Source organism: Pseudoalteromonas sp. T1lg22 (genome assembly GCF_002964645.1).
In the GTDB taxonomy this organism is placed as follows: Bacteria; Pseudomonadota; Gammaproteobacteria; order Enterobacterales; family Alteromonadaceae; genus Pseudoalteromonas.
The window spans coordinates 1-57,671 of sequence record NZ_PQBY01000008.1 but is presented as its reverse complement, the minus strand read 5'-3'; the positions used below and the strand labels follow the sequence as shown (position 1 = coordinate 57,671).

53 protein-coding genes and 2 rRNA genes (1 of these 55 running past the window's edge) are annotated in these 57,671 nt (G+C 49.6%); 24 read left to right on the top strand and 31 right to left on the bottom strand.

Annotation, left to right across the window (positions count from 1 at the left end):
- A protein-coding gene (gene ttcA / locus C2M24_RS05240) for a tRNA 2-thiocytidine(32) synthetase TtcA (protein WP_105213551.1) crosses the window boundary here: on the top strand, positions 1–508 show its 3' portion. Its footprint begins 410 nt before the window's first position; the window shows 508 of its 918 coding nt (coding positions 411–918); its start codon lies off the left edge, out of view; its stop codon occupies positions 506–508.
- A gap of 57 nt (positions 509–565) precedes the next feature.
- Here the strand turns inward: ttcA and C2M24_RS05235 are convergent, their stop codons facing one another.
- The 3 genes from C2M24_RS05235 to C2M24_RS05225 all read right to left on the bottom strand — a co-directional run bounded on the left by C2M24_RS05235 (position 566) and on the right by C2M24_RS05225 (position 3,085).
- The gene (locus C2M24_RS05235; RefSeq protein ID WP_105213550.1) at positions 566–1,393 is read right to left on the bottom strand and encodes a hypothetical protein; all 828 of its coding nucleotides are present in this window, start codon (positions 1,391–1,393) and stop codon (positions 566–568) included.
- Between the two features lie 230 nt (positions 1,394–1,623).
- Entirely contained in the window at positions 1,624–2,274 is a 651-nt protein-coding gene (locus tag C2M24_RS05230; RefSeq protein WP_158677928.1) for a DUF2987 domain-containing protein, read from the bottom strand.
- Entirely contained in the window at positions 2,267–3,085 is an 819-nt protein-coding gene (locus C2M24_RS05225; protein ID WP_105213549.1) for a glucosaminidase domain-containing protein, read from the bottom strand. The genes C2M24_RS05230 and C2M24_RS05225 overlap by 8 nt, the downstream gene beginning before the upstream one ends.
- A gap of 160 nt (positions 3,086–3,245) precedes the next feature.
- On the opposite strand from C2M24_RS05225, the gene C2M24_RS05220 reads away from it, so the two are divergent.
- The 7 genes from C2M24_RS05220 (at position 3,246) to rlmA (ending at position 10,841) form a co-directional block, all read left to right on the top strand.
- Entirely contained in the window at positions 3,246–4,538 is a 1,293-nt protein-coding gene (locus C2M24_RS05220) for an anti-phage deoxyguanosine triphosphatase (protein ID WP_105199818.1), read from the top strand.
- A gap of 286 nt (positions 4,539–4,824) precedes the next feature.
- A complete protein-coding gene (locus C2M24_RS05215) occupies positions 4,825–5,916 on the top strand; it encodes a DUF481 domain-containing protein (RefSeq protein ID WP_158683694.1) in 1,092 nt (363 codons plus the stop codon).
- A gap of 8 nt (positions 5,917–5,924) precedes the next feature.
- The gene (locus tag C2M24_RS05210; protein WP_105213547.1) at positions 5,925–7,397 is read left to right on the top strand and encodes a DcaP family trimeric outer membrane transporter; all 1,473 of its coding nucleotides are present in this window, start codon (positions 5,925–5,927) and stop codon (positions 7,395–7,397) included.
- A 58-nt stretch (positions 7,398–7,455) separates the two neighbouring features.
- Positions 7,456–8,463, top strand: a complete 1,008-nt coding sequence (gene glsA, locus C2M24_RS05205) for a glutaminase A (RefSeq protein ID WP_105213546.1) — start codon at positions 7,456–7,458, stop codon at positions 8,461–8,463.
- 127 nt (positions 8,464–8,590) lie between these two features.
- Complete coding sequence (xthA, locus tag C2M24_RS05200; protein ID WP_105213545.1) at positions 8,591–9,400, top strand: exodeoxyribonuclease III; 810 nt, start codon at positions 8,591–8,593, stop codon at positions 9,398–9,400.
- Between the two features lie 5 nt (positions 9,401–9,405).
- Entirely contained in the window at positions 9,406–10,035 is a 630-nt protein-coding gene (locus C2M24_RS05195; RefSeq protein ID WP_105199813.1) for an energy-coupling factor ABC transporter permease, read from the top strand.
- Positions 10,032–10,841, top strand: a complete 810-nt coding sequence (gene rlmA / locus C2M24_RS05190) for a 23S rRNA (guanine(745)-N(1))-methyltransferase (protein ID WP_105213544.1) — start codon at positions 10,032–10,034, stop codon at positions 10,839–10,841. Before C2M24_RS05195 ends, rlmA begins: the two co-directional genes overlap by 4 nt.
- Here the strand turns inward: rlmA and yfbV are convergent.
- A complete protein-coding gene (gene yfbV / locus C2M24_RS05185) occupies positions 10,826–11,272 on the bottom strand; it encodes a terminus macrodomain insulation protein YfbV (RefSeq protein ID WP_105199811.1) in 447 nt (148 codons plus the stop codon). The genes rlmA and yfbV overlap by 16 nt on opposite strands.
- A gap of 177 nt (positions 11,273–11,449) precedes the next feature.
- On the opposite strand from yfbV, the gene C2M24_RS05180 reads away from it, so the two are divergent.
- From C2M24_RS05180 to C2M24_RS05155, 6 genes are all read left to right on the top strand, one after another.
- On the top strand, positions 11,450–12,649 hold the full coding sequence (locus C2M24_RS05180) for an acetate kinase (protein ID WP_105213543.1): 1,200 nt from the start codon (positions 11,450–11,452) through the stop codon (positions 12,647–12,649).
- Between the two features lie 3 nt (positions 12,650–12,652).
- A complete protein-coding gene (gene pta / locus C2M24_RS05175) occupies positions 12,653–14,803 on the top strand; it encodes a phosphate acetyltransferase (RefSeq protein ID WP_105199809.1) in 2,151 nt (716 codons plus the stop codon).
- 250 nt (positions 14,804–15,053) lie between these two features.
- Positions 15,054–15,437, top strand: coding sequence for an ACT domain-containing protein (locus C2M24_RS05170; protein WP_105199808.1), 384 nt, complete (start codon positions 15,054–15,056; stop codon positions 15,435–15,437).
- A gap of 176 nt (positions 15,438–15,613) precedes the next feature.
- Complete coding sequence (locus C2M24_RS05165) at positions 15,614–15,961, top strand: ArsC family reductase (RefSeq protein ID WP_105213542.1); 348 nt, start codon at positions 15,614–15,616, stop codon at positions 15,959–15,961.
- Positions 15,962–15,969: 8 nt separating this feature from the next.
- Positions 15,970–17,097: a succinyl-diaminopimelate desuccinylase gene (gene dapE, locus C2M24_RS05160; protein WP_105213541.1), complete on the top strand. Its 1,128-nt coding sequence runs from the start codon at positions 15,970–15,972 to the stop codon at positions 17,095–17,097.
- Positions 17,094–17,768 (top strand): M15 family metallopeptidase, encoded by a 675-nt coding sequence (locus C2M24_RS05155; protein ID WP_105213540.1) that lies wholly within the window; start codon positions 17,094–17,096, stop codon positions 17,766–17,768. Before dapE ends, C2M24_RS05155 begins: the two co-directional genes overlap by 4 nt.
- A 59-nt stretch (positions 17,769–17,827) precedes the next feature.
- On the opposite strand, the gene C2M24_RS05150 is transcribed toward C2M24_RS05155, so the two are convergent.
- On the bottom strand, positions 17,828–19,045 hold the full coding sequence (locus C2M24_RS05150) for a pyridoxal phosphate-dependent aminotransferase (RefSeq protein WP_105213539.1): 1,218 nt from the start codon (positions 19,043–19,045) through the stop codon (positions 17,828–17,830).
- 74 nt (positions 19,046–19,119) lie between these two features.
- On the bottom strand, positions 19,120–19,473 hold the full coding sequence (locus C2M24_RS05145) for an Hpt domain-containing protein (protein WP_105213538.1): 354 nt from the start codon (positions 19,471–19,473) through the stop codon (positions 19,120–19,122).
- Between the two features lie 115 nt (positions 19,474–19,588).
- On the opposite strand from C2M24_RS05145, the gene C2M24_RS05140 reads away from it, so the two are divergent.
- Positions 19,589–20,170 carry a tRNA-uridine aminocarboxypropyltransferase gene (locus C2M24_RS05140; protein WP_105213537.1) on the top strand — a complete coding sequence of 194 codons (582 nt, stop codon included), beginning with the start codon at positions 19,589–19,591 and terminating at the stop codon, positions 20,168–20,170.
- Positions 20,167–20,943 carry a CLCA_X family protein gene (locus C2M24_RS05135; RefSeq protein ID WP_105213536.1) on the top strand — a complete coding sequence of 259 codons (777 nt, stop codon included), beginning with the start codon at positions 20,167–20,169 and terminating at the stop codon, positions 20,941–20,943. Before C2M24_RS05140 ends, C2M24_RS05135 begins: the two co-directional genes overlap by 4 nt.
- A 67-nt stretch (positions 20,944–21,010) precedes the next feature.
- Here the strand turns inward: C2M24_RS05135 and dcd are convergent, their stop codons facing one another.
- Together dcd and apbC are read right to left on the bottom strand one after the other, a co-directional pair.
- Positions 21,011–21,601 (bottom strand): dCTP deaminase, encoded by a 591-nt coding sequence (gene dcd / locus C2M24_RS05130; protein ID WP_105213535.1) that lies wholly within the window; start codon positions 21,599–21,601, stop codon positions 21,011–21,013.
- 2 nt (positions 21,602–21,603) lie between these two features.
- Positions 21,604–22,689: an iron-sulfur cluster carrier protein ApbC gene (gene apbC, locus C2M24_RS05125; protein ID WP_105213534.1), complete on the bottom strand. Its 1,086-nt coding sequence runs from the start codon at positions 22,687–22,689 to the stop codon at positions 21,604–21,606.
- Positions 22,690–22,857: 168 nt separating this feature from the next.
- Here apbC and metG point away from each other — a divergent pair, with 168 nt between their 5' ends.
- Positions 22,858–24,891, top strand: a complete 2,034-nt coding sequence (metG, locus tag C2M24_RS05120) for a methionine--tRNA ligase (protein WP_105213533.1) — start codon at positions 22,858–22,860, stop codon at positions 24,889–24,891.
- Between the two features lie 51 nt (positions 24,892–24,942).
- Here metG and C2M24_RS05115 read toward each other — a convergent pair whose 3' ends face one another.
- The gene (locus C2M24_RS05115; RefSeq protein ID WP_105213532.1) at positions 24,943–25,911 is read right to left on the bottom strand and encodes an NAD(P)H-quinone oxidoreductase; all 969 of its coding nucleotides are present in this window, start codon (positions 25,909–25,911) and stop codon (positions 24,943–24,945) included.
- A 175-nt stretch (positions 25,912–26,086) separates the two neighbouring features.
- On the opposite strand from C2M24_RS05115, the gene C2M24_RS05110 reads away from it, so the two are divergent.
- The 3 genes from C2M24_RS05110 (at position 26,087) to C2M24_RS05100 (ending at position 28,976) form a co-directional block, all read left to right on the top strand.
- Positions 26,087–27,328, top strand: a complete 1,242-nt coding sequence (locus C2M24_RS05110) for a DNA-binding protein (protein ID WP_105213531.1) — start codon at positions 26,087–26,089, stop codon at positions 27,326–27,328.
- A gap of 210 nt (positions 27,329–27,538) precedes the next feature.
- Positions 27,539–28,471 carry a LysR family transcriptional regulator gene (locus C2M24_RS05105; protein WP_105213530.1) on the top strand — a complete coding sequence of 311 codons (933 nt, stop codon included), beginning with the start codon at positions 27,539–27,541 and terminating at the stop codon, positions 28,469–28,471.
- 115 nt (positions 28,472–28,586) lie between these two features.
- Complete coding sequence (locus C2M24_RS05100; protein WP_105213529.1) at positions 28,587–28,976, top strand: hypothetical protein; 390 nt, start codon at positions 28,587–28,589, stop codon at positions 28,974–28,976.
- A 21-nt stretch (positions 28,977–28,997) separates the two neighbouring features.
- On the opposite strand, the gene C2M24_RS05095 is transcribed toward C2M24_RS05100, so the two are convergent.
- A complete protein-coding gene (locus tag C2M24_RS05095) occupies positions 28,998–30,188 on the bottom strand; it encodes an isocitrate/isopropylmalate family dehydrogenase (protein WP_105213528.1) in 1,191 nt (396 codons plus the stop codon).
- A gap of 210 nt (positions 30,189–30,398) precedes the next feature.
- Between C2M24_RS05095 and C2M24_RS05090 the strand changes: the two genes are divergently transcribed.
- Entirely contained in the window at positions 30,399–31,280 is an 882-nt protein-coding gene (locus C2M24_RS05090) for a TIGR02285 family protein (RefSeq protein WP_105213527.1), read from the top strand.
- Between the two features lie 17 nt (positions 31,281–31,297).
- Here C2M24_RS05090 and C2M24_RS05085 read toward each other — a convergent pair whose 3' ends face one another.
- The 5 genes from C2M24_RS05085 to C2M24_RS05065 all read right to left on the bottom strand — a co-directional run bounded on the left by C2M24_RS05085 (position 31,298) and on the right by C2M24_RS05065 (position 36,366).
- Positions 31,298–31,876, bottom strand: coding sequence for a YceI family protein (locus C2M24_RS05085; RefSeq protein ID WP_267894362.1), 579 nt, complete (start codon positions 31,874–31,876; stop codon positions 31,298–31,300).
- 1 nt (position 31,877) lies between these two features.
- Positions 31,878–32,432 (bottom strand): cytochrome b, encoded by a 555-nt coding sequence (locus tag C2M24_RS05080; RefSeq protein ID WP_105199792.1) that lies wholly within the window; start codon positions 32,430–32,432, stop codon positions 31,878–31,880.
- Positions 32,433–32,786: 354 nt separating this feature from the next.
- Complete coding sequence (locus C2M24_RS05075) at positions 32,787–33,302, bottom strand: GNAT family N-acetyltransferase (protein WP_158683693.1); 516 nt, start codon at positions 33,300–33,302, stop codon at positions 32,787–32,789.
- Between the two features lie 69 nt (positions 33,303–33,371).
- Positions 33,372–35,540: a prolyl oligopeptidase family serine peptidase gene (locus tag C2M24_RS05070; RefSeq protein WP_105213525.1), complete on the bottom strand. Its 2,169-nt coding sequence runs from the start codon at positions 35,538–35,540 to the stop codon at positions 33,372–33,374.
- A 268-nt stretch (positions 35,541–35,808) separates the two neighbouring features.
- A complete protein-coding gene (locus C2M24_RS05065; RefSeq protein ID WP_105199789.1) occupies positions 35,809–36,366 on the bottom strand; it encodes a GbsR/MarR family transcriptional regulator in 558 nt (185 codons plus the stop codon).
- Between the two features lie 185 nt (positions 36,367–36,551).
- On the opposite strand from C2M24_RS05065, the gene C2M24_RS05060 reads away from it, so the two are divergent.
- Positions 36,552–36,959 carry a hypothetical protein gene (locus C2M24_RS05060; RefSeq protein WP_105213524.1) on the top strand — a complete coding sequence of 136 codons (408 nt, stop codon included), beginning with the start codon at positions 36,552–36,554 and terminating at the stop codon, positions 36,957–36,959.
- Between the two features lie 147 nt (positions 36,960–37,106).
- On the top strand, positions 37,107–38,018 hold the full coding sequence (locus tag C2M24_RS05055; protein ID WP_105213523.1) for a M14 family metallopeptidase: 912 nt from the start codon (positions 37,107–37,109) through the stop codon (positions 38,016–38,018).
- A gap of 95 nt (positions 38,019–38,113) precedes the next feature.
- On the opposite strand, the gene ccoG is transcribed toward C2M24_RS05055, so the two are convergent.
- On the bottom strand, positions 38,114–39,493 hold the full coding sequence (gene ccoG / locus C2M24_RS05050; RefSeq protein ID WP_105213522.1) for a cytochrome c oxidase accessory protein CcoG: 1,380 nt from the start codon (positions 39,491–39,493) through the stop codon (positions 38,114–38,116).
- A gap of 587 nt (positions 39,494–40,080) precedes the next feature.
- Here ccoG and C2M24_RS15960 point away from each other — a divergent pair.
- Positions 40,081–40,461 carry a hypothetical protein gene (locus C2M24_RS15960; protein ID WP_158683692.1) on the top strand — a complete coding sequence of 127 codons (381 nt, stop codon included), beginning with the start codon at positions 40,081–40,083 and terminating at the stop codon, positions 40,459–40,461.
- Between the two features lie 530 nt (positions 40,462–40,991).
- On the opposite strand, the gene C2M24_RS05045 is transcribed toward C2M24_RS15960, so the two are convergent.
- From C2M24_RS05045 to C2M24_RS04975, 15 genes are all read right to left on the bottom strand, one after another.
- Positions 40,992–42,422 carry a sigma-54 interaction domain-containing protein gene (locus tag C2M24_RS05045; RefSeq protein WP_105213521.1) on the bottom strand — a complete coding sequence of 477 codons (1,431 nt, stop codon included), beginning with the start codon at positions 42,420–42,422 and terminating at the stop codon, positions 40,992–40,994.
- Positions 42,423–42,502: 80 nt separating this feature from the next.
- Positions 42,503–43,072 (bottom strand): DUF1439 domain-containing protein, encoded by a 570-nt coding sequence (locus C2M24_RS05040; RefSeq protein WP_105213520.1) that lies wholly within the window; start codon positions 43,070–43,072, stop codon positions 42,503–42,505.
- Positions 43,069–45,771 carry a DUF349 domain-containing protein gene (locus C2M24_RS05035; protein ID WP_105213519.1) on the bottom strand — a complete coding sequence of 901 codons (2,703 nt, stop codon included), beginning with the start codon at positions 45,769–45,771 and terminating at the stop codon, positions 43,069–43,071. The genes C2M24_RS05040 and C2M24_RS05035 overlap by 4 nt, the downstream gene beginning before the upstream one ends.
- The gene (locus tag C2M24_RS05030) at positions 45,761–46,042 is read right to left on the bottom strand and encodes a YeaC family protein (RefSeq protein WP_105199782.1); all 282 of its coding nucleotides are present in this window, start codon (positions 46,040–46,042) and stop codon (positions 45,761–45,763) included. Before C2M24_RS05030 ends, C2M24_RS05035 begins: the two co-directional genes overlap by 11 nt.
- Positions 46,039–46,368: a hypothetical protein gene (locus C2M24_RS05025; RefSeq protein ID WP_105199781.1), complete on the bottom strand. Its 330-nt coding sequence runs from the start codon at positions 46,366–46,368 to the stop codon at positions 46,039–46,041. Before C2M24_RS05025 ends, C2M24_RS05030 begins: the two co-directional genes overlap by 4 nt.
- A 170-nt stretch (positions 46,369–46,538) precedes the next feature.
- A complete protein-coding gene (locus C2M24_RS05020; RefSeq protein WP_105213518.1) occupies positions 46,539–48,065 on the bottom strand; it encodes an alanine/glycine:cation symporter family protein in 1,527 nt (508 codons plus the stop codon).
- Positions 48,066–48,432: 367 nt separating this feature from the next.
- Positions 48,433–49,560: a M14 family metallopeptidase gene (locus C2M24_RS05015; RefSeq protein ID WP_105213517.1), complete on the bottom strand. Its 1,128-nt coding sequence runs from the start codon at positions 49,558–49,560 to the stop codon at positions 48,433–48,435.
- A 119-nt stretch (positions 49,561–49,679) separates the two neighbouring features.
- Positions 49,680–51,125 carry a glyceraldehyde-3-phosphate dehydrogenase gene (locus C2M24_RS05010; RefSeq protein ID WP_105199778.1) on the bottom strand — a complete coding sequence of 482 codons (1,446 nt, stop codon included), beginning with the start codon at positions 51,123–51,125 and terminating at the stop codon, positions 49,680–49,682.
- A 322-nt stretch (positions 51,126–51,447) separates the two neighbouring features.
- Entirely contained in the window at positions 51,448–51,750 is a 303-nt protein-coding gene (gene ihfA / locus C2M24_RS05005) for an integration host factor subunit alpha (protein ID WP_105189518.1), read from the bottom strand.
- Positions 51,751–51,752: 2 nt separating this feature from the next.
- Positions 51,753–54,140, bottom strand: coding sequence for a phenylalanine--tRNA ligase subunit beta (gene pheT / locus C2M24_RS05000; protein ID WP_105213516.1), 2,388 nt, complete (start codon positions 54,138–54,140; stop codon positions 51,753–51,755).
- 13 nt (positions 54,141–54,153) lie between these two features.
- A complete protein-coding gene (pheS, locus tag C2M24_RS04995; RefSeq protein WP_105199776.1) occupies positions 54,154–55,134 on the bottom strand; it encodes a phenylalanine--tRNA ligase subunit alpha in 981 nt (326 codons plus the stop codon).
- Positions 55,135–55,227: 93 nt separating this feature from the next.
- Positions 55,228–55,929 (bottom strand): DnaA regulatory inactivator Hda, encoded by a 702-nt coding sequence (gene hda / locus C2M24_RS04990; RefSeq protein WP_105199918.1) that lies wholly within the window; start codon positions 55,927–55,929, stop codon positions 55,228–55,230.
- A 6-nt stretch (positions 55,930–55,935) separates the two neighbouring features.
- Positions 55,936–56,982: a DUF2066 domain-containing protein gene (locus tag C2M24_RS04985; RefSeq protein ID WP_105199775.1), complete on the bottom strand. Its 1,047-nt coding sequence runs from the start codon at positions 56,980–56,982 to the stop codon at positions 55,936–55,938.
- Positions 56,983–57,332: 350 nt separating this feature from the next.
- A 5S ribosomal RNA gene (gene rrf, locus C2M24_RS04980) occupies positions 57,333–57,447 on the bottom strand.
- A 139-nt stretch (positions 57,448–57,586) separates the two neighbouring features.
- Positions 57,587–57,671, bottom strand: a 23S ribosomal RNA gene (locus tag C2M24_RS04975); the annotation flags it as partial.

The window sequence follows — 57,671 nt, the reverse complement described above, 5'->3', positions numbered from 1 at the left end:
AATGGGTGCCACCAAGATAGCCTTGGGCCATCACCGTGACGATATGATAGAAACCATGTTTTTGAACATGTTCTATGGTGGCAAGTTAAAGGGTATGCCGGCTAAACTCATGAGCGATGACGGCCAGCACATGGTTATTCGCCCACTGGCTTACTGCAAAGAAGTGGATATTGCCGAGTATGCAGAGCATAAGCAGTTCCCCATTATCCCTTGTAACCTGTGCGGCTCACAGGAAAATCTGCAACGACAAAACATCAAAGCCATGTTGCAGCAATGGCATAAACAACACCCGGGACGCATCGAAAGCATCTTTACTGCGATGCAAAACGTCGTACCTTCGCACCTGGCCGATACAAATTTATTTGCCTTTAGCGACTTACAAACCGGTGAGGTGATCGACGGCGGTGACACGGCGATGGATAAACCTGAGGTACCCGTCATCCCCGTAGGCTATGACCAGGAAGATGAGGTCGCCGATACAACCCCTACAATTATTGAACTGACTTAATGTCACCATGAAAAAAGCGCTAATCAGCGCTTTTTTCATATGTATAAGGCGGCTAGCCTATTCGCAGCCCTCCTCAATTTCATTGACACAAATATCACCGGTTTCAGTAAAGGTGGCATTGCCGTCGACTCCTATGGCACCCACTTCAATTTTCATTTCCGTATTTGCCGGCAAGGCATCCAAAAACTCTTGTGAGACCGCAACCTGAAACGCCGATGCGGGCACCCGAACACTGAATTTCATCTTCGCCAAGGGATCTCCATCCTCGACAACGGTATCCATAACGACTTCCCACGCACCGACGGCTACAAATTCGGGGTGCATAGGCAAGCTACCATCATTGACTAAGTCATCAAGTTCGCCACTGGTCGCACATTTACCAAGATCGTTACCCGGCTCCCAGGTGATCACTCCACCATTATATGAAACATTGGCAGGCGCGGCCGGTAGGTGATAGGTAAGCATGGTCTCGCCTTCGGCTTTTTCTCCTTCTTCTCCTTTGCCCGTGACCATATAAATGCCCGGTTGCCAGCGCTCTAGAAACTCACTTAGTGTGACTATTTCTTCATCCTCTTCGGCTTTTGGATCATTCCAACACAAGGGTTCGGCGCTTTCGGCAAAGGTTTCGGTCAAGGTTTGTTCCTTCAATGACCCTCCTACCTTGTACTCGAACAATTTGGCGCCATCTGGGTCCGTCAGCCGCGCCGACTCAAGGTCGTCACCGTCAAATAAAAAGTGGAAACCTATGTCTCCGTCGCTGGCATTAATTTCAATCAGAGCTAGGCATTCTCCGAAATCACCGCAGGGTTCGGTTGCCAAGCCCTGCATACTTGCGCCTGAGGTGACCACAAACAGCATGGCTCCAATTTTGGATATGTATTTCATTTTCTATTCCTCGTTGCTTGCTTTTAATGGCGATCGAGGCATTCGCATAATACAAAAATGAACGGGTCACCGCCGTTACACTCGTAGAAAGTATAGAAGCGAGGCAGGACTTTGCAGCGAGCAATAGGAAGAATTTTCGGTGGTCTGCCGTAGCACAGACAATCAAGGTTGTTTCTGGTTGAAACGGGGTGGGTCAGTAGCCCGGCGGCACCGGGCACTATGGTCAATGATTAACCTTTATCAATCCAAGGGGTGATACGAGCCAGCTTGGCACCGTCCACCAGCACGGTTTCGCTATCTTCCCACTTGTTTTTAATTTTGACCTTACAGCGAGTGTCGACGCACTGCCAGTCGGAAGGGACATCGGTGGGCACAGAGCCAGTAAAGTGCAGTTGAATACCTTGCTGATCCGGTAGCAAGAAAGACATCAGGGTGCCGACGAAGAAGCCGGAAAGATCCGCCAACAGCTCCTCAAGCTCATTATTCACCTGATATAACTGCCCTGCAGTGATCCCCTGTTGCGGCATTTTTGCTTCAATCTGTATGCTTAACTGACAGCCGCCGGCATTGGCTGGGGTCACCACCACCATGGCTTTGTGGGTATCTAGCTCTTTGTCAAAGGGCAGGAACAGCTGACCTTGGTCGTCGTAAGTTAAAGGGTAACTTTGCTTTTCCGTTAAGATTTCCCCAGCTGCGATCTCACAGGGCTTGGCATCGGCATAGGTTTTTAAATAAAAACCAACCTGTGCATATTGGTACTCGCCCTCGTTCACGACTTCCATGCGGTCATAAAAGCCGTCATACGACATGACCACAGGCTCAGCAGCCGCGCTAAACGACAAGATTAATAACGGAGATACCCAGGAAGTCAGTTTATTCATCAAAATACGCCTCATTATGGTCTATCATTGCGTGCAGCTCTTCAATATAGGCTTCACCGCGCTCGGAGTAAGACATTAATCCATAGGCCAGATCTTTGGCAGTCAGTGGCTGTTGTGCCTGGCGCAACTCGGCGCGAATATCGCGCAGCTCACGATAGGCATTATGGGTGTTAATGTTATAGAAATAGGCATCCACCGCTTCTTGTACCGACTGATACACGGCCACCTCATGTTTGGCCCCCTGATTGCGGCGTTTAGGCACCAGGCCACAACCCTCGCTAAAGCACCATTGGCCAAAAAAGTTCAAACCGATACGAGCAAAGCGCGAGGTACCCCAGGCCGACTCATTGGCCGCCTGCATCATCACCAGCTCTTTGGGGATAACATCAACGCGACGCAGCGCCTGTTGCAATGACAGCTCGCTTATCTCTTCATCCACAAGACCATATTCGGCAAAAATATCCTCTACCTTTTGCTCTTGAGTGGCGGATAAGGCCTGCTGATACTGAATCATCATCAGGGCGATTTCTAAAGTCGCTCGCTGATCCCGTACTCGGCTGTTGGCTTTTTCCACCGGGCCACGAATAAAGTCAAAAAACAGGGATTTTTTTTCTTTAATATCGTTAACTTGTGCAAAGTCAGGCAGTTTAACATTGTGCCTTGGCTTTTCCACCACTGGCTTTTTAACAGCTTGCTCTGGCGTTGACTCTGTAACTTGCGCACTCTGCTCCTGCGGCCCCCAGATAAAGGGGTACACCAGGGCGGTAATGGAGATGATAGTAAATAGAATGAGTCCCAGTTTTTTGATCATGACACCTCTAGTATTCATATGTCTGGATAAACAAACGGCGCATTATATCCTAACAGAAGCAAATACGAAATAATCACTACTTTGCCACTAACATCATACAAGACAAGGAGTTATTTATTGTTTACACTCAGTACATAATACTCAGGGTTACGAGCACTGCATGGCCGATATTTGGCAACAAAGACGCACAGGTGAAGATAAGCATCGCCCCAACGATAACCGCTCTTCGTGGCAGGTCGACCGCTCGCGTATTATTCATGCCGCCGCGTTTCGTCGCCTGCAGGCAAAAACGCAAATCATGGGCATTGGCCTGAACGACTTTCACCGCACTCGCCTCACCCACTCTTTAGAGGTAGCGCAAATAGGCAGTGGCTTGCTGCGCCATCTGAGTCGACAACATCCCGATATCACCTGTCTGCCCGATGATTCCTTGCTGGAAACCTTGTGTTTAGCCCATGATATAGGCCATCCACCCTTCGGCCACGGCGGTGAAATTGCTCTAAATTACATGATGCGTGAACACGGTGGCTTTGAGGGCAATGCTCAGACTTTACGCATTGTCGCCAAGCTTGAACCCTACACCCAGGGCTTTGGTATGAACCTGACCCGCCGCACCCTGTTGGGTTTTATAAAATACCCGGCACTGCTCGATACCCTGTGGCATAGCAAGCCATCCGAGCCGGCGCAGCAGCGTTATATTAAGGCCAATGAATGGCGCCCGGCCAAGGGCCTGTATAGTGATGACAGTGACTTGGTAGACTGGATCTTCGCTCCCTTGAGCGCCGCGGACAGGGCCTTATTTCAAAGTCACCAGCCCCAGGATAGCTTTCGCGCCAAAACCCTGTATAAGTCGGTGGATGCATCTCTGATGGAGCTGGCCGATGATATCGCCTACGCGGTACATGACCTCGAAGATGCCATTGCCACCGAGCAGATCACCATTCACGACTGGCAGTCCCACGCCGAGCCTATGTTGGCTGAGCTCGACTGTCCCTGGCTCGAAGGTGCCAATATGGCGCAGCGATTATTCTTCCAGTGTGAGGCGCAGCGCAAGGACCTTATAGGCGAGCTGGTGAACCTCTTTATCACACAAGCTAAATTGGTACCCACCGACGGCGACTTTAGCTGTGCTATGCTTGGCTACCAGGTGGTCTTGCCGCCAAGTTATCAGGCGCTACTGGATTGCTTAAAAACATTTATTTATAAGCGCCTTATTCGTGCCCCACACATGCAGCAGATAGAATTTAATGGCCAGAAACTGATCATCGAATTATTCGAAGCCTTTGCCAGCGATCCGCTGCGTTTATTGCCGGAAACCACAGCCGTCGCCTATCGTCAGGCGGAAAAAACCGGCACCAGCACCTACAGAGTCTTGTGTGACTACCTCAGTGGCATGACCGACGAATATGCCTATAAAACCCACCAACGTTTATTTAGCAGCAGTTCGTATTAACCCTCCCTTTTCTGACGGTTTTGCCACTGCGGTCAGTTGTACCCTCGCCATATTGGCCTATTATTATTGATGTAATTGCTTGCATTTATTCGCCTTATACCAATTCTGTTGAGTATGTGATCAGAGATAGCGTTGGCTAAATGATGTGATAACAAGACGGAATTTTTCTTATGTAGTTTTGCTACAAAGATAAATTCCAACGCCGTTAGATGATATTGAGCCCGCTAGAATGATTAGCTATTTAAGTGAATTGGTATTAATCGGATACCCCTATAAAGGAAATCGGATGCCATTTATAGCCCTGGTTATTGTCATTTTCGCCTTGGTGCTTACACCTAGCGTCGAGGCCGAGCAGCAAGCACCTTTATATCTGGAAGAACGCCAAGCCATTGTTAAAGATATAGATAAATACGACTGGATCCGCCTGAGCTCAGGCGAATGGCTAAAAGGTGAATTTAAAGCCATGTACGACAAACAAATTGAGTTTGACAGCGACATACTCGACACCCTGTTTATCGACCGTGAAGACGTCGACATGGTGATTTCCGGGCGAGCCCATAGCGTGCGCTTTAACGACGGCCATGTCAGCGAAGGCGCCTTGTTGATCGGCCCAAGTTATGTACAGGTAGGCGCAGCTAAGCTGGCCTATTTACCCAAAGATTTGGTGTCTATCGCCGCCAGCGCCAAGGACGCCGGTGGCGCCTGGTATGCCAAGGTGGGTGTCGGCGCTAATTTAAGTCGGGGCAACACAGAGCAAAGTGAGCTCTCCGCCACCGTTGATATCAAACGGCGCACCGCCACCAATCGGTTGCTGATCAACGCCCTGGCGGCACGCACCAGCAACGATGAAGAGGTCACTGAAAACAATGTCCGTGCTAGCGGCACCTTTGACTGGTTTTATACCAAGTCCCTGTATTTTCGCCCGGTGTTTTTCGAATACTATCGCGACCCATTTCAGAATATCGACCATAAATACACGCTCGGCGCCGGTATAGGTTATTACGTCATTGATAATCAGCGCTGGGAATGGGATATAGGCATGGGTCCTGCCTATCAAAGAACGCAATTTGCCAATGTCGGTATTGACGCTCCCAGCAGCAACTCAACGACCTCAGTTTATTTTTCGTCAAATATGGATTACGAGCTGACCTCAGACATAGATTTAACCTTTGACTATCGTTTTACCCTTGCCGAGCAAGCGGCCGGTGGCAATGCTCAGCATGCCCTGATGGGTGCCTCAATAGATATCACCAGTGATATTGATTTCGACATATCACTGCTTTGGGATCATCTGCAATCTCCTATCGCCAATGCCGATGGCACAGTGCCGAAAAAGGATGACTATAAGATGATCGTAACTTTTGCCGTCGAGTTATAGGAGTGGACATGGCTCCCTTAAATCCTGCACAAGAAACCCAGCTCTCACCTCACAGTCGCGCCGCTGGAAAAGCCTCCACCAAAGTCGGTGGCAAAGCCTTAGGCCTTGCCCTGGCGGCACTCTTGCTAACACCGGCGGTACAAGGTGCCACCGTTGAAGAGCGCTTGGCCGCGCTAGAGCGTCGTATTGTTGAGTTAGAACAGCAGTTAAAGCGCAAAGATGCCGAAATAGAACAGCAGCTTAAGCTTAAAGACGCTGAAATTGCTGCCATTAAGCGTCCTTTGGCTACGGTCAAAACCCAAACCGAACAACCTCAAAGCAAGCTTAATGGCCGCCTTTATCAGGAGTATGAACGTCCCAGCTACCGTTTTAAAACGCCACCAAAGAGCATCTTTTTAAGCGATTCGGACACCACCTTACAAATAGGCGGGCAAATTTGGCTCGATGCCATTTATAACGATGGCGACATGGCCAATCGCGGCGCCTTTCAAACCTCGTCCATTCTCTTTGACGAAGATGCCAGCGACGATAAGACCTTGCTCAACGCGGGACAATCCAAGCTCTCCTTTCGCAGTCACACCCCAACCGAGCACGGCGATATGACCACTCGCTTTGAATTTGATATGTTCGATGGCGACGGTAATGCCGATTTTAACCTCACTCACCTTTGGGGTGAGCTTGGCAACTGGGGAGCTGGGCAGACCTTTAGCGGCTTTATGGACATCAATTCCTTTCCCAATATCCTCGATTATTGGGGCCCATCGGCCATGGTCTTTGCCCGTCACCCGCAAATTCGTTATCGCCGCAGCTTAGGCAATGGCAGCTTCTGGGCCTTAGGTATCGAACGTTCAGATGCGGATCTGGCGTTACCGGTTAATATTGATCCTGAGTCCCTGAACTATAGCGAACAAAACGATTGGCCCGATGCCAGCGCCAGTTATACCTATCAATTTGATCAGGGGTATATCAAAACCGCACTGCTATTGCGCTATTTGGGATACAAAACAAACCTGCAAGAAGATAAGGTGTGGGGCTGGGGCATTAATGTCACCGGCACCTATGATGTAAATTACAGTCACAGTCTGAAATTTCAAATCGCCAACGGTAAAGGCATAGGCCGCTACCTAAACGATCCCTGCTGCCATTATTACGCCGATATCACCGGCGGCAGTGATGCAGGACTCGACGGCAATGGCGAGCTCACCGCCATAGGCGCCACGGCGGGTTTTATCTATTTGGATAAACAATGGAACGACAACTACACCTCTTCCATCGGCATCAGTTACGTGGATATAGACAACATCATCACCCAGCATCCCTTGTCGTTCAATAACAGCCTCTACAGTACGGTGAACCTGATTTACAACCCGACCACAATGTCGCGTCTCGGCATTGAGCTGCAATATGGTGAGCTCGAGAATTATCGTGGCGACAAGGGCGACAACTTACGTTTGCAAACCTCTTTTGGCTTTAAATATTAGGAACTTAAGGCGCGATTCACGCCCTATTTGCAGTTAAGGACGATAAGGACTGATATACATGAAGAAAATACTCTACTCGCTACTATTGATATCGGCCCTCGGCCTGCAAACTCAAGTCGATGCCCGCCCCTATGACACAGCCAAGGTGGAGCAGATACTTGCTCAAGCCCATACCCTGTATAAAGACGAAAAAAGCGGCGCCAATGCGGATTATATTCCCGCTCTTGCCAAGGTCGACAGCGAGCAATTTGCCATTGCCCTGGTTACCACAGACGGTAAGATTTTTACCCAGGGCGACATAGACAGCCACTTTTCTATTCAGTCTATTTCCAAGGTATTTACCCTGGCTTTGGCCATGGAGCAACAAGGAGCCGAGGCCATCTTGGATAAAATCGGCGCCAACGCCACCGGCCAGCCCTTTAATTCGGTAACCGCCATTGAGCTTAATCCGGCCAGATCTGTCAATCCCTTGGTGAATGCCGGAGCCATGGCCACGGTCAGCCTGATAGAGGGCGATAGCGCCGCACAAAAATGGCAAGCGATCAGTGCCTGGTATGGAAAATTTGCCACCACCAAGCTGGACGTACTTGAGGATGTGTATCGCTCCGAGTCCAGCAGTAATGGCCATAACCTGGCCATTGCCGAGCTGCTTAAATCTTACGGGCGTTTTTACGGCGATGTGGATATCAACCTAGATATCTACACCCGCCAGTGCTCCGTGGGTGTCACCACTAAAGATCTGGCTATTATGGCCTCTGTGTTCGCTAACGGCGGCACCCACCCCATCAGCGGCGCACAATTGATGCGCGCAGATAATGTCGAGCGGGTGCTGGCGGTCATGAGCACGGCAGGCTTGTACGAAACCAGCGGTGAATGGGCCTATACGGTCGGCTTACCGGCGAAAAGCGGGGTCGGCGGCGGTATTATTGCCATTATGCCGGGTAAGTTCGCCATCGCCGCCTTTTCACCGCGCCTCGATGCGGCCGGTAACAGCGTCAGAGCGCAAAAGGCCATTGATTATATTGCCGAAAAAGCCAAGGCCAATATCTTTAGTCACCTCGACTAACCATAGTGATTGATTCACGGCACGGGGCGTTAAAAAGCGCCCTGTGCCTGGCTCTGGCGATTCCTTCTAAGAGAGCAAAATGCTACACTGACGCCCTACTTATAATAACTTTCATCATTTATCGCCAATGAAAATAATCTCTTTCAATATTAATGGCTTACGCGCTCGCCTTCATCAACTTCAAGCACTTATCGACAAGCATCAACCGGATGTGATCGGCTTACAGGAAATCAAGGTGCATGATGAAATGTTCCCCGTCGCTGACGTCGAGGCCATGGGTTATCACGTGTATTTCCATGGTCAAAAAGCCCATTACGGCGTCGCCATGCTGACCAAGCAGCCGGCCAAAATGGTTAAAAAAGGCTTCTCCACCGACACCGATGAGCACCAAAAGCGCATGATAGCGGTGACAGTGGAAAATGCTCAGGGGGAAGATGTCACCGTGCTTAATGGTTATTTCCCCCAGGGCGATAACATCAACCATGAGACCAAGTTCCCTTATAAGCGTCAGTTTTACAGCGATCTGATGGCCGAGCTAAATTCTCAATACAGCCCAGACAGCAAGTTAGTGGTAATGGGTGATATTAATATTTCGCCAATCGATCTGGATATCGGCATCGGTGAGGCCAACAAAAAGCGCTGGCTAAAAACTGGTAAATGCTCCTTCCAGCCGGAAGAAAGACAATGGCTGGCCACCCTCACAAATTGGGGTCTGGTGGATACCTTTAGACAACTGCACCCGGATACTGACGACAAATATTCCTGGTTCGACTACCGCTCCAAGGGCTTTGATGACAACCGCGGCCTGCGTATCGACGTTATTCTGGCCACTCCTGCCTTGGCGCAATCCTTGGCGGAAAGCGGCATAGACTATGAACTGCGCGGCATCGAAAAACCTTCGGATCACGCCCCTGTCTGGAGTACCTTCGAGGGCTAATTGCCATGCTCGTAAGCTTTATTGCCGTCTTACTCATACTGTTTTTCACCCTGGATAAAGCCAGTGTGAGCGGTCTGTGGCAACGTCCGGCAAGACAAACCGGTCTGTTTGCCTGTGCCCTGGTGTTGGCAATGCTGTGGCGCATTAAGGCGGGGATAGTCCCGGGCCTAGATATACATATTCTCGGCATTACCGCGGTGACCTTGATCTTAGGTTGGCGTTTAGCCAGCCTGGCGGCTGTGCTTGCCACCGCCTTGCTTACGAGCTTTTCAACCATACCTTGGGAAAACGCTGCGGTGTTTGCTATCACCACTGCACTTATTCCCATTTACTTTAGCTATGGCGTTTTTGTGCTGGTTTATAACCTGCTGCCACGTCATTTATTTATCTATATCTTCATCTGTAGTTTTCTCTGTGCGGCGTTGGCCAATTGCCTGAAGATCTTTGTCGGTGCGCTCTATTACTGGGCTATCGGCACCTATGAATGGTCTATGCTGATGGATAACTATGTGATTTTAAGTGCGCTTATCTGGTTCCCCGAAGCCATGCTCACCGGCATGGCCATGACCCTGCTGGTGATCTACCGCCCGCACTGGGTGCGCACCTTTTACGATAAGGAATACCTTGCACCATGAGTGCTTATTGCTGCCCCTTATGCCAACAGCCCTTAACCCGTCAGGGTAACAGCCTAAGCTGTGACACCGGCCACCAATTCGATTACGCCAAAGAAGGCTATATCAATTTATTACCGGTGCAATATAAGAAATCAAAACAACCCGGCGATAACCAGGACATGGTGCAAGCCAGACGCCGTTTTCTATCCGCCGGCCATTATCAGTTTCTGCGCCAGGCGTTAGCCGAACGTGTTGCTGCTTTACACCAAAGCGAGACGGGGGTGATAGACATGGGCTGCGGTGAAGGCTACTACACCCATGAGCTGGCAAACCAGCTAGAGCACCGGGGACAGGTGTACGGCATAGATATTGCCAAACCCGCTATACGCTATGGCGCCAAACGCTATAGCAACTGCGAATTTGCGGTGGCCTCAAGCAAGCAGATCCCCCTGAGTGCAGGCTCTGCTTCCGTGGTGACCAGTGTATTTGCCCCCATCTTTGCCGAAGAAAGCGCCCGCCTATTGACGCCACAGGGATATCTGGTGGTGGCTTCGCCCGGCCCCAAGCATTTAGCCGAGCTAAAAGAGATTATCTATAATGAAGTGCGCGAGCATCAACAGCTAGACACGCCCACAGGCTTTACTCGCAGCGCCGAGCAACTACTGAGCCGTACCCTCACCCTCACAGGTGAACAAGCAAGAGATTTGGCCTTGATGACCCCCTTTGCCTGGAAGTTCAGTGTCGAGCAGTTGGCACAGCTTGCAGCAAGAGCAGAATTTAAGGTGCAAGCCGAGTTTTACCTCAGCGAATTTCAGAAGATATCCTGACGAAAGGCCTTGTCCATTTTATCGAACATATCCTTAAGTAGCAGGGCCAGTTCGCGATATCGCGGCTTGGCCTTGGCCGGAGCACCACGATAGCCCTGGGCCACCATTTTCGTATACAGCTCTTTATACCAATGCGCATAAGCAGGTGGCAGCGGCGAGGAGGCTCGCTTCGCAAGCCACAGCAGACCTTGCACCGGCAGGGAGAGAATTAATAAGGCGCAGGCCAGCGCCGGCCCCAGATAATGCTGACCCAGTAATTGTAATTGCACCACCAGGCTGGTGAGCGCCAGCAACGGCATCACCTTAATGGCAAACAAGGTGGCACTGATAATCCGATTTTCCACAAACATGGGCGCCAATTCACGGCGCAGCGGCCAGAGTTTGGCGTAGCTATGCCCTTGCTGAATTTGTGTCATCATACTGTTTTGCATTTACGCCCCTTACAACTATCGCTTAGTAGCAATAATAAGGTAAAATAGTCGGTCCCACTGCAATAATACCTTAGTCTAAATGTAGCCCTTGGTCATAGTTATTATGACCAGGTTAAAAGCTATTACTTTAGGTAAACGTGGGGTTTAATTTCTGATTTTCAACCACGGGTCTACCAAATGTCTGTACAACACGTCCTAGTTTTAAATTGCGGCAGCTCAAGCCTAAAATTCGCAGTTATCGACGCCAGCAGCGGCGATGAACTGTTAAGTGGCTTAGCTGAGCGCCTTCATAACGACGACGCCTCCTTAAAGTATAAATTCGCCGGCAACAAAGAGCAAAACGCTTTACCCGCCGGTGCCGATCACAAAATCGCCATCGACACCCTAGTCACGCTGATCCACCAATATGATCTAGCTAAAGATTTAATCGCCGTTGGCCACCGTGTAGTGCACGGCGGTGAGCAGTTTACCGGCTCCCAGTTGATCACCCCGGACGTGCTTGACGCCATTACCCAGACCGCCCAATTAGCACCACTGCATAACCCTGCCAACCTGACCGGTATTCAGGCAGCGCAAGCAGCATTTCCTGAACTGGTGCAGGTGGCCGTGTTTGATACCGCTTTCCACCAAAGCATGCCAAAACACGCGTTTTTATATGCGCTCCCTTATTCTTTATATAAAGAACACGGTGTACGCCGTTACGGCTTCCATGGCACCAGCCATCATTATGTCTCAACCCAGGCCGTTGAGGCGCTCGGGTTAGCTGCGGACAATCATCGCTTGATCACCGCCCACCTGGGCAACGGTTGCTCTGTGTGCGCCATTAAAAATGGTGCCAGCGTCGATACCAGCATGGGCCTGACTCCGCTTGAAGGCGTGGTTATGGGTACTCGCAGCGGCGATATCGACCCGGGTTTATTCGACTTCCTTACCAGCCAGCTTGGGTACTCGGTCGCCGAGGTCAACACCATGTTGAATCAGCAAAGCGGCTTGCTAGGCATTAGCGAACTGTCCAATGACTGTCGCACCATAGAAGAAGCCTATTTAGAGGGGCATGAGCAGGCGACCTTGGCGCTGGATATCTTCTGCTATCGTCTGGCCAAGCAAATTGCCGCTTACCTAGTACCGTTAAATGGTTTAGATGCCCTCATCTTTACCGGCGGCATAGGTGAAAACTCAGATATTATTCGTGCCAAGGTACTTGCGCATCTGAGCTTCCTCGGTTGGCAAATTGACGAGCAACGCAACCTCGCCGCCCGTTTTGGCAAAAGTGGCGTGATCACCAGTGTTAACAGCCCACTGACCGCCATGGTGGTACCGACCAATGAAGAATGGATGATCTGTCAGGACGCTGCGCGTCTGGCTAAAGGAGCCTAAATCATGTCTAGACGTATTATGCTTATCCCTGTGTCCACCGGTGTGGGACTGACCTCGGTCTCTGTGGGTTTGGTACGGGCACTGGAGCAAAAAGCCCTGAAGGTCAACTTCTTCAAACCCATAGCCCAACCGCGCCGTGGTGAATGTGGCCCGGAAAAGTCCACCGCCATAGTTAAAATTGGTTCTAGCATTAATCCGCCCGAGCCTATTTCCCTCGCCTATGCAGAAAAAATGATCGGCGATGGCCATGGTAACACCTTGCTCGAAGAAATCGTTGAGCGCTTTGAAAGTGGTATAAATGACGATGAAATCACCATTATCGAAGGCATGGTACCAACCCGTAACCAGCCCTATGCCGGGCGTGTTAACCGTGAAATTGCACAGACTCTGGGCGCCGATATCGTTTTTGTGCTGACCCCGAGCAACGACACGGTGGAAGAGCTTGAAGACAAGTTGGAAATCGCCGCCGGCAACTATGGGGGCATTGCCCACCCACGAGTCTTGGGCTGTATTTTTAACAAGGTTAATGCCCCGCTTGATGAGCAAGGCCGTGCCCGGGCCGACCTGGTGGAGCAGTTCAATCCGGATTTACTGGATAACGAAGTGAACCGCCTGGCGTCTATGCCGCTATTTCGCAAGCATCCGTTCCAACTCCTTGGCACCATCCCTTGGGATTTTGAGCTGGTAGCGCCTCGTGTTATTGACCTAGCCAACTACCTGGATGCCCGCATTATCCACCAGGGCGATCTGCTGCACCGTCGTCTTCGCCGGGTAACCTTCTGTGCGCGCACCGTGTCTAACCTGCTCAACCATATCACTCCCGGTGTGCTGCTGGTGACACCGGGCGATCGCTCCGATGTGTTAGTCGCTGGCTGCCTGTCGGCCATGAACGGTACCAAGATAGGCGCCATCTTACTGACTGGCGGAATTAACCCAGAGCCGCGCATTATGGAGCTCTGCCACCAGGCCATGGAGCAAACCGGATTGCCTATTCTTGCTACTGAGCACGATACCTGGCGCACTTCCTTGCTGCTGCACAACTTCAACTTAGAAGTCCCCTGTGATGATGAGCAGCGAGTCGATAAGGTAAAGTCACACCAGGCCACCTTTATCGACTCCGACTGGCTTGATAGCCTGGCGCAGCAATCGCAAAAAACCCGTAAGCTGTCGCCTCCGGCATTTCGTTATTTGTTAACAGACAAGGCCCGTCGCGCCGATAAAACCATAGTGCTGCCAGAGGGCGAAGAGCCGCGCACCATAAAAGCGGCGGCGATTTGTGGCGAGCGTGGCATTGCCAATACCGTGTTACTAGGCGACCCAGCGGAGATCACCCGCATAGCCGAACAACAAGGGGTTGAGCTAAATGAGCGCATGCATCTTGTCGACCCGGAGCAGATCCGTCGCGACTATGTGGCGCCCATGGTGGAGCTGCGTAAGAGCAAGGGTCTGACCGAAGTGGTAGCCGAAGAAATGCTAAAGGACAATGTGGTGCTGGGCACCATGATGTTAGCCCAAGGCCAGGTAGATGGATTGGTATCAGGCGCTGTTAACACCACGGCCAATACCATTCGCCCGCCACTGCAGTTGATCAAAACCGCGCCGGGCTCGTCCCTGGTTTCATCTGTCTTCTTTATGTTGCTACCGGATCAGGTGCTGGTATATGGGGACTGCGCTATTAACCCAGATCCAACCGCCGCCCAATTGGCGGACATTGCCATTCAATCCGCCGACTCTGCCAGCGCTTTTGGTATTGAGCCTCGGGTGGCGATGATCAGCTATAGTACAGGCAGTTCAGGCGCCGGTGCCGATGTTGAAAAGGTACGCGAAGCCACTGAGCTGGCTAAGCAAAAGCGCCCTGATCTGATCATCGACGGGCCGCTGCAATACGATGCTGCGATCATGGAGAATGTGGCCCGTAAAAAGGCGCCGAACAGTCCGGTCGCCGGTCAGGCAACCGTGTTTATCTTCCCTGATTTGAACACGGGCAACACCACCTATAAGGCGGTACAACGTAGTGCCGATTTGGTCAGCATAGGGCCTATGCTGCAGGGCATGCGTAAACCGGTCAACGATCTTAGCCGCGGTGCCTTGGTGGATGATATTGTCTACACCATAGCCCTGACCGCAATTCAGGCGGATCAGGCCGAAGCCTAATTGCTCGCTTATGTTAGCCACATAATCACAAGGGTGCACCTTCGGGGGCACCCTGTTTATTTCGTTATTAGCAACAACCAACCGGGTGTTGATCAATAAACAACCAAACAAGATAATTTAAACAATTTCAAATAGATACAACTTACCGACCACCCTACCCCCAAACTTATCCACAGCAATTGTGAGCAACTTGCATTGGATTAAATTGCCCTTATTGGGTATAACTTGTACTTAACCCAAGGGGAACGGTATGGCCAAACAAACGCTTCAATTACTCCCACATGAATTTACCATTCACAGCTTCGACAGCTCCGCTGCCATCCCCAGTATTATTTTTCAAAGCGAGGTCTACTTTGTTGGTAAAACCGCCGAAGAGCTGTCCATCGTCTGTATCAGTGATATCGCGCTTGATAGTCTGGAACAGGAGCCAGGTTGGGTGGCACTTGAGGTACTGGGGCCACTGGGCTTTTCCCTTACCGGCATCTTATCAAATATCTCCGGGGTTCTGGCCCGGGCGAATATCTCCATCTTTGCCATTTCCACCTTTGATACGGATTACATCCTGGTTAAAGGCATAGAGGCTAAAAACGCCGTGAACTCGTTAAAAAAAGAAGGTTATAACGTACGTTCATAAAACATAGGCGCTGCGAAGAAATTGCTTATTTCGACCTGCGGCAGTTTAAATCTGCGCCCTTGGCCGCTATCATGATCATTAATCTCGCGCCGTCGCCGCTGATTTGCTCTTGCTATCAACAGGTTGCGGCCAATGAATCCTTACTCTTTATCGGCAACTAAAGCTACAGACAGATTATGACCACTATTATGTACGGTATCAGCAACTGCGATACCATTAAAAAAGCAAAAAAACATTTAGAAAATAATAATGTAGATTACCAATTCCATGACTACCGCAAACAGGGCCTGGATTTAGCGCTACTTACTGAACTTGAAGCCCTGTTCGGCTGGGAAGCCATGGTTAATAAACGCGGCACCACTTACCGCCAGCTCAGCGACGAGCAAAAGCAGCAGCTGGATAAGGAACTGGCCATGACCTTGATGCTGGAATCACCTGCCTTAATCAAACGCCCAATTCTGCGCACCGACGAGCATCATTTAATTGGCTTTAAGGCGGCGGAATACGACGCCATTTTTGCATAGGAAAGACTATGAGCGCAGTCATTGACTTGGCTAAAGACTTGATCCGCCGTCCTTCGGTAACCCCAAAAGACGAAGGCTGTCAGCATGTTATCGCCGAGCGTCTGGCAAAAATAGGCTTTACCAACGAGCCTATGTTTTTCATCGATACCCTTAACACCTGGTCGCGCAAGGGTCAGGGCAAGCCCAATGTGTGCTTTGCCGGCCATACCGATGTAGTGCCCGTGGGCGATGAAAAAAAATGGCGCTTTGAGCCATTTGCCGCCACCGAGCATGAGGGCTATTTGCATGGTCGCGGCGCCGCCGACATGAAGGGCTCCCTTGCCGCCATGGTGGTGGCGACCGAGCGTTTTGTTGCCAAGCATCCCGAACATAAGGGATCAATTTCCTTTTTGATCACCTCGGATGAAGAAGGCCCCTTTATCAACGGCACCACAAGGGTGATTGACACCCTGGAAGCGCGCAACGAGAAAATCGATATGTGCATTGTCGGCGAGCCCTCTTCCACCGACAAGCTCGGCGATGTAGTTAAAAATGGCCGCCGTGGCTCACTCACCGCGTATTTGACCGTTAAGGGTAAACAAGGTCATGTCGCCTATCCTCATCTGGCCGATAACCCGGTGCACCAGGCCAGTGGCTTTTTACAGGCCCTGTGTCAGGAAAAATGGGATAAGGGCAACGAATTTTTCCCTGCCACCAGCATGCAAATTTCCAATATCAATGCCGGTACGGGCGCGGGGAATGTGATCCCTGGCGAGCTGGAGGTACAATTTAACTTTCGCTATAGCACAGAATTGACCGCCGAGCAGATTAAATCCCGCGTAGTGGCCCTGCTAGGTGAGCATAAGGTTAATTACGACCTCGATTGGACGCACAACGGCCAACCCTTTATCACCGAGCCCGGCGAGTTAACCGCAGCGGTACAAGGTGCCATTGAAGAGCAAATGGGCTATCAGGCCGAGCTGCAAACCAGTGGCGGCACCTCAGATGGCCGCTTTATTGCTCCCACAGGTGCTAAAGTGATTGAACTAGGCCCGCGTAACGCCACCATTCATCAGGTCGATGAATGTGTCAGTTGTGATGACCTGGAAAAACTGGCGCTGATCTACGAAGGGATCCTAAGGCGGCTGCTCACATGAGGCTCGCCTTGTGCGCCACCGGGCGCAGTGAAGAACACTTGTGTGACTGGCAAGGCCATAGCCTCAACCGGGAAGCACTGGCAGACTTCCAGCGCCTGCAACAAGGCGCTCAAGCCGATGGCATTGACTTGCGTATCGCCTCGGCGTTTCGCTCCTTTTCCCGCCAGGCGATGATTTGGAATAACAAGTATCTGGGAGTGCGCCCCGTTTTTGATGCCCAGCAGCAAGTGGTTGACCTGACTAGCCTGTCACCATTGGATCGCCTGCATGCCATTATGCTTTACTCGGCGCTGCCGGGTGCCAGCCGCCATCACTTCGGCAGTGATTTCGATGTCTGGGACCCAAGTGTGGTAGCCGAGGATTATCAATTGCAGCTAAGCCCGGATGAGTATGCCGACACCGGCCCCTTTGCCAACCTTAACCTCTGGCTAAGGGAGCATCTGCAGAAGTTTGGCTTTTATCGCCCCTATCTAAAATATCAGGGCGGTGTTGCCGCCGAGCCCTGGCATATCAGCCATATAGCCAGTGCCGAGACATTACAAAACTGGCAACACCCGGGCACCATAGCCGATGCGCTGATTGAATCTGAGGTGGCAGGGAAAGAAGTGATGATTGCTCACCTTGATGAGCTCTATGAACGCTACGTACTTACACTCTGCGACCCAGAATAAAGACTTCATAAATAGCAAAAAGCAGCGCCAGTGTGCTGCTTTTCTTAAATTCTAGCTTTCTACTCTTGGTTATAACGCTCAAAGAAGCGACCTAAGCGCTGCATCGCCGGTTCCAACTCATCCTTATGAGGCAGAAATACAACACGGAAGTGATCCGGCTCCGGCCAGTTAAAACCGCGGCCATGCACCAAGAGGATTTTTTCCTGTCTCAGCAGATCAAGCACCATGGTTTCATCATTGGTGATATTAAAGCGCTTGGTATCCACCTTGGCAAAGGCATAAAGCGCGCCCTGTGGCTTCACACAACTAACTCCCTGAATATCGTTCAATCCCTTCCAGGCAATATTGCGCTGCTCGTATAAACGACCGCCGGGTTCGATTAGCGCATCGATGGACTGCACCCCACCCAAAGCCTGTTGCACCGCGTATTGGGCCGGCACATTGGCACATAAACGCATGGAGGCCAGCATGTCTAAGCCCTGAATCAGATCGCTCATGCGCTGCGTGGGTCCGCTCAATACCATCCAGCCGATGCGCAGGCCAGCGGCGCGATAGGTTTTCGCCAAGCCGTTAAAGGTGATCACAGGTACATCGTCGCACAAGGAGGCGATGGAACTATGATTGGTTCCGTCATAAAGAATCTTTTCGTAAATCTCATCGCTCAATAACAGTAAATTATGTTCGCGAGCCAAAGTGATTAACTCAAGCAAGAGGTCGTTGCTGTACACAGCACCGGTTGGGTTATTCGGGTTAATAAGCACCAGGGCCTTGGTTCTGGAGGTGATTTTGCTGCGAATATCCTCGATATCCGGGAACCAGTCCTGCTGCTCGTCACAGCGATAATGCACCGCCTTACCGCCGGCCAGGGTGACACAAGCGCTCCACAGGGGATAATCCGGCGCCGGGATGAGGATTTCATCGTCATTATTCACCAGTGCCTGGGTGACCATTTGGATAAGCTCACTGACACCATTGCCGATAAAAATATTGTCTATGCTGAGGTTATGCAAACCGCGCTGTTGATAGTGCTGATAAACCGCCACTCGCGCCGAATACAGACCCTTGGAGTCGCAATAGCCCTGCGCCGAGCTGAGGTTGCGGATAATATCTTTAAGCATGTCTTCGGGCATATCAAAGCCGAAGGCCGCAGGATTACCGATGTTAAGCTTAAGTACCTTTTGCCCTTCATCTTCCATGGCCTTGGCTGCAGCCAACACGGGTCCACGAATATCGTAGCAAACCCCATGTAACTTCTGACTTTTTAATATTTCTGACATGCCTTCCCCCTTATGATTATTACCGTTAGATTATCGGCACAAGAGGGAAATAGCTATATGCGAAATGCCCTTATCTATGAATTAATTTCAATTTGTTGTTGCCACTGTTTGATCAGCACAATACTTTGCTCTATGACACTGGGAAGCGCATCGATTTGCGCCTGTAATGCTTGATGGTCACCCTGGCTCAAACCATGCTCTATGAGGCGCGCCGTATCCGCCAAGGTGACGGCGCCAAATTGGGCGGCGTTGGATTTTAAACTATGGATATTGCGAATGGCATCGCTTTGCTCACTGCCCAGCGCTTCTTGAAAGGCACTATGTAGGCGGCTGAATTCACTGAAACAAAATACTAAGATCTCATCGAAATGCTCGCCGAGTAAATCATGCATCGCCATCAAGGCCGATTCATCAATTTTTATATCCATACTGCCTTTTCCTTTGGTCTTCAGTGTCCAGCCCGAGGATAGCAAATGCGCAACTTGGAGCAAATAGCTAAAACCAGTACAATAACGCCATATATCAGTAAAACCCTCTGTCACTATGGCTCGCCTTCTTTGTTCTCACTGTCATTACCCACCCAGCAGCTGTGTTTGCCCCTTTGTCACCAAGGTAAACAACCGCATTAAGCTTTGGGTTTTACAACATCCTCATGAACAAAAGCAGGCCAAAAGCACCACCCCCTTGTTGCAACTAGGTTTGACCAATATGCAGCTGTGTGTGGGCGAGCACCCTGAGGATTTTTCCGAAGTGCGCGCCATTGCCGATAAAGCCTGTGCGCTCTTATATCCCACTGACACAGCGGAGCCGGTGGAGCAATGCACCGCCCCCATTGAGCATATTATTGTCCTCGATGGCACCTGGAGTAAGGTGCATAGGTTATGGCAACAAAACCCTTGGCTGCATAAGCTGAAGGCGCTGAGTTTTGCCCAGGTTCCTGCCAATCGCTACCATATTCGCAAGGCCAACCGTGAGCAAAGCCTGTCAACGCTTGAGGCCAGCGCCTATTGTTTGGCGCAATTAGAAGGGCTCGACACTCACCCCTTGCTGCACTTGCTTGATGGTTTTATCACCATGCAAACCAAGCAGATGCCCGCCGCCGTTAAGCAGCGTTATCAAAAATGACCTCGTCGCTTATGGACCACAAGTACCGCCGTGGTCCGGATTATCGCTTTGGCGTGGATGTGGATTTCTGTGAAGTACGTACCACCTTTGGCCTGCGTGCCATCAGTGTGGGGCGCTGGGTCAATAACGAAGAGCGCCAAAGAGCGGCGAACCTGGTTTATGATGCCTTAGCGGATCTCACCCAAATACTGGCCGTTCCCCCGCAAGTCATTGGCCTGCGTCAAACCTTAACCCTGGCCTTTGCTCAGGGCGGCCGCCTTGGGGTCCAAGCCCACTACCAAAGCAGCACCCGCACCCTGGCCTTGGCGAAAAACGCCGGCAGTGGCGCCTTTGCCCATGAATGGTGGCATGCGTTTGATCATTACATCAGTCGTTTTTTATTTACCGGGCCAACATCCCAGCGTGCGTTTGCCAGCAAACTCTGGCTGACCCGGGATGACTATAATCCACACCGGCTTAATCAACCCCTGTTACAGCTCTTAGAGCACATCCTGTTAAACGAGCAGCGCACAGATAGCTCCGCCTATTTAAAGCGCTGTGCTCTACTTGATGCCAGTGCCGGTCAATATTACCTGGCCATGCCAGAAGAGCTGAGCGCTCGCGCATTTGAGCACTATGTGCAAAATGCCGAGATAAAAAACCAGTATTTGGTCAGTGGTACCAAGCAGGGGGAGTTGGCAAAGCTGGGCGCTTACCCTAATGAGGAGGAGGCGGCAAAGCTGGCGCCGTGTTTTCGGGAATATTTTGCGCTTTTAGGGCAATCGCTCGGATAAAAATAAACCGCCCCGAAGATCAGGGCGGTATACATAGTAAAGGTAAAGACCTAAGCTTTAGGCTGACTTATTGCTGGCCTTCATCGCCAATGCGACTTGCCAGGGCACTGTTTTGCCCCTTGTATTTGGCATCGGCGCGAGCGTTATAGGGCTTTTCCGCCGGGCTTGAAAGGGTTTCAAAGCTCAGCGCACCGATTTTCATATTCGGGCGCAGCGCCAGTGGCAGCTTGCCGGAATTATAGAACTCAAGCACGATATTGCCGCTCCAGCCCGGGTCGATGCGGTGCGCGGTCACATGCACCATCAAACCCAAACGGGCCAATGACGAGCGACCGTCGAGCCAGCCGACGATATCAGCCGGCAAGGTCACAGATTCATAGGTAATGGCCAAGGCCAGCTCGCCCGGGTGCAGGAAAAACGCATCGCCCTCTTTGATGACGATTTCATCGCTCATAATGGACTCCATCGCCGCGTTAAGCTGCTCTTTAGGGCCGCTTAAGTCTACATACGGCGCGCAGTGATCCTGAAACACGCGAAATTTATTACCCAAACGCAAATCGACGCTGACGCCTGAGATCATCTGCTCGTCGGGCTGCGGAGTGATCACGATGCGCTGAGCGTTTAGGTATTCTTTTATATGGGTATCTGATAAACGCATGGTTAGTCGTCCGTTATAATAATGTCTACGCCCTGCTGAGCGCCTTGTTGATAATAAAGCTGACTGGCGCATAGGCGCGCCGCCGCGGCAAAATAGGCAGCCATATCCTGATAGTCGTCGCTCAGGTCACCGCCTTGTTCGGAGCACTGACGAATTTCCATCGCCAGCGGTAATTGCGCCAAAATAGGCACGCCATAGCGCTGGGATAGCTGTAGCGCACCATCGACACCGAAAATATGGCTCGACTCGCCACAATGGGGGCATTGGAATTGACTCATGTTTTCCATCAAACCAATAATGGGCACGCTCACTTTATTGAACATGGCCACCCCTTTTTTCGCGTCGGCCAGGGCTAAATCCTGGGGTGTGGTGATGATCACAGCTCCCGATGCCGGTACCTTTTGCGACATGGTCAGCTGAATATCGCCGGTACCCGGTGGCATATCGACAATCAGATAATCCAGCTCGCCCCACTGGGTCTCATTCAACAGTTGTACCAGGGCCTGGGATGCCATTGGCCCGCGCCATACGGTGGCATCGTCCGGGTCCACTAAAAAGCCGATAGACTGGGCCTTGAGACCATGGGCTTCCATGGGCAGCAGGGTTTTCTCATCTTTGGCCTGAGGTTTCTGACCTTGCAGACCCAGCAATAAGGGAATAGAAGGACCATAAATATCGGCGTCAAGGATGCCGACTCGGGCACCTTCATGGCGCAGTGCCATGGCCAAATTGACGGCACAGGTTGATTTACCCACACCACCTTTGCCGGAGGCCACCATAATAATGTGTTTAATGTTGGCAAAACGCGGTTTTTCCGGCAACTGCACTTCAATGTCCACCTGTATCTGGCGGCTCAATTGCTCGCTTAGAAAAGCACCGAGTTCCGGCGCTTCCTGGGCACAGGCGAAGGGCATAACAAGCCTGCATAAACCTTGCTCACTGCTGGCCTGTACCGCGGTCTCTGGCACCCCTACGGGAAAGGCGGCGCTACGATAGCGACCCAGATGTTGTCTATATTCTTCCTGCCATTGTGAACCCCGGCGTTTTGAAAACAAAGAGGGTTTTTTACCTGAGCCTAATCCAAACATAGTAACTGCATAAATAATTAAAGAAGCGTAATGAAATGTGCCGCCAAATTATGTAACATTCAGGGCATTAACACCAGTCTATTCACCCTAGGCAACGAAACTTCATCGCGCTACAGCGCCTTGAGTCGATGATCTGGGTGAGCCTATCTGAGATGGAATAAGCACCTTATGGCAAAGAGAAAAATTCTCATTACAAGCGCCCTGCCTTATGCAAACGGTCCTACACACCTGGGCCACATGCTTGAGTACATTCAAACCGATATTTGGGCTCGCTTTCAAAAGTCCCAAGGACATGAAACCTATTATGTGTGTGCGGACGATGCCCACGGCACGCCGATCATGCTTAACGCACAGAAGCAAGGGATCAGCCCTGAGGAAATGGTTGCCAAGGTTAGCGTTGAACGCCAACGTGACTTTGCCGATTTTAATATCGAGTTTGATAACTACCACAGCACCCACTCGGATGAGAATAAGGCGCTAAGCGAACTTATTTATAACCGCCTTAACGACGGTGGCTATATTAAAAAGCGCACCATCTCGCAGTTGTTCGACCCGGAAAAGCAAATCTTCCTACCGGATCGCTTCGTAACCGGCACCTGTCCAAGCTGTGATGCAGAAGACCAAAACGGCGACAGCTGTGATGTCTGTGGCGCCACCTACTCGCCGACCGAACTAAAATCACCACGCTCTGCGATGTCAGGCGCCACCCCAGTGCTGCGCGACTCGGAGCATTATTTCTTCGACCTGCCTGCCTTTGAAGGCATGCTTAAAGGCTGGCTGCACTCGGGCAGTATTCAAGAAGAAATGGCCAACAAGCTAGACGAGTGGTTTGCCGATGGCCTGCAGCAGTGGGATATCAGCCGCGACGCCCCTTATTTTGGTTTTGAAATTCCAGGTGCTCCGGGTAAATACTTCTATGTGTGGTTGGATGCCCCTATCGGCTATATGGCCAGCTTTAAAAACCTGTGTGATAAAAACGGTATCGACTTTGATGCCTTTTGGCGCGAAGATTCCGACGCTGAGCTGTATCACTTTATCGGTAAAGACATTATTTACTTCCACAGCCTGTTTTGGCCGGCCATGCTTGAAGGCGCCGGTTTTAGAAAGCCGACCAATGTCTTCGCCCATGGTTTTGTAACCGTCAATGGCGCCAAGATGTCTAAGTCAAAAGGCACCTTTATTAAGGCTCGTACTTACCTGGATCATCTCGACCCTGAATACTTGCGTTATTACTTTGCCGCGAAACTAAGCGGTGGCATTACCGATTTGGATTTAAACCTGGAAGATTTCGCCCAGCGCGTTAACTCAGATCTTGTCGGTAAGGTGGTCAATATCGCCAGCCGCTGTGCCGGTTTTATCACTAAAAAGTTCGATGGCAAGCTAAGTGACACCAATGCCGAGCCGGCCCTGTTGGCCGAGTTTGCGGCGGCCAAAGACACCATCGCCGAGCACTATGAAAACCGTGAATTTGGTCGTGCGGTACGCACCATTATGGCTCTGGCCGATAAAGCCAATCAATACATAGATGCGCAAGCGCCTTGGGTTCTGGCTAAAAGCGAAGACACCGCGCAGCAAGCCCATGAGGTATGCAGCGTTGGCTTAAATCTGTTCCGTATCCTGATGACTTATTTGCGCCCAATTTTACCGGGCATGGCCGCCAATGTTAGCGACTTCTTAAACGATGAGCTGGCATGGGGTGGTGTCGATAAGCCGCTATTGGGTCAGCCTATCAACAAATTTAAAGCGCTGATGCAGCGTGTTGAAATGGATAAGGTTAATACCATGGTTGATGAATCGAAAGAAAGCCTGGCGCCACAAAGCCAAGCACTAGAGCAAGTAGCCGACAACGGCGAGTTGAAAAAAGATCCGCTGGCGGATGAGATCGAGTTTGATGACTTTGCCAAGGTAGACCTGCGCGTAGCCCTCATCGCCAATGCCGAGCATGTTGAAGGTGCCGATAAGCTGCTTAAGCTCACCCTGGATCTGGGTGGTCAGCAACGTCAGGTATTTTCCGGCATTAAATCTGCGTACAGCCCAGAGCAGCTGATTGGCAAACTAACTGTGATGGTTGCCAACCTGAAGCCGCGTAAGATGCGCTTTGGTCTTTCTGAAGGCATGGTGCTTGCGGCAGGCCCTGGCAAGGATGAAATCTATCTGCTGGAACCTCATGACGGCGCCAAGCCAGGTATGCGAGTGATGTAAACTCCTCACCAGTCAGTGCAAGATTAAAGGCCAGCATAATGCTGGCCTTTTCTATTTATGCACCAAGATCACCTTGCCTATATTAGCGTTTTGCGCCAAACGCTGATGGGCTTGATCCGCATCCCTCCAAGGGTAAACCGAGTCGATCACAGGCGTTAACTCACCACTGAGCATGCCCGCTTCGCACCTTTGATGCAGCTCCTTAGCCAAAACCGTTTTATACTCGCTGCTGCGATTACGCAAGGTAGAGCCGATTATGGATGCACGCTTTTGTAATACCCTGGCGATATCCAATTGTTGACAATAACGCCCGCCGAGCATGGCTAAAATGACGATTTTGCCGTCCTGAGCCAAAACCTTAAGATTGGCATTAAGATAGTCACCGGCAACCGGATCTATCACCAAGTCGGCATTCAAACCCTCGGCGCGCATTTGTTCCCACCAATCGTTTTGACGATAGTTTATCGCCACATCAGCACCAAGTTGCAAGCAAGCCTGGCGTTTTTGCTCATTACCCACAGTGACCACCACCTTGCCACCAAAATACTTGGCCAACTTGATCGCAGCAGTGCCAACGCCACTGGCGCCACCATGAACCAAGAGGGTGTGCCCGGCGCCGAACCCAGGATACTGGCGCAGAGCATCATAGGCGGTTAAAAACACCTCACAGAAGCCCGCCCCTTCCAAGGCGCTAAAATTAGAAGGAAGCGTCAGACAGTGACCCTGATCCACGGCCACAAACTGACCATAACCGCCGCCAGCACAAAGCGCCATCACCTGTTGACCCAGCCATTTATTGTCGGCTCCTTCACCTAGGGCGACCACTTCACCACACACTTCTAAGCCTAAAGTGGGGCTGTCCCCGGGAGGTGGCGGATAATGACCCTGACGCTGCAATAAATCGGCGCGATTAACGCCCGCAGCACGCACTTTTATCAGTAATTGCTCTTTTTTTGCCTGAACCCTTGCTGACTCAACTATAACTAGCTGTTTATTTTCATTTAAATCAATTGTTAGCATTGTGTAATACCAAATTGTCGTAGTATGATTGAGGTAGTACCTGTTAGGATAGAACTACAACTAAAATAGTAATTATGAGCCGCTGCTGAGAAATTAACTAGAATATTTTTATTAGAATTTCTGCTCAGCCGCAGTTTTAATGCTATCCTAAAAAATCTGCTGGGAGGATAGATTGATGACTCAATATAATGAAATTAAAACCGTTTGTGATGAGTTACATCGCGCCGGTACGCCAATCACACTGGAAGTTTTATTACAACGTGTTAACGGAGAACGCTCTAGCGTGCTTGAACATTACCGCCAATGGCGCAGCGAAGACCGCTCCGCTCGTCCACAAGATACAGAGCAGCCAGCCAAGGTAAGCGATATGGAAGTTGAGTTTTCAGAACAATTTGTGCAAGCCTTCAGGGCACAGTCTCAGGCTTTTGCCAATGCCCAGCTCGCCCCGGTACAGGCACGGCTAGAAGAAATGGTTCAGGCCGAGCAACTCGCGGTGCAAAGCCTGGATAACTTGCAGCAGCAATATCAGAAACTATCCCAGCAAAATGAAGAATTAAATGACAAGATTGCCGCTCGTCAGGAGCAAATTGATACGCAAGCTGCCGAATTAGAGCAGCATAAAAATCAATTGGCCGGCGTTGAACAGCAACTTGAAGAAGCCCAGTCAGAAAACGAACAAAAAATTGCGACTCTGAAACAGCGTATCGATAACTTCGATAATGATTATGCGGCCCTAGCCCAGGAGCGTGATGAATTACTGCAGCAACGTGACGAGCTTGCGCATAAGCACAACCAGCTAGAGCAGGAAAAATCTGATATCGACGTGCAAATCGAACGTTTGCAACAGCAGTTAGAAGAGCAACAGCCTTTAGTTGAGCGCATGAAGACTGAAAACAGCATGCTCAAAGAGCAAAGCGCCATTGCCGCCAAGCACCAAGAGAGCCAGCGCGAAGACATTCGTCAGCTGCGTGAGCAAAACAAGGCGCAAACTCAAGAGCTGCAAGAACTTAAAGAAACCCATACACAAGCACAGCAGGACAATGAAAAACTGCATGAGCAGGTGCGTTTCTTAAAGAATAACTCGGCGTCCACCATTGAACGTTTGACCGCCAGTAACGACCAATTCCAGCAAAAGATCAAAGAGCTTGAAGATCGCCTAGCGAATAAAGACTCTGAAGCTCAGGGGATTATTGATGAGAATAAACGCCTAGGCGAACAAATCACCTTCTTGAAGCAAAATTCAACTTCAACGCTGGAGCGCTTGTCTAAAAGTGCGACCCTGGCGCAAAGCCGTCTTAGCGAGTTGGAATCAAGCCTGGCTGAAACCCATGCCGAGCTTGAGCGTTTGCGTTCGGAGGACGACGAAGAAGCAAAAAAGTACATGGGTGATGGCATGAGCTCAGCCCAAAGAGCATAAAGACTAAGGCGCCGAGTAGGCGCCTTTTAACTAATTATGCCCTCTGCCATCACCACAACTTTTCTCCCCTTACTTCCTTTTTCTGCTATTCCAAGCAGCGGCGAATAATCACTATCAGCAATGAAAATACCTTAAGCCGTTGCTGTGGTTAGCTTTATTCCAGCAGCTAGGATAGAGTATTAGGTACCTCTATTTTTTTGTGTCTATAGCATGAACTTACGTCAGGTCGATCTCAATCTGTTGGTGTATTTGCATATCCTTATCGAGGAGCGCAGCGTCTCTGCGGCAGCAAACCGGCTGGCACTGACACAAAGTGCCATGAGTAACGCCCTGAAACGGCTGCGCGATCTGTTTGGCGACCCTTTATTGGTTCGCAGTGGCAGCGTCATGATGTGCACCGAAAAAGCCCTGGCGTTGCAGCCCCAGTTAGAACACTTTCTGACCCTGGCGCAGGCTATCACCACACAAGAACAAGACTTTGACCCAAGCAGCAGCGAACATACCTTTCGCATTATGGCCAATGAGTTTTTGGTGGCTTCCTTGCTCGTGCCCTTTATTAGCGAGGTGCTCAGTGCCTATCAGGGCATTAATATCGACCTCATTAACCCCAGCGATGTCACCCTCAGTGAGCTTGAGCATGGTCAGGTCGATATCGCCATCGATCGCTTTACCCGTATGCCCGCCTCATTTCATCAGGCCACCCTGTGGCGGGATAACTATTGCTGCCTGAGTGCACAGCAGCACCCGCTGCAACAACGTCTGGATCTTGAAACCTATCTGGCCAGCCCGCATGTCTGGCTTAACCGCAGCGGTTTTGGTCCAGAGCCGATGATAAAAAACCGCGAGCCGCAAAAATTAGGCTGGGTTGATCAAGCCCTGGTGCAACTGGGCGAGCGTCGCAATATTCGCGTCTACGCCCGCCATCACAGCCTGATCCCCTCACTCTGTGCTAACTCGCAGCTAATAGCCACCCTGCCGAGACGCTTAGCGGAGCATATTATCGCCACCAGCAACGCGCCTTTGGCCCTGTGCGCCGTACCCTTCCCCATAGTCCCCATTGGCGTATCCATGCTCTGGAGCCCATTAGTGCACCATAGCCCGGCCCATATTTGGCTAAGACAACAATTGCAGCGGTACACCTAAGACTCAAACAGATAATTTACAGCATCAATACCAAAAATCGATATCATCCATTTCATTAATAGAGTGTTTGGCCCTAAGGTAAATATATAGCAACAACAAGCCGATGGAGGCACCCATGCTAAGACGCCAATACAAACACTACGACTGCATTCATATTAATACCGAATTAGATCTATTTATTCGCACTCAGCTGCAAGCCTGTGCTTCGCCCATGAACCTTGAAGAATTTTATCAAGCCTTGGCACAGCTTAACGATGAGTTTGGTGGCCGCTGCCGCGCCTGTGGCGACAACAGTGTGACCTTGGATGCGCTACGCGAGCACTACCCGAATGCCGCCAGTGTCAACAGCACACAAGCGGATATTCTTGATGAAAACAACTGCCCCATTCCGGTCTCCATGCTTTTTATCCTGCTTGATGAACTTGGTCTGGCACCGCGATTAGGCAGCAAGGACGCCGCCCGCATACGTGCTCGCCAATTGCTCCAAGGTGCGATTGCCGCTTAACAAAAACAACCAAGGCTTTGTTTAGCATGGCAAGGCCTTAATTATGGCGGCGATCACCTCTTTTGTGGGTACGCCCTGCTCGAGACTACTGCGCGTATCAAGTTGAAACAGCTGTTCATGGCTGGCAACCACCTCAGTTAAAGCGGCAAACAGGCTTGATGCCGCCACGTCCAACTGCAAGTGCTCTAACATCAAGACCGCCGCCCAAACACTGGCACAGGGATTGGCCAGGCCGCTACCGGCAATACGCCGAAACGGCCCGTGACTGGGCTCAAACAAGGCCAGCTCCTGGTTGCAATTGACGCTCGGGATGATCCCCACGCCACCGACCAGGGACGCAGCTAAATCGGCGATAAGATCTCCTGCCAGGTTATTGCACACCATCACATCAAAACTGCCAGCCTGCTGCGGCAGCCGCTGCATCACCTGATCCAACATCATCTGCTCAACCTGTATCTCAGTGCCATCGGCACCGGGCAAAAGATAGTGCTGCTGACAATCACTTACTGTCAGTTGATAATCTTTACGCAGGTAATCGAGCGCCCAGCGTTGGAATTGGCCTTCGGTGAGCTGCCAGGCATTACTTTTATGCACCAAGGTGATTTTTTTTCGCCGCTGGCTAATGGCATAATCGGCGGCTTGTTTTATCAGCCGCTCGGTGGCCGCTTGTGAGCAGTTTTTAATGGCCAGAGCGCAGTTATCGACAAAGCGTAGCCTATGGTAGCCAAGCTCCTGCTCCAATACCTCAATCAAACGTGCGGCATCCGGGCTATTGGCTGCCAGCTCGATACTGGCAAAGCTATCTTCACTGCATTCGCGAAAAACCACCAAATCTATGCCGTCGGGATTTTTGAGCGGCGAAGGTAAACCGGGTAAGGCCTTGATCACCCGCATATTGCAAAACAGATCCAGCTCTTCACGCAGGGCAATGTTAAGCGAGCGAAAACCACCGCCAATGGCACTACTCATGGGCCCTTTCAATGCTACCTTAAGGTCACGCAGCGCTGATATGGTGGCCTGTGGGAACCATTCACCATCCCCCTCTCGGGCCGCCTGCTCGCCAAGTAATAACGGCTGCCAGCTAATTATCTTTCTGCCGTCATAACAGCGCTCGAGTACAAGATCCACTAACCCTCGTACCAAGGGCATCACATCGGGGCCTATGCCATCACCATCTATATAGGCGACCGCTAAACTTTGCTGCTGGGTCATAAGGGCGCTCCTGGTCACTTTTTTTTAAGTTATACCAAGGTCTTAGTTACTTGGCTAATTTCAGGCTAGCGTATTGATTATTCATCATATTAATAGCCAGGAAGGAGATTATAGCTGGGCCTAACATTTACATTTTTATATATATTTCATGGGTCTAAAATTATAGCGGTGCTAGACTCAAAAGGTTGATTAGTATTAGCGGTAACTTGTATGCGGTATCTAAGACATGGTTTACAACAAGCTTTTCGGCAGCGACCTGGGCAACGTCTAACCCTGGGGATCGCCCTGCTTCTTTCCAGCACAGCTTACGGGATAAACGGCAACAGCATTACCTGGCTCACCCTGGATTTCGAACCCTACTATATTTTCAATGGCACCAATGTCGGCCAAGGGCGCGATGAACAAGTGATCCACTTACTACAACAGCAGTTGCCGGAGTATGACTTTAAATATATGGCCATCCCCAGCAGCCATTTATTGACCGAGCTGCGCCATAAGCAAAGCACCTATTGTTTATTATCCCTGTATAAAACCGAGCAACGACGCTCTGAATTACACTTTAGCGAACAGTATTCCACCATAGGTTTATCACCGGCTCTGGTGATGCACAAAGAAGTGGCACAAAAACTGGGCTTAACCCCGGGCGCACCTCAGTCTCTGACCCATTTGCTGAGCGAGCATCATCTGCGTTTAGGCCTGCCCATGGGACGCTCCTACGGCAATGAGCTGGATACTGTGATAGGCCAGGTGCCTAAATCCCAGTTAACAACTCGACCCGGGCGCGATGTGCTTGCCAGCCTCACCTATATGCTGGCCAAAAAACGTCTCGATATCTTGCTAAGTTATCCCAGCGAATTTCAATATCTAAGCGAGAAAATGGGTTTAGATGAGCAACTCAGTATTTTCCCTATCAGCGAGGCACCGGCCCTAAGCTATGGCTATATCGCCTGCAGTAACAATGAATTAGGAAAACAACAGTTAAAAGTATTGGCACCGGCACTGCAGCAGGTGGTGGCAAGCGATACCTACAAGGATGTGATGTTGCAATGGTTGCCCACGGCATTAAGACCACGCCTACAACAAGCGCTGTAGGCGTGTGAGAAAGAAGGTTATTGACGCACGCCTTCGATAGACAGTTCAATTTCCACATGGGTCGAGGCCGGCCCCAGGTCTTGCTCTATGCCATAATCGGCTAGGGCAAAGCGTGTGTGGCCGCTAAAGCCGGCGCGATAGCCACCCCAAGGATCTTTACCTTCTCCCACCTTGGTTACATCAAAGCTGATAGGTTTTGTCACGCCATTTAGGGTGAATTCACCGCTTACCTTGGCATTATCAGCATCAGTAAACTCAATATTGGTGCTAGTAAAGGTGGCCGTTGGGTGTTTTTTCACATTGAGGAAATCACCGCTGCGCAAATGTTTATCACGCTCGGCATGATTTGAGTCGATACTAGCGGTGTCGATCACCACCTTGATTTTGGACTCATTCGGCTTTTGCGCATCATAGCTGAAGTCGCCAGAAAAAGTGTTAAAGCGGCCATGTAACCAGCTATAGCCAAGATGTTGAATTTTGAAATTCACAAAAGCATGGGCACCTTGGGTATCGATAACATAATCCGCCGCGCTGGCAGCACCACTGGCGGCCATCATGGCTGCAGCCAGAGTTAGTTTAGTTAGAGCTTTATTCACATTAATCTCCTTTTTTCGCTTTCAACATACGCACTAGGGTATGATCGCGATTAATAAAATGGTGTTTAAGGGCCGCCAAGGCATGTAAACCAGCAAGAATAACCAGGCTCCAGGCTGCGTATTCGTGCACCATGCCAGCAATATCTTCTTGGTTGTCAACAAACTCCCCTAGCGAAGGAACGCTAAACAAGGAAAAAACCTCAATACCGCGGCCATCTGCCGTAGATATAAGATAGCCAGAAATAAGTATCACCACCAATATCAGGTACAAAATGATATGCACCCAGTGAGCAAAACGATTTTGCCATATTAAGCTGCGGTCCACCGGCTGAGGTCGCGCCTGAGTTAAACGCCAGACCAAACGCAGCACCAACAGCATTGCTAAGGTCAGGCCTATGCTTTTATGCAAATCAACCGACCCTTTATACCAGCTGTCGTAATAGCTTAACTCGACCATATACAGGCCTAAGCCAAAAAGCCCAAAGACGGCGATGGCCATCAACCAATGCAAGGCAATGTGCATCCAGCCATAACCATGCTCAGTATTATTCAACATACTTCTTACTCCTTAGGGTCTGTTGACCTTTGTTGTTCGTTTCTGCAGCAGTTTGTAGTGTATTTATACAAGGCGGCACATGTGTGGTGTAGTTATTCTACATAAACATGTAACAACACAGTAGAAATGCGCTACAAGCGCTGCCCTACGGGTTCATCTAAACGCATCCTGCTCTGTGTTGCTCGCTATGTACATAGCGTGCTATGCATCATAACGATCGTCGTGATCAGAATGCGTTTAGATCGAACATAAAGTAAACCGCAAAGATAAACAGACCCTATTACTCTAGCTTATCCCAGCCATTGCCTTGTGAACATGGCGCCTAGGCACCATGCACTGTGCGTATATGCACAATTACAAACTTAGTTGAAACAGCCAGTCCTCGACCTCGACACCGTCAATACAATAGCCATTGCGGGCGCTGGCGAGCTGAGTAAAGCCGCATTTAAGCAACAGTGCTCGCGACGCCAGATTGCCTGCAGTAACCGTAGCCCGATATTGTGCAATTGCAAAACGCCGCTCGCCATAGGTCAGTAAGGCTTGTAATGACTCCTGGCCATAACCCCGGCCTTGATACTCGGGCAAGAGTAAAAAACCCAGCTCGGCGCTGTGCTCGCCTTGAGGTAAAAAGCCGGTTACTCCTATCTCCTTGCCGTTTTCGTTAAGTATCGCCCAGGCCCGCCAACTATCAGCCTTTGCCCCTGATGCCAGCCGGGCGTCAAAGCGCTCTCTGATCTGCGTGATTTGCGGGAGGTCGGCGACATAGCGCATCACTTCTTGATTTTGATGAAGCGCTACAAACAGCGGCCAATGCGCTTGGCGTAAGGGTTGGTGTATCAGTCTTGACGATTCAAAAGAATCTAGCTGCATTGTCATCTCCCTAAAACAAAAAAGCCGAGCACTAGGCTCGGCTTTCAAATTAGCATAAGCTTCTCAGTATTAAAGCTTTTTAACACCCATGTTATACAGGGTAAAGCCATAGATATCGGCGTATTGCTCGATTATCTTACTGGTCGGCGTGCCTGCACCGTGACCGGCATTGGTTTCAATGCGGATCATCACAGGGTTCTCACCCTGGTGCTTCGATTGCAGCTCGGCAGCAAACTTGTATGAATGCGCTGGAACCACGCGGTCATCATGATCGCCCGTGGTGATCAGGGTTGCCGGATAGCTGGTGCCCGCTTTTACATTATGTACCGGTGAATAGCCCTTAAGGTAATCAAACATTTCCTTGCTGTCTTGCGCCGTACCGTAATCGTAGGCCCAACCTGCACCGGCAGTGAAGGTGTGATAGCGCAGCATATCCAATACCCCTACCGCAGGTAAGGCAACCTTAAACAGATCCGGGCGTTGCGTCATCACCGCACCTACCAATAGACCGCCGTTAGAGCCACCACGTACCGCAAGGTAGTCACTTGAGGTGTAGTTATTAGCGATCAGGTACTCGGCCGCAGCAATAAAGTCGTCGAATACGTTTTGCTTTTGCATCTGCGTACCGGCTTTATGCCACTGTTTGCCGTACTCACCACCGCCACGCAGGTTAGCCACAGCATATACGCCGCCTTGCTCCAACCAGGCCGCAGTAGTGGCCGAGAAGCGAGGAGTCAGGCTCACGTTAAAGCCGCCGTAACCATAAAGAATGGTTGGGTTTTTACCGTTAAGCTCAGTGCCCTTTTTAAAGGTTAGGATCATAGGTACCTTGGTACCGTCTTTTGAGCTGTAGAATACTTGCTTAGACTCATACAACGCCGGGTCAAACTGAGCGCCTGACTCGTTATAAACAACCGAGTCACCACTGTTCACATCAAAGCTGAAGATGGTGCTTGGCGTTTTATAGTTGGTGAAGCTGTAATACAGGGTGGTTTGTTCTTTTTTACCTTCAAAGCCCGACGCCGTGCCCACGCCCGGTAGCGCGATTTCACGTACTAGCTTGCCGCTTTTATCGAACTGCTTCACCTGAGAGATGGCATCAACCATATAACGTGCGAAGAAGAAATCTCCGCCTTTAGAGATGTTCAGCACGTTTTCTGTTTCAGGAATAAGGTCCTGCCAGTTTTTAGGCGTTGGATCCTTGATATCAACGGTCACTACGCGCTTGTTCGGCGCATCCTTGTTGGTCACGATAAACAGGGTATCACCCTTGTTATCCAGTACCGAGCTGTCGTAGGTCAGGTCGTCGATGATGGTAACCAACTCGCTGTTTTCCTTGCTCAAGTCTTTAATAAACAGCTTGTTACCAGATGTTGAGACGGCCGCTGAAATTACCAGGAAACGCGCATCCGAAGTCACCTCGGCGCCAACATAGCGATGTTTTTGCTCATCGCTGCCACCAAAGATAAGGGCATCGTCTTTTTGCGCCGTACCCAGCTTATGGTAGTAGAGCTTATGTTGATCGGTTTTCGCCGACAATTCACTGCCCTTAGGCTTGTCATAGCTTGAGTAATAGAAGCCATCATTACCAAACCAGGAAATGGCGCTGAACTTCACATCAACTAGGGTCTCACCAATTTGCTCCTTGGTTTTGGTATCCAGCACAATCACCTTACGCCAGTCACTTCCGCCTTCTGAGATTTGGTAGGCCGCCAATGAACCGTCTTCACTAAAACTGATACCCGCCAGTGATGTGGTGCCATCGGCGCTAAAGGTGTTAGGGTCTAGGAAGACTTCCGCCTCACCCTCGCCCTTTTGGCGATAAAGCACGTATTGGTTTTGCAGGCCGTCATTTTTATAGAAATAGGTGTACTCACCCTCGGTGAATGGGGCGCTGACCTTTTCATAGTCCATCAGGGTTTTTAGACGTTGCTTAAGTTCGTCGCGAAACGGGATCTGCTCCAGGTAGCCAAAGGTGACCTTGTTTTGCGCTTCGACCCACTGTGCCGTCTCGCTGCTCATATCGTCTTCTAACCAACGATATGGATCTGCAACCTGCTGATCGAAATAGCTGTCTACCACTTCGCCTTTACGTGTAATTGGGTAGCTGATGGCCGCTGCTGCAACCTGAGTTTGTTCTACTTTTTGTTCTTGTTGTGCGCTTGCCTCTGCAGCCGGTTTGTCGTTGCAACCAGCTAGGGCCACACACACGGCGACAGCCAGTGTTCTTTTAAGCATAAAAAATCCATTCTTGTTGTAATAAACCGACTTACGTTAGCGGCTAGACGGCCATTTGTCTAGTGTTGTGCGAGCAGGTACAAGGCGTGGGGATAATTAAGAAGGGCCAAAAAAGAAGAAAACCAACTCGACGAGCGAGATTGGTTATCTTTGGCTGGAAACCTATAACTAATTATTAACCTAATTGCGCAAAAACACCTCAATTGTTTCGTTATATAGATATACGCGTTTAGCATTATTGCACTTTTCGGGCTAATTAATGAGTAACTCAGGACTCTGTACGGTCTTTGGGGCTGAGCTTATCGCGAAAATCGAGGATTTTTGACACGCCGGCACCGAGCTTCATTAGCGTGGAGAGTTTTTCCGGGCTTAAGCGCTGCAGCTCGGAGGCCCATTCGGTGATCATTTCCAGTAAATCATGGATTTCTAATAACCTTTGCTGGGCGTAGCGCTCCTGCTGATCCCTTGGTTCCTCGAGGAGGTTATCGCGCAACAGGCTCAAGGTGGGGTCGATTTCGCGCTTACGGCGCTGCTCAAATACACGGTTGGCCATTTGCCAAATGCTGCCCGCCGGCTGGTAATACTCTTTACGATCGCCCGGCTTATGCCGAGTGGCGATCAGCTGCCAGGAGTTCAGCTCTTTAATACCCATGCTGACATTACCGCGGGAAATATGCAGGGTTTGCGATAATTCGTTGGCACTCAGAGGCTCCTCGCTAATAAGTAACAGCGCATACATCTGGCCTATGGTGCGATTAAAGCCCCAACGACTGCCCATCTCACCACAGTGCATCACAAAGGCCTGCATTTTATCTGTTAGTTCCATCACCAACCCTAAATGTTCATTATGTTCTGAAAATACCTCATCTTAACAACTCCATTCAAGCATCAACTACACTTAACCTGGTCAACATCAAATAAACCATGAAAAAACATCCTAAATACACATAGTTGCAGTTACAATAGGGACAATGTGATGAGAATCTCGCCTTCACAAACCTAGGGGGACATATGTTTAATTATTCCGGCGCCAATGGTTCATATCAACTAACCCGACAAGGAGATGTGATCGTCGGCCAGTTCAGCGGTGCCATCAATGAGCGCATGATAGCCACCTTCGCCACTCAATTAGAAACCCTGGTGAAAGAGCATCAGCTTGAACGTTGGGGTTATATCAGTAATTCCAAGGATGTGCTTGCCGCTACACCCGAGGCACAAGTGCTTATGGTGTCTGTGGCCGAGAAGATGTTTGCCCATGGCTGCCAAGCCGCCGCCTTTGTGATCAACTCTGCCATTGCCATCAATCAGTTAGAACAAATTCGTCGTGCCTTAGGGCGCGCCAATAGCGCCAACGATATCGTCTTTGAAAATTTCGATGACGCCCTTGTCTATATCCAGAATAAGCTAGCTGAAAACTAGCCTCCCGCACGTTTTAGTCGCGTTCAAAGTTTGGGGCGCGACGCCTCAATATATGCTCCATACCCTTGGCAAACAAAGGCAATTTGGTTGACAATCCCTGCCAAGACTCTAAGCTGCGCCTAAACAAAGACAATAGTAGGAAGGGTTATGAGCAACACCATTTATCCCATTGGCACACCGGGTGAACCCTGGGGCCCAGAGCACAAGCAGCAATGGCTTGAGGCACAAAAAGTGCACCGCAGTTATCAGGATGAAGTCGTCACCAAGATTCAGGCGCTAAGCGCTCAGTTTGAGATTATCGAATACGGACTGCTTGCTTATCAGCAAGACTACCCCCTCTTTGCCCTTAAGCATAAAAGTTGGCAGGCCGGGCGCCCTATTGCCCTGGTTACCGGTGGCGTACATGGTTATGAAACCAGCGGTATTCACGGTGCCCTAGCGTTTGCCGCCGAGCTCACCCCAGCGCATAGCCAAGCCTTCAATATTCTTGTGGTTCCCTGTGTAAGCCCTTGGGGTTATGAAACCATTAACCGCTGGAACCCGGAGGCAATCGACCCGAACCGTTCCTTTTATGAAGGCTCGCCTGCCCCCGAAGCTCAGTTGCTGCTCGACTTTATCGCCCCTTTTAGCAGCGATGTGCTGGTACATATAGATCTCCATGAAACCACGGATACGGATAACTCGGAATTCCGCCCGGCTTTGGCGGCAAGAGAAGGCACTACCAATAACAATTGGAATATTCCCGATGGTTTTTATCTGGTGGCCGACACCGAGCGCCCACAGCCGGAACTCCAAAAAGCCATTAACGCCGAGGTGGCAACCGTAACCCATATTGCCGAAGCCGATATAAACAACCAGTTGATTGGCGTGCCCATTTCCGGCCATGGAGTGATTGAATATGCCGGGCGTAAACTTGGCCTGTGTATGGGCCTGACTTTAGCTCCTTATGTCACCACCACCGAGGTCTATCCGGATAGCCCACGCAGCACACCAGAAAATTGCGTCGCAGCTCAGGTTGCCGCCGTAGTTGGCGCCTTGGATTTTGTTCGCGCTTTATAAACAGCGCTTAGGGTTACAACCCTAGGCAGACACAAATAAAAAGACCCAGCACTAGACTGGGTCTTTTTTATTGCTCGGCTATCTTGCTGAAGCTACTACTTATAAAAACGGGTTTCTTTGCGAATACTCTGCTGCTCACCTTCGTTTTGCGTTATCACAAAGCTAAAGGGCGTCACCTTACGCTCGAGTAATTCACCATCAATGCGCACCGTAACCGGCACCTCTTTTTGCTCACCCGGTTGCAATCTTAATTGCCCGTGCAGCTGCAACTGACCCTGCTCCAAACCCTCAAGACTCAAGGTATATTCCTGAACTTGCTGGGATTTATTGATAATGGAGATACGATACGGGTTTTCCACCTGGCCCTGATAATCAACCCGGGACAACTCTCCCCTGTCGCGCGTGATATAAGCTTCCAGCGCCGTACGGCCATTGAGCCAGATAGCCATCACCACAAACACCAGCACAGTCATCAAGGCATAACCCACCAGCTTTAAGCGCCAAATTGATGTCCGGCCACCGTTTTGCTGATGCTCACTGCGATAGGCGATTAAGCCCTTCGGATAATTAAACTTGTCCATGGTTTGGTCACAGGCATCGATGCACAGACCGCAGTTAATGCACTCATATTGCAAACCATTACGAATATCGATACCAGCCGGGCATACCTCGACACACAGATTACAGTCGACACAATCTCCCAAGCCCAATTGTTTCGGGTCGGCCTTGCGCTTTCTTGGCCCTCTGGCTTCACCTCTGTCCTGATCATAGCTCACGACCAAGGTGTCTTTATCAAACATCACGGATTGAAAACGCGAATAGGGGCACATATAGATGCACATCTTTTCCCGCAGCCAACCGGCGTTACCATAGGTGCACAGAGTAAACAGGAAGACCCAGAATAAGGTGATACCACCCCAGCTCAAACCCAACAGGTCGCTATACAGTTCGTGCGCGGGAATAAAGTAACTCATAAAGGTGGTGGCGGTTAAAAACGCCATCAATAACCACACCAGATGCTTGGCCCCCTTACGAGCCAGTTTATCGGCGCTCCAGGGCTGAGCGTCGCGTTTTATACGTTGGTTGCGGGTGCCCTCAAGGCGGTGCTCAACCCAGGTATACATTAGCATCCACACGGTTTGCGGGCACATATAGCCACACCAGACACGGCCCAGCCAGTTGGTGATAAAAAAGAGCGCAAAGGCTCCCGCCATAAAGAGCCAGGCGACCAGCATAAAGTCTTGCGGGAAAAAGGTGGCGGAAAAGATCCTAAACTGCTGCTGGGCGACATCGAATAACACCGCCTGCTGACCCTGATAACTCACCCAGGGCAGGCCGATAAAGGCCAGCATCAGGCACCAGCTTAAAATACGGCGAATACGCTGAAAGCGCCCCTTTTGCTCACGCACATAAATCGGCCCGGATTGCTTATAGGGCTTAATGATCAGGTCTTCTTCTTTAACATCAAATTTCATATTACTTGCTTTTACTAACTAGGGAACACAGCTCCCTTAGCAAGTGTTGTGCCAGGTTTGAATTTAAATCAACCAATTGTTTTTATTGGTTATTTTAAAAATAAAAAGCAAGTTTGATAACGATATAACGCCGGATCTATCGAAATATCGTTATCTCCATTGACGGAATACTTAGAAAAGGATTGAATTGGTGCGGAATCCTCTTCGCATTGTGCCGAGTTATCATTTCGTTTACTGTATGATTTACTATTACTTTTTATAGTCTTATTAGTTCGTCTATACATGGTTTACCTCCTACCTTACGAGGTAGCGTACCTTGCAAGGTCTCGCTAAAAGCTGTTAGCTGTTAGCTGTTAGCTGTTAGCTGTTTTTCGGAGTATGGATGTTCGAATCAATAAAAAGGAAACTGGATGAGCAAAATAAAGATAATGATCCTAAGAATTTGAAGCTCAATGTAGAAACTAGCTAACAAGTTACTAAAAAGGACGCAAAACGCTTGGCTTGTGCTCCTTCGTCGCCAATTTTAGCCAAGCATTTATGCGCCCATTAGTAAGGCGTTATAACCCCTGTAATATCAGTTAAACACCATGACTATTTGCAAAAAATGTAACTCCAAAATATTCCCCAAAGCTATTCGTTCAGGTAAGTCGGTTGCGTACTTTTGTCCTGTTTGTGGTACACAACAAAGGCGATTTGGATTAAACGAACTATATATTTTGATCGTTTTTGTTTTTCATTTATGGGCATTTGCGTTTTTCAATTATCACTTCAATTCAGATAATATAAATTGGTCACCAATGATGTTGGGTTTAGTTGGGGTTTCAGTTTGTGCATTTTTAACTGTATTTTTTAGTTTTTTTAAAATAATTACCAAACGTGGTGGAAACTGGAAAATTATCAATATAATGTCTTTTTCAGTATTTGCAGGGACAATAATTCTTGCAGCATCACAGGTGTGGGGGTTATAACAAGGTAGTTATGGCAATTGGACGAAAAACGCTTGGCTTGCGCCATTCTTCGCTAATTTTCTCCAAGCTCTTATGTGCCCCTTTGGCAGCGTTATGTGACTCTTGAGGTTTGTCTATTGATAATCGCATTTTTTGTTATTTCAATAATTTCAGGTAGTCTCACCTACGCTAAAAAGCCCAAAAAACGTTTGTTGTATTCAGCTTTACTAACTTACTTAATAATGCTGGTATTGTGGGTCGTTGGTATCTTCTATAACAATTTACATGAGCCTGAATTGATCATTGGTTGGTTTTTAGTGTCTACAGTAGGGTGTGTTTTTGTTTTACCAGCGTCATATTTTGTTGGGTATTTAATACGTTACGTAAAGGGCATCCAGTAAAGTCATATAACAAGGCAAATTAAAAATGTGGACATAAAACAGTTGGCCTTGCTCGTACATCACATCTTTTAACCAACTATTTTTTGCCTCTTATTAAGATGTTAGCAGCGACACTTAAGGCCCCACTATCACACTTCTCCCCGCTTCAGTCTATCCGCGGCAGATCCCAAGCTTCTTCATCTTCGAGCGCAAGGTACTTGGTGCCAGTGCCAAAACTTCGGCGGCACCGCCACGACCATTAATACGCCCCTGGCATTGGCTTAACACCTCTTCGATATATTGCTTTTCGTGGGCCGCCAAGGTTGGCATCGCATCGTGAGCAGGCTCCCCAACTGCACTGTCCACCATCAAACTGGGTATTTGCAAAATCGGTCCCGGGCTTAAAATAGCGGCGCGCTCCAGAGTATTTTGCAGCTCACGGATATTGCCCGGCCATGAATAACGCTTAAGCATGGCCAAACTTTTCTTGCTGATCCCAGTGAAACTGCGAGTCAACTTCTGCGACAGCTTGGCCAGCAGCTGAGCCACTAGCAGCTCCATATCCTCGATGCGCTCACGCAGCGGCGGTACGGTTAAGGGAAATACATTGAGGCGATAATAGAGATCCATACGAAAGGTGCCCTGCTGCACCATTTGCCATAGATCCCGGTTGGTGGCGGCAATCAGGCGAATATCCACCTTGATGGTCTCCTGCCCTCCTAAGCGCTCGAATTCCTGCTCCTGCAACACTCGCAACAATTTACCCTGAGCAGACATCGGCAGCTCGGCAATCTCATCAAGAAACAAGGTACCGCCGTCGGCCAGCTCAAAGCGCCCTTTGCGTCTTTGCGCCGCGCCAGTAAAGGCGCCCTTTTCATGGCCGAAGAGCTCGGACTCCAACAGGCTTTCGGCAAAAACGGCGCAGTTGACCTTGACCAAAGGAGCATCCCGGCGCTCACTTTGGGCATGGAGGTGGCGCGCCACCAGTTCTTTGCCGGTGCCGTTTTCACCGAGGATCAAAACGCTGGCATCTGTTTGTGCCACCAGCTCAATCTGCTGCATCATGGTGCGAAAAGGCGCCGACTGACCAACCAAGTCGCCGTGCTGCCAATCCGCATTGAGCTCTTCTAACAGATAACGGTTCTCCGCCTGTAACTGCTCGCTTAACTGACTCACCCTTTGCAGCGCCTCTCGCAAGGCTTGCTCCGTGCTGCGCTGGGTGGATACGTCACGAAATATCGCCACCGCGCCAATCAGTTGTTGATCCTTATAAATAGGCGTAGAGGTGTATTCAACGGGAAACAGGCTGCCGTCCTTGCGCCAGAATACTTCATTGCTAACTTGGCGAGTTTGTCCATCGAACATGGTGCGATAGATGGGGCATTGATCGGCTGGGTAATCACTGCCGTCTGCATGGCTGTGGTGATGAAACTGGTGGATCTTTTTACCCAGTAGCTCGTCTGCCTGCCAGCCTGTCATACGCTCTGCGGCGGGGTTAATAAAGACCGCATTGCCACTGAGATCGAAGCCATAAATGCCCTCGCCGGCGGCATCAAGTAATAGACGGGGATCGTGAAGAAAGTGTTTTAATGAAGAGTCCATGGAAAATGTGCCAGCAAGTAACGATATGTCGTCATTTTAGGGCTTGCTCACACATTTTCGCAAGGTTTAAATTAAGTGCATTAGAGCCCGGAAGTCAGGGTGATCACCCCGGGGTTAACCTCTAGCGCCAACTTAAACCGTGACAGCAAGGCCTGTTTCGGGTCTTGCTTATTCAGGCTATACACAGGATATTGGCTCAGTGCCTGAGTCAATAACTGCTGCACCTGCTCAGACAGGGGCGCCAACTTACCGCGGTAACCCATGGCATCTATATCCGCATTAAGGATTTTAAAATCCTGCAAATAGATGGCATCTTGCTTAGCGTTAAAATACGGCGCAGCGGCAATGTTTAGGCGTACTCGCACCGGTACTTTTAGCGCCAAAGCCTGCATCATCACAGTATTATCCAACGTCAGCTCAATGCCATTAGGGCTATGCTCAGGGCCGATTTGCACACCAATATCGTTCACCGTCAGCTCCATGGGCACGCCCATTACCGTGGCGTTGGCGCCATAACGGTCGCTTTGTTGTAACAGGCTCTGCTCAAGCTCGCCGCTCGTTAAAGAAAATACACTCAAGGGTGCATGACCGGCGCAGCCGCTTAACAAAGCGACACCAGTCAATACCATACCCACTAACCATTGCTTCATACTGATACCATCTTATCTAAAACTACAACCAGGCGCTCAATCTCGGCTTGCTCACCCTGACAAATACCCTGCTCGTTAACGCCCACGCCAGCTAACCAAGCAAGTAACAACTCCTCGCTGGTGTGCTCAACGCCGTGGTGCTTATTATCAAGCATGCTCACCTGCTCTTGCATACGCTGTGTAGAAAGCGACTCTGGGCTGGCCAGATTATTGGTGATCTCCAGGCGCAGCACCAATTGCTCAGCGGTTAAATCCACGCGGGTGCCACTTAACCAATCTGCAGGCACAGCCTGTTGCTCGGCCAAAGCGGTACGCAGCTCTTGGAAGTGACGAGTTTGCAGCGCCTGCTCTTTGGCATTTAACGCCGCCTCAATTCGAGCCGCAAGTTGTTGCCGTTGACCTTGCAGTTCGCGCACCAATTGCAGCTGCTGCACATCATTGAGCAAGTGTTGTAAATCCGCATTGCTTTGCGCCTGCGCCAGTTGTTGCTCAAGGGCTTCAAGGGCACTCACCTGCTCCGCCTTTTGCTCAGCATGGGCTTGTTGCTGCTGTGCCTTAGCGGCATCGCGCTGGTTGAAAATACCGTCATTTACACGACGAAACGCCTGCCACAGCTTACGCTCTTTAGCGTTACCGGCAAAACCAATTTGTTGCCATTGCTGTTGTAGCTCTTTTAGCTTGTTGGTGGCTGCAAACACATCACTGGTGTCCAAAGCTTCCGCCTGCTGCAAAAGCGCTTCTTTGGCATGAGCATTGTCTTGATAGAATTTGGCTACACGCTCGGCCATATCCCCTTGCGCATTGCCAAATGCCTTACTCAATTTATGATAAAGCTTACTTTCTATGTGCTTGGCGGCGCGCCATTGTTTTAATAGCGCGTTGAACTGGTGTTCCAGCTCCCGCGTCTCAAGCTCGGCGGCACGCTCACTCAGGCTTTGCATCTGTGCGATTAACTGTTCGCGCTCGGCCATGGCCTGCTCTTTAAGCGCTTGTTGCTCGGCAAAATACTCACGACAAGGGGCAAAGGCCGCCTCGATCGCCTGCTCAAACGCCTCTTTCGCCTGCTGCGCCACCTCTGGGCCCAGCAACTGCCAGCTTTTACGCAAACGCTTTACCTGGGCTAAACGCTCGTTGGCATCATCGCAGTCACCCTGTGCCAGCTCTTTCGCCGCTTCAAGTAACTGCTCCTGCTGCGCTTCACCGGCATACTGGTGCCAGTCTTTGGCATCATCCAGGGTTTTGGCAAGGCTTTCGTATTCGCGGCTTAGATCATTTTGAAAATGTACTGCCAATTGCGCATATGCTTCTTGCAGACCATTAAACACGCCAAAGGCAACGCGGTAACGGCCTTGATTAATAAGGCGGCGAATATCTCGCGCCTTTTTACGCGCCACGCTCTGCAGTTGCTTTTGCTCCTGAATCAGGGTGTCATTCTGGCTCTGCCAGTGCTTTTTGGCCTGATTAAATTGTTGCTGCCAAAGCGCCGCCAGCTCTTTGGGAAGTGCCTTAATGGCCTGCTGCAGTTGCGCGCGGAGCTCGGCTTCAGCGCTAAGCGCCGCGTCAAGCTCACTGATATCAGCGGGGACACTTAGGTTGCCATAGCTGGCCAGCTGCTCACGCAGGGCATCCACGTCTTGCTCATAGGCCGCCAGCTGCTCAACCTGCTTAAACAGACGCTCTAGCTCTTGCTGCTGACTTTGCAGCTCACTACCTGCCTGCAGGTCTTGGCTTTGCAACATGTCCTTGGCTTGCGCTACTTTCGCATAAAGCCAGTCGGTTTGAATTTGCTCATTACCATCGAAACGCAGGGCCATGGCATTGCTGATCTCTTCCGCCAAGGCACTGAGATTAGCCAGCGCCAAAACGCTGCGCTGCTTGGCTAGTTGCTGCGCTTGCTCTTGCTCATACGCGACCTTTAGTTTGTCGCTGTGCGCGCTGAGTTTGGCCGCCAGCTGCGTATACTTGCTTTGTGTTTGCCCGCGCAGCTCTTCGTCCAGCCACTCTAGCTCTAACTGCTGGAATTGCTTTTCCAGCTGCAGAAACTGGCTGTTAACCAGCTGATAATCGGTTTTTTCACGCAAGGCATTGAGCTTGGCTAGAATCAGCTTAACTTGCTCTGCCACCTCTAGCGGCATCTGCTCTTGGCGTTGCTGCTCGTCAATTACCTTTTGCAGCTTGTCCTTGGCCTCGCCCTTGGCGACCTTAAGCAGTTTTTCGGTTAGCTGTAATTTCAGCACCAGCTCACACAATTGCAGTTGCAATGCATCGTCGGCGCTGCGAAATACCTGCTCCAGCAAAGGTGCTTTGTTTAAACGGGTTAACAGTTTAATTTTGACGGCCGCGGTTTTTTCTTGCAGCGCCAGTTGCTCCAAGGTTTTATCGGCGGCAAAGCGATCGATATAACGCTCTTTGTCGGTATCGCTCAGGGCGTCTGGGCTGGCCAAAATGGCTTCGGCCACTTTTTGGTTAGCAAGACGTTTGATGCTCGGCTCACCGTCCTGTTGGCACGCCTGCCACCAAAGACCCACATCGTTGAGCTTTTTCAGCGCCGCGGTACGCACATTGGCACTGGGATCTTCACAGGCCAAGGTTGTGATTATGTGTGCATCCTGTTGTTTGTCCAGCTGGGCTAATGCGCCGAGTCGGGTGGTTTCTTTTGGATGCTTCCACTTGGGTTGGAATAACTGTTTAAAGATCATTTTCACTGAACCTGGCTATTTCGTTTTCGGCCTTAAATTGCTGCTTTAATTCTTTTTTCGACTTTTGCACCAACTGGCCGTCGGCGCCAACGGTAAATTGTTCGTCGCTTTTGAGCACCTTGGCTTGATAGAGCATCACCAGTTGCACGGTTTGCTCTTTTTGTTGTTCGCTTAAAGGGTTACCGTCTGGCCACTTGCCGGTGGCGGCGCCATATTGCAAACGTTCGTAAACTTCAGGGGTGATAGACTGAACTAACTGGTCAATATTCATAATTTTTTTCTTTTCAAAAGCACGAGACGAACACGATTAACTAGATACCAAACAACCCCTATGGCGATTGCCACATAACAGGTGGTTTGCTGCCAAGAGCCCGGCACAGGATGATGCCAGTAAAGCACGAAAAAGCCACCGAGGAAGAGAATTAAGGCGATAAAAGACTGGTTCATCAGCGACTGCTGCTTTTGCGTTTTAGAACGCGCCGCCATACGGTTTTTGGTCTCGGCATCCATTTCGCCAAAAACGGCATTGCAATGGGGACAGGCTTGATGTTTGTCGGATATCGACTTTTGACATTGCGGACATGAAATTATTGCCATGCTTACTCCTAGGTGCAATTAGGTGCCAATACACGCGCCAATAAAAAAGGCGCCACTTGGCGCCTCATTGTACTGGTTTTATTTGTCGATGTCTTTTTTGAATTTAAGCCAATCGCTGAGATTCAAAAATGGCTCTGAGCTCGCCCTTTCCATCAACAAAACGAACCTTCTTACTCAGCTTCTTTCGCTTGCTTGGTCGATTGCTTGGTCGATTGCTTGGCAAGACGCTCTTCCCAGAAAGTCGCATTTTTAATGCCAAGTTTAACCGGATCAAAGGTGATCTTGCCGCCTGCTTTTTTCTGGTCTTCATAATCGCGTAAACACATTAGAGCCGGTTTAGCGACAAAGAGAATCGCCAAGATACCAACAATGTTGATCCACGCCATTAGGCCAACACCAATGTCACCGATATTCCAGATATAACCAGAGCTGTTAACCATGCCGTATGAAACCATAAACATGATCACCAGCTTCACCAGCACCAGCGGGATACCGCCTTTGACATAACGATTTAAGTAGGCAACGTTGGTTTCGGCAATGTAGAAGTACGCCAGTATTGTAGTAAACGCAAAGAAGAACAAAGCGATACCAACAAAGGCATGACCAAAGTCACCAAAGACATTAAACAAGGCCATTTGGGTAAAGGCTGCAGAGCCAATCTCAGTTGCTGCATCAACGTTTTGGACAATAAACTGGCCCGCTGGCAAGTCGCCTACCACATTGTATTGCTTGGTAATAAGGATCATTAACGCGGTCGCCGTACAAACGAACAGCGTATCGACATAGACAGAAAACGCTTGTACCAGACCTTGCTGCGCCGGATGGTCAACTTCAGCCGCAGCGGCTGCATGCGGGCCCGTACCCTGACCGGCTTCATTCGAATAAATACCACGTTTTACACCCCAGCCGATGGCCGCACCGAAACCGGCTTGGGCGGTAAAGGCATCGGAGATGATCAGCGAGAAGATTCCAGGCACTTTATCTAGGTTTAGAAATACCACGATTAAAGCCAGAACTATGTAACCCAAGGCCATAAATGGCACGACAAATTGGGTAAAGTGGGCGATGCGTTTAATACCACCAAAGATAATAAAGGCCAGAACAATCAGAATAACAGCCAAAGCTACCAGCTTATAGGTGCCTACCTCGCCAAAGCCAGTCGCCACCATCTCCCCGTTACCAAATACCTGGGTAAAGGCATTACCTACCGCATTGGCCTGCACGCCGGGTAAAAAGACACCACAGGCAACGATAGCCGATACGGCAAATAAAATGGCCAACCATTTTTGCTGTAGGCAACGGTCAAAATAGTAAGCCGGGCCACCGCGATATTGACCATCTTCTTCTGTTTTATAAATTTGCCCCAGAGTAGACTCAGCATACGCAGTACTGGCACCCAAAAATGCCACTATCCACATCCAGAAAATAGCACCCGGACCACCAAAGCCTATGGCAGCAGCAACGCCGGCGATATTACCTACACCTACGCGACCTGATAAGGAAACGGCCAAGGCCTGAAAAGATGAGATGCCTCGGCTCGATTCATTCGAGCTCAGCAGCAATTTACACATTTCTTTGAAATGCCTAACCTGGGCGAAACGGGTTAATACGGAATAAAATAGACCTGCACCTAGACAGAGATAAATGAGTGCACTACTCCACACAATGTCATTAACGGCGCTTACAAAAGCTTCCATAGATATCCTCTATAATTATATTTCTTATTCTTAGTTACGATACTCTGCGTTAGCTACTGAGAATGCGCGACATAAGGCAGTGAGAATTAGCAAGCATACTTACCTCACTCTTCAACCTTTGGAATATTAACTTATACTGCCTAAGTTTGTTAACACTTAATTTTCAATCCGTTCGACCTATGGGCTCGAGTAGAGCTTACCCCGTAAGTAAATCTTGTTTCATTTTAATGTGTTAAACTTTTAGCTGGGTTTATCCCGGCTAAATTGAAAGCAATAAAAAAGGCATGGATCGTTAACCAACCCATGCCTTTATCGCTTTAAACTCAATGATGGGCACAGCAATAGCCAACGCCCACGTTAAAGCCTGTTATCTCAACTTATCAACCACAGCAACTATGGCGCTGAGGGTATCCTGACCGAATTGGTAAGAGCGACGGTCTGACCAACCATAATCCAAGTCTGGCAGGTTGTTATTGTCTTTAAACGGCATTTCTACCGTGTAAGCCAAGGCCTTAAACTCTTCGGCAACCGCACTGGATGCTACGGTCAAGTTGGCCTCGCCCGGTGCATCCTTATCGTAACCAACCTCATCCTGGAACTCAGGCGTGATGGTTAATAGCGCTTGCTTAAAGGTATTTTCTAACTCTTCCAGGCGTGCATCATAGCTTGGGATCCCCTCACTACCGGCGACAAAGTTATAAGGGATAGACTCATCACCGTGAATATCCAGATGCATATCCAGACCCACTTCGCGCATCTTATTAAGCACCAAGAAGACTTCCGGGCTCTTTTCCATGCTTGGTGTGGCCCACTCACGGTTAAGGTTTACACCGGCGGCGTTGGTACGCAAATGACCACGAACGCTGCCGTCCGGGTTCATGTTCGGCACTACGTAGAATACGGCTTTGCATAGCAGTGCAGCAGCATGGGGGTCTTCGTCGTCCAGTAACTTGTGCAGCAAACCTTCAACGAACCACTCGGCCATGGTTTCACCCGGGTGCTGACGCGCAGTGATCCAGATATTTTTCTTCTCAGCGCTCGGCTCACCAATACGCAAAACCGTCATATCGCGACCATCCAGTGTTAGGCCTAGGTTTTGCGCTTCACAAATGGCGTGGCTTTGTGCCCAGTAAATCAGGTCCAGGTGACGATCGTAGCTGTACGGTGCAAAATAGGCGAAGAACATCTGTGAGCATTCCGGCTCAACGTCGATAACCAGGGTGCCGTCTTCATAACGGGTAGGAACGCGGAACCAGGTTTGACGATCATAAGAAGCAACCGCCTGGTAATCGTCCCAACCTTCCGGATAGGCCGACTGCGCCAGATTGTTGATCTGCAAACGGTGCTCAACAAATGGCGTGGTTTCTAGGCGAAAATGAAACCACTGATAAAAATCAGACTGGTTGTCCTTATTGATCTCTAGCTGGATATTCATCGGGTTTTCACAAGCGATAACCTGGATATTACCACTGTCGAAATTACTGGTGATCTTCATTGCTGATCCTTATTGTTAATGAGATAACCTGGCCCTTCCCTAGTAATAGGTCGGTAAAGCCAGTTTTAGCAATAAAAAAGCCGACACTCGGTGCCGGCTAGTCTTGTTCTATACGCTTATTAGCGTGGCAAGCTTGGGTGAGTAACCTCAGCCATGTCTTGCATACAACGTACAACCTGACAGCTGTAGCCGAACTCGTTATCGTACCAAACGTAAAGTACTACGCGGTCACCGTCAACAATCGTTGCTTTTGAGTCAACCACACCGGCGTAACGGCTGCCTACAAGGTCAGTCGATACGATTTCAGTCGATGCTGTGTAGTCGATTTGGTCGCGCAGGTCTGAGTAAAGCGCCGTGTCACGTAGGAAGGCGTTAAGCTCTTCTACGTTCGTTGCAGTCTCAAGGTTCAGGTTCAAAATAGCCATTGAAACGTTAGGCGTAGGTACGCGGATAGCGTTACCAGTTAGCTTGCCTTCAAGCTCTGGAAGCGCTTTAGATACCGCTTTAGCTGCACCAGTAGAGGTGATAACCATGTTCAATGCAGCAGCACGACCACGACGCTCAGCCGAGTGGTAGTTGTCGATCAGGTTCTGGTCGTTGGTGTACGAGTGTACAGTTTCAACGTGACCATTCTTGATACCGAACTTGTCGTTAAGAGCTTTCAAAGTAGGTGTGATGGCGTTAGTTGTACAGCTTGCCGCACACACGATCTTGTCTTCTGCTTTGATATCACTGTTGTTAACACCGTATACGATGTTCTTGATATTGCCCTTAGCAGGAGCGGTAAGTAGTACTTTCGCCGCGCCTTTAGCTTCAAGGTGCTGACCTAGGCCCGCTTCGTCTTTCCAGATACCTGTGTTATCAACAACTAGTGCGTCTTTGATACCGTAAGCCGTGTAATCAACTTCGCTTGGTGAGTTCGCGTAGATCACCTGAATGTAGCTGCCGTTTGCTTTAATAGCATTACGCTCATGATCAACAGTGATTGAACCGTTGAAAGGACCGTGGATTGAATCACGACGCAACAGGCTGGCACGCTTTTCAAGGTCACCGTCTTTACCGCCACGAACAACGATGGCACGAAGGCGAAGATCAGCATAAGGACCTGATTTTTCGATAAGTAGACGAGCTAGTAGACGACCGATACGACCGAAACCGTAAAGTACTACATCGCGCGGCTCTTTCGCTGCACCGGCGTTAACGATTTCAGCTAGTTCATCGTTTAGGTATTCTTCAACAGAGCGACCATTGGCAGCATCTTTGTATAGGTAGTTGTAGGCTAACTTACCGATATCGATACGAGCAGAGTTTAACTCCATTTTGCTAATGGCTTCTAGGAATGGGAAGCTTTCACGTAAACGCAGTTTTGAATCTTCAAATTGAGCGACGGTTTTGTGCGCTTTGATGATATCGATGGTGCTGGCACTTACTAGCGGACGGCCATATACAGCAATTTCGATACCACGGTTGCGGTACAGTTTACCAATAATAGGTTGCATACTTTCAGCGAAGTCTTGGCGTTCCTGCCAGCTGTTTAAGTATTCTTGCTCGTGAGATAAGGTCATTGTTTCTGCCTTTGAAATTTGATTTGAACGGATATCAACCCCAGCACTTAAATGTTCCGACCACAAAGTGAGAGCGTGATCAAGGACAATATGCCTGTTGCCGGGCGCCCATATTCTAATGCAAAGTGGCGACAATAACCACCTCTAGTTATTGTTAACTCATTAGCCCAATAAGAGACGGTGAAAAATTAAAGGATTGGGATAGGAAATAGCGGCGTTCAAAAACACAGTGCCAGACAGGGGCACTTAAATAAATGTACAGGCAAAGAATAGCGGCCAATTTCAGGCATTAAAAAAGCAGCCCTAAGGCTGCTTTTTATGATTAAGACTCAAGCTTACTGGTACCGACTTCAACACGGGTTTTCAGTTTTTGCCCAGGCCTAAAGGTAACCACACGGCGCGCCGAAATAGGAATATCCTCTCCGGTTTTTGGGTTACGACCCGGTCGCTCTTTCTTATCGCGAAGATCAAAATTGCCAAAGCCAGAAAGCTTGATCTGCTCCCCATTCTCTAAAGCTGAGCGGATTTCTTCAAAAAACGCTTCAACTAGTTCTTTGGCATCCTTTTTATTGATCCCCAACTTCTCAAATAGGTGTTCAGCTATGTCGGCTTTGGTAAGCGCCATATCTAGTCCCTCAACGATGCATTAAACTCTTTAGCCAAAGTGGCTACGACGTTGTCGACAACTTGGTTGATATCCTTCTCTTCGAGCGTTCTATCAACCGCCTGCAGTGTCAGAGCAATTGCCAAACTCTTATAATCTGGCTCTATACCTTTGCCCTTATACACATCGAATAAGTTTAGGTCAACCAATTGATTTCCGCCAACTTTTTCTATCGCGGCCAAAACGTCACCGGCATTTACTTCGTCTTTAACTAAAATCGCGATATCGCGGCGGTTCGATGGGAACTTTGAAATAGCCTTAGCCTGTGGCAACACGCGGTTGTTAAGCGCGGCGATTTCAATTTCAAACACAAATGCGGTGCCGTTAATACCCAATTGCTTATGCAATTGTGGGTGTAAAGCGCCAATAAAGCCAACCTTTACGCCATCTGCATAAATGGCCGCGCTTTGACCTGGGTGCAAACCATCACAGGCCTCGGCTTTAAAGCTGAAGCGTGCACTGGTATTGCACAGCGCCAATAAAGCCTCTACATCGCCTTTGACATCGAAGAAATCCGCCGCACGGCTATCAAGATTCCAATGCTCGCCATAACAACTGCCAGCAACCACGCCGCCAATTACAGCCTGCTGCAGCACGCCGTTTTCGGCGTTTTCATCGGCAATAAACTTCAGTCCTTGCTCGAAGAAGCGAATACGTGGCTGTTGGCGATTCTGGTTATACACCAAAGTATTAAGTAGGCCAGGCATTAAAGACTTACGCATCACCGACATTTCGATAGAGATAGGATGCGGTAATACTAGGCTGTTTTCTTCACCGTGAATGGCATTTTGCACCTTAGGATCAACGAAGCTATAGGTAATTGCTTCTTGATAGCCACGGGTTACCAGGGTGTCGCGCATACGCTTGATGGCCACGTCCGATTCGTTATGACGGGTCATATTCAACTTGGCTAATGGCGCCTCGTTAGGAATATTGTTGTAACCGAATACGCGTGCCACTTCTTCGATTAGATCTTCTTCGATGCGAATATCAAAACGGTAGCTAGGCACATCCGCCTGCCAGGTGTTGTTTTCGAACTGCACATCCAGACCTAGGCGGCGCAAGATATTGGTAACAGTTTCATCATCGATATGATAACCAATTACGCGGTCTAGACGCTCGCGACGAAGTGTTACCGCCGTTACCTTAGGCAATTGCTCAGGGGCAACCGCTTCAACGATTGGGCCAGCCTGACCGCCAACGATTTCAAGCAGCAAGGCAGTAGCACGCTCCATGGCATCGCGCTGCAGAGCGAAATCTACACCACGCTCATAGCGGTGTGAGGCATCTGTATGCAAACCATAGCTGCGTGCTTGGCCGGCAATCGCAACTGGGTTGAAGAAAGCACTTTCAAGCAGGATGTCTGAGGTCTTTTCGGTTACACCCGAGTGCTCACCGCCAAAGATACCGGCCATGGCCAGGGCTTTGTTATGATCGGCGATCACTAGAGTTGATTCGTTTAATTTCGCCGTGTTGCCGTCAAGCAATACCAGCTCTTCACCGGCGTTGGCGCTACGTACCTTGATACCACCTTCGATGGCATTAAGATCAAAGGCGTGCATAGGGTGACCTAGCTCAATCAACACATAGTTGGTCACATCTACGACCGGGTCGATTGAACGAATGCCACTGCGACGGAGTTTTTCAACCATCCACAGTGGTGTTTGCGCATCCAGGTTAATGCCCTTTAGCACGCGACCAAGATAACGCGGACATGCTTCTTCATTCACCAGCTCGATGCTGATCTTATCGTCGATTGTTGGTTCAACCGCAGGAATTTCAAGCTCTTTAACGTCTAGGTTGTTCAGTAGACCCACTTCACGAGCCAGGCCTTTAATACCTAAACAGTCGCTGCGGTTTGGCGTTAAATCAACGTCGATAATCTTGTCGTCGAGAGCAAGATATTCACGTAGGTCCTGACCGATAGGCGCATCAAGAGGCAATTCCATGATGCCGTCGCCTTCTTCGCTGATACCTAGCTCAACAAACGCACATAACATGCCGTGTGAAGGCTGGCCACGAAGCTTGGCTTTTTTGATTTTAAAGTCACCCGGAAGAACGGCACCCACTTTCGCTACGGCCACTTTTAGGCCTTGGCGACAGTTTGGCGCGCCACAGACGATATCGAGTAGCTCGTCTTCGCCCACGTTAACCTTGGTCACACGCAGTTTATCTGCATCCGGGTGTTGGCCACATTCAACCACTTCACCTACAACTACACCTTCAAATTGACCCGCAGCGGCATCAACACCGTCTACTTCAAGGCCAGCCATAGAAAGTTGCTCTGCCAGTTCATTCGCGTCGATGGCCGGGTTAACCCATTCGCGTAACCACTTTTCACTGAATTTCATTTATCACGACCTCTTAACGGAACTGGTTTAGGAATTTCATATCATTTTCGAAGAAAGCGCGTAGGTCGTTAACGCCATAGCGCAGCATGGTCAGGCGCTCTACACCCATACCAAAGGCAAAGCCAGTGTATTTTTCAGGGTCGATGTTTACCGCACGTAATACGTTCGGGTGCACCATGCCACAGCCTAATACCTCAAGCCATTTACCGTCTTTACCCTTTACATCTACTTCCGCCGAAGGCTCGGTAAATGGGAAATATGACGGACGGAAACGGATTTCCATGTCTTCTTCAAAGAAGTTACGCAGGAAGTCGTGCAGAATACCTTTAAGCTCAGTGAAGCTGACGTCCGTATCTACCATCAAGCCTTCAACCTGGTGGAACATAGGCGTATGAGTTTGGTCGTAGTCGTTACGGTATACGCGACCAGGCGAGATAATACGCAGCGGCGGTTGCTCGGTTTCCATGGTGCGAATTTGTACGCCACTGGTCTGGGTGCGCAATACCAACTTAGGATTGAAGTAAAAGGTATCGTGATCCGCACGGGCCGGGTGATGAGCCGGAATATTCAGGGCATCGAAGTTGTGGAAATCATCTTCTACCTCAGGGCCCGACTTAACGGCAAAGCCAAGCTCGCCGAAGAAGGATTCAATACGCTCTATGGTGCGGGTAACCGGGTGCACACCGCCTGAGGCCATATTGCGACCCGGCAAGGTGACATCAATTGTTTCAGCGGCAAGTTTAGCTTCTAACGCAGCAGCACTCAGTGCTTCACGTTTAACATTGATTGCTTCAGTAACTTCTTGTTTTGCTTGGTTAATTACTTGGCCTGCGCTCTTACGCTCTTCTGGCGCCATTTGCCCAAGTGTTTTAAGTAGCCCGGTTATTTCACCTTTCTTACCAAGGTAGTTTACGCGCACATCTTCTAGGTGCGCGATTTCGCTGGCTGTTTCAACCGCCTTTAAGGCGTCAGCCAAAATCGCTTCTAAGTTCATCGGATACCTGACTAGGGTGATAATTTAAAGTGTTTATTTAGCCACTTATGATAACCAAAGGGCCGCATTGATTCTAGCCCCGCGCGCCTGTTTCTACAGCTTTAGTGTGGCTTTTATAAAAGGAATGGTGAGCTTGCGTTGTGCCGCCATGGATGCATGATCCAAAGTATCGAGTACATCCAGTAAGGCACGCATATCACGACTAAGACGCGTCAGTAAAAAACGCGCACATTCATCGGATAGCTCCAGGCCGCGCATCTTGGCGCGGTTGGTCAGTGCCTGCGCCTTATCATCATCGCTCATGGAGCGAATTTGCAAGGTGGTGCCCCACTTTAAGCGCGACTCGAGATCAGGCAGATCCAAATGCAACATATCAGGCAGCAAGTCGGCGGAGATAAGTAAGAGCTTACCTGGCTCGTTAAAGCGGTTAAAGAAGTTAAAAAGCGCTTTTTCCCAGGCTTCATCACCGGCAATAAGATGTAAATCATCGATACAGACCACATCTAGGGCATCCACCCCTTCAAGCACTTGCGGGCCGTAATGCTGCACTTCGCTCAGTGATAACAGCATGCTGGACAAGCCAAGCTCCTGAGCATGAACACAGGTGGCATAAAGCAAATGCGATTTTCCGGAATCACCTAAACCGCATAAATAGGTATATTGAAACTGCTCGTTCAACTGATTAAATGACGAGCGCAGATGACTAACCTCTAAGGAATCCTCACCGCCAAAATAACTGGCATAGGTTTCGTCATCCGGCAAGGTCACCGGCAGTGCTAATTGCGAGCTAAGCATCATAGATTACTGCCACGCGTACTCGAGCGCATCATTACTATTGGAGTAGTAAAACTTCTGCGGATCGCGATAGTCACTAAAGTAAGAATCCAGGGTTAACGCTTTCTTGAGATCTTCCACACCACCTGTGTGGCTAATACGGATTTCAACCAGCTCCTGACTGATGTGCGTCACCGCCGCATCAGTCACTACACTTAAGCTTTTTAAACGGCGCACGGCATATTCAATATCGACAAAATTCTGAGTGTTATATAGCTTTAGGGTTTGCTGTTGCGCTTCATAGCTGGAGCTAGCATCAATTGCATATTCACTTGCCAAAGCGCTGGCTAAGGCATCAATCATATCGCCCACAACCTCTTGTTGTTCGCCCTGATGCTTTACCCCTTCAAACTGATCTTCATTGGTAAAACGCCACTCCAAGGCCCAGCCGTCGGTGTTTTCATCTTTATAAAGACGCGCAGATACAACCCGCTCAGCCATATAGCGCTCAGAGGCAATATCCAGAGAGTCACTGAAGTTACCCCAAACATCGGCCACGGTCACATGTTGGTGATCCTCTAAATCAAATAACGGCGTTACCACGGGGACACCACGACGGGATGCTCGCTCGGCAATTTGCTCTTGAATTTGCGGGTAAGAGTCGGCGGTCATCAGTTCACGACGCCAACCATCTTCTATGGCTAACCAGATCGCCACCAAGGGACGACGATTGCCCCATAAGGGAAGGCCTGCGTCACGCACCAAGGCGTTAACCTTGTTGCCATCGAATTCTACCTGTAAATAAGATTCACCCTTATTATCCGCGTACTCATATTTAGTCATGTAACTAGCGATATCGGGCAAGGCAGCACGCACCTTAGAGTTTTCGGCCGCATTGGCGTCACCTGTCACTTTAACAAGGACATTAAGCAGCGCATTTTGGCTCGCGGTAGCTCGACTAGTCCGGGTTTTATCTTCGACCGGCTGGCGATATTGGTATAAGTCTTTTACTTCAATTGCCTGCAGCGGCAAAGCGCCAAAAGCTATAACTAGCAGTAATAAATTACGGATCACGTCGTCTTAAACCTTAGTGTGAATGCCCTGATCCTAAAACAAAGCCAGTGACAAAGCAAAGGGTTAGCCAAGATTAGTTAACTAGCTGAATCCCTGGTTAATTAGCTGCTCACAGGCGGCTAATTTTGGTGCAATTGCTCCCCTACTTTTTTCTGAATTTTTGAGTAAGGAACTAATGAAGCGACTTAATGAGTTTACCCCAGCAAAACAATAAACGCTGTGTAAAACCTAAAATTCAGAAAGCAAAAAGGCTGCTGTATTGCTGCAATCGAATCTATTGGAATAAAAAGCATAAACGCCAGAAAGCAAAAAACCCGTCGCATCGCTGCAACGGGTTTCTTTAATTAGGAGCCTGGTGATGACCTACTTTCACATGGCAAATGCCACACTATCATCGGCGCAGTTCCGTTTCACTTCTGAGTTCGGCATGGGGTCAGGTGGGTCCAGAACGCTATTATCACCAAGCAAAGTTGGTTACTAATCGCTGTCGCAATCAGTATTAATTCGGAAAGCTGCTCTTTATTTCAAAGTAATAAGTAATCGTCTACTTCAGTCTTTAATTTCTAACTTCTAACTTAACAGTCTCACACCATTTTGGCGTTGTATGGTTAAGCCTCACGGGTAATTAGTACAGGTTAGCTTAACGCCTCACAGCGCTTCCACACCCTGCCTATCAACGTTGTAGTCTT

Excerpts from the sequence above, each read along its gene's own strand:
- C2M24_RS05235 (WP_105213550.1), bottom strand. The coding sequence starts at position 1,393 with ATGAAATACATATCCAAAATTGGAGCCATGCTGTTTGTGGTCACCTCA.
- C2M24_RS05230 (WP_158677928.1), bottom strand. The coding sequence starts at position 2,274 with ATGAATAAACTGACTTCCTGGGTATCTCCGTTATTAATCTTGTCGTTT.
- C2M24_RS05225 (WP_105213549.1), bottom strand. The coding sequence starts at position 3,085 with ATGATCAAAAAACTGGGACTCATTCTATTTACTATCATCTCCATTACC.
- C2M24_RS05220 (WP_105199818.1), top strand. The coding sequence starts at position 3,246 with ATGGCCGATATTTGGCAACAAAGACGCACAGGTGAAGATAAGCATCGC.
- C2M24_RS05215 (WP_158683694.1), top strand. The coding sequence starts at position 4,825 with ATGCCATTTATAGCCCTGGTTATTGTCATTTTCGCCTTGGTGCTTACA.
- C2M24_RS05210 (WP_105213547.1), top strand. The coding sequence starts at position 5,925 with ATGGCTCCCTTAAATCCTGCACAAGAAACCCAGCTCTCACCTCACAGT.
- glsA (WP_105213546.1), top strand. The coding sequence starts at position 7,456 with ATGAAGAAAATACTCTACTCGCTACTATTGATATCGGCCCTCGGCCTG.
- xthA (WP_105213545.1), top strand. The coding sequence starts at position 8,591 with ATGAAAATAATCTCTTTCAATATTAATGGCTTACGCGCTCGCCTTCAT.
- C2M24_RS05195 (WP_105199813.1), top strand. The coding sequence starts at position 9,406 with ATGCTCGTAAGCTTTATTGCCGTCTTACTCATACTGTTTTTCACCCTG.
- rlmA (WP_105213544.1), top strand. The coding sequence starts at position 10,032 with ATGAGTGCTTATTGCTGCCCCTTATGCCAACAGCCCTTAACCCGTCAG.
- yfbV (WP_105199811.1), bottom strand. The coding sequence starts at position 11,272 with ATGCAAAACAGTATGATGACACAAATTCAGCAAGGGCATAGCTACGCC.
- C2M24_RS05180 (WP_105213543.1), top strand. The coding sequence starts at position 11,450 with ATGTCTGTACAACACGTCCTAGTTTTAAATTGCGGCAGCTCAAGCCTA.
- pta (WP_105199809.1), top strand. The coding sequence starts at position 12,653 with ATGTCTAGACGTATTATGCTTATCCCTGTGTCCACCGGTGTGGGACTG.
- C2M24_RS05170 (WP_105199808.1), top strand. The coding sequence starts at position 15,054 with ATGGCCAAACAAACGCTTCAATTACTCCCACATGAATTTACCATTCAC.
- C2M24_RS05165 (WP_105213542.1), top strand. The coding sequence starts at position 15,614 with ATGACCACTATTATGTACGGTATCAGCAACTGCGATACCATTAAAAAA.
- dapE (WP_105213541.1), top strand. The coding sequence starts at position 15,970 with ATGAGCGCAGTCATTGACTTGGCTAAAGACTTGATCCGCCGTCCTTCG.
- C2M24_RS05155 (WP_105213540.1), top strand. The coding sequence starts at position 17,094 with ATGAGGCTCGCCTTGTGCGCCACCGGGCGCAGTGAAGAACACTTGTGT.
- C2M24_RS05150 (WP_105213539.1), bottom strand. The coding sequence starts at position 19,045 with ATGTCAGAAATATTAAAAAGTCAGAAGTTACATGGGGTTTGCTACGAT.
- C2M24_RS05145 (WP_105213538.1), bottom strand. The coding sequence starts at position 19,473 with ATGGATATAAAAATTGATGAATCGGCCTTGATGGCGATGCATGATTTA.
- C2M24_RS05140 (WP_105213537.1), top strand. The coding sequence starts at position 19,589 with ATGGCTCGCCTTCTTTGTTCTCACTGTCATTACCCACCCAGCAGCTGT.
- C2M24_RS05135 (WP_105213536.1), top strand. The coding sequence starts at position 20,167 with ATGACCTCGTCGCTTATGGACCACAAGTACCGCCGTGGTCCGGATTAT.
- dcd (WP_105213535.1), bottom strand. The coding sequence starts at position 21,601 with ATGCGTTTATCAGATACCCATATAAAAGAATACCTAAACGCTCAGCGC.
- apbC (WP_105213534.1), bottom strand. The coding sequence starts at position 22,689 with ATGTTTGGATTAGGCTCAGGTAAAAAACCCTCTTTGTTTTCAAAACGC.
- metG (WP_105213533.1), top strand. The coding sequence starts at position 22,858 with ATGGCAAAGAGAAAAATTCTCATTACAAGCGCCCTGCCTTATGCAAAC.
- C2M24_RS05115 (WP_105213532.1), bottom strand. The coding sequence starts at position 25,911 with ATGCTAACAATTGATTTAAATGAAAATAAACAGCTAGTTATAGTTGAG.
- C2M24_RS05110 (WP_105213531.1), top strand. The coding sequence starts at position 26,087 with ATGACTCAATATAATGAAATTAAAACCGTTTGTGATGAGTTACATCGC.
- C2M24_RS05105 (WP_105213530.1), top strand. The coding sequence starts at position 27,539 with ATGAACTTACGTCAGGTCGATCTCAATCTGTTGGTGTATTTGCATATC.
- C2M24_RS05100 (WP_105213529.1), top strand. The coding sequence starts at position 28,587 with ATGCTAAGACGCCAATACAAACACTACGACTGCATTCATATTAATACC.
- C2M24_RS05095 (WP_105213528.1), bottom strand. The coding sequence starts at position 30,188 with ATGACCCAGCAGCAAAGTTTAGCGGTCGCCTATATAGATGGTGATGGC.
- C2M24_RS05090 (WP_105213527.1), top strand. The coding sequence starts at position 30,399 with ATGCGGTATCTAAGACATGGTTTACAACAAGCTTTTCGGCAGCGACCT.
- C2M24_RS05080 (WP_105199792.1), bottom strand. The coding sequence starts at position 32,432 with ATGTTGAATAATACTGAGCATGGTTATGGCTGGATGCACATTGCCTTG.
- C2M24_RS05075 (WP_158683693.1), bottom strand. The coding sequence starts at position 33,302 with ATGCAGCTAGATTCTTTTGAATCGTCAAGACTGATACACCAACCCTTA.
- C2M24_RS05070 (WP_105213525.1), bottom strand. The coding sequence starts at position 35,540 with ATGCTTAAAAGAACACTGGCTGTCGCCGTGTGTGTGGCCCTAGCTGGT.
- C2M24_RS05065 (WP_105199789.1), bottom strand. The coding sequence starts at position 36,366 with ATGGAACTAACAGATAAAATGCAGGCCTTTGTGATGCACTGTGGTGAG.
- C2M24_RS05060 (WP_105213524.1), top strand. The coding sequence starts at position 36,552 with ATGTTTAATTATTCCGGCGCCAATGGTTCATATCAACTAACCCGACAA.
- C2M24_RS05055 (WP_105213523.1), top strand. The coding sequence starts at position 37,107 with ATGAGCAACACCATTTATCCCATTGGCACACCGGGTGAACCCTGGGGC.
- ccoG (WP_105213522.1), bottom strand. The coding sequence starts at position 39,493 with ATGAAATTTGATGTTAAAGAAGAAGACCTGATCATTAAGCCCTATAAG.
- C2M24_RS15960 (WP_158683692.1), top strand. The coding sequence starts at position 40,081 with ATGACTATTTGCAAAAAATGTAACTCCAAAATATTCCCCAAAGCTATT.
- C2M24_RS05045 (WP_105213521.1), bottom strand. The coding sequence starts at position 42,422 with ATGGACTCTTCATTAAAACACTTTCTTCACGATCCCCGTCTATTACTT.
- C2M24_RS05040 (WP_105213520.1), bottom strand. The coding sequence starts at position 43,072 with ATGAAGCAATGGTTAGTGGGTATGGTATTGACTGGTGTCGCTTTGTTA.
- C2M24_RS05035 (WP_105213519.1), bottom strand. The coding sequence starts at position 45,771 with ATGATCTTTAAACAGTTATTCCAACCCAAGTGGAAGCATCCAAAAGAA.
- C2M24_RS05030 (WP_105199782.1), bottom strand. The coding sequence starts at position 46,042 with ATGAATATTGACCAGTTAGTTCAGTCTATCACCCCTGAAGTTTACGAA.
- C2M24_RS05025 (WP_105199781.1), bottom strand. The coding sequence starts at position 46,368 with ATGGCAATAATTTCATGTCCGCAATGTCAAAAGTCGATATCCGACAAA.
- C2M24_RS05020 (WP_105213518.1), bottom strand. The coding sequence starts at position 48,065 with ATGGAAGCTTTTGTAAGCGCCGTTAATGACATTGTGTGGAGTAGTGCA.
- C2M24_RS05015 (WP_105213517.1), bottom strand. The coding sequence starts at position 49,560 with ATGAAGATCACCAGTAATTTCGACAGTGGTAATATCCAGGTTATCGCT.
- C2M24_RS05010 (WP_105199778.1), bottom strand. The coding sequence starts at position 51,125 with ATGACCTTATCTCACGAGCAAGAATACTTAAACAGCTGGCAGGAACGC.
- ihfA (WP_105189518.1), bottom strand. The coding sequence starts at position 51,750 with ATGGCGCTTACCAAAGCCGACATAGCTGAACACCTATTTGAGAAGTTG.
- pheT (WP_105213516.1), bottom strand. The coding sequence starts at position 54,140 with ATGAAATTCAGTGAAAAGTGGTTACGCGAATGGGTTAACCCGGCCATC.
- pheS (WP_105199776.1), bottom strand. The coding sequence starts at position 55,134 with ATGAACTTAGAAGCGATTTTGGCTGACGCCTTAAAGGCGGTTGAAACA.
- hda (WP_105199918.1), bottom strand. The coding sequence starts at position 55,929 with ATGCTTAGCTCGCAATTAGCACTGCCGGTGACCTTGCCGGATGACGAA.